This window comes from Nocardioides acrostichi, assembly GCF_015319165.1.
GTDB classification, from domain to species: domain Bacteria; phylum Actinomycetota; class Actinomycetes; order Propionibacteriales; family Nocardioidaceae; genus Nocardioides; species Nocardioides acrostichi.
This window is the reverse complement of record NZ_JADIVZ010000013.1, coordinates 1-54,862: the sequence shown is the minus strand read 5'-3', so window position 1 is coordinate 54,862 and position 54,862 is coordinate 1. Positions and strand designations below refer to the sequence as shown.

Genomic DNA, 54,862 nt, shown 5'->3' with positions numbered 1-54,862 from the left:
ACGAGCGAGCACCCGGGCGCCGAGCCTCCTTTCATGCACATCGGCGAGGTCGCTGCGCGCACGGAGCTCTCGCTGCGCAGCCTGCGGCATTGGGAGGAGGTCGGCCTGCTGCAGCCGTCCGGGCGCACCGAAGGCGGTTTCCGGCTCTACAGCGACGACGACGTCGACCGCATCCTGGTCATCCGACGCATGAAGCCGCTGGGCTTCACCCTCGAGCAGATGCGCGCGGTCATGGACGACATCGGCGTGCTCGCCCACCCTGCCTCCAGCCCGGACGACGACAGCGCCGCCCGAGGTCGGCTCGCCGACGTCCAGCGCGAGGCCGAGGAGCGACGAGCGCGCCTGGAGCGTCAGGTCGGCATGGCCGACGAGTTCCTGGGGCTGCTGGCCGAGCGGCTCGCCGACGGCGCGTAGGTTCGCCCTCGTGCGACTGGCTACCTGGAACGTCAACTCCCTGCGCTCGCGCGTCGACCGCGTCGAGGCCTTCGTCGACCGGCACGAGATCGACGTCCTGGCCCTCCAGGAGACCAAGGGCCGCCCCGACCAACTGCCGCTGATGGGGCTCGAGGCGCGCGGCTACGAGGTCGCCGCGCTGGGCGTCAACCAGTGGAACGGGGTCGCGATCTGCTCCCGCGTCGGGCTCGACGACGTGCAGGAGGGCTTCACCGGCATGCCCGGTTTCGGCGACCCGGTCGCACCGGAGTCGCGGGCGCTCGGCGCGGTCTGCGGCGGCGTGCGGGTGTGGAGTCTCTACGTGCCCAACGGGCGCAAGGTCGACGACCCGCACTACGTCTACAAGCTCGAGTGGCTCGCCCGCCTGCGTCAGAGCGCCGGGTCGTGGCTGGGCGAAGACGCCGCCCTGGTCGGCGACTGGAACATCGCCCCCCTCGACACCGACGTGTTCGACATCAAGGCGTTCGCGAAGGACACCCACGTCACCCCGCCCGAGCGCGCCGCGTTCAACGCCTTCGTCGAGGACGGGTGGTCCGACGTCGTGCGCCCGCACCAGCCGGCGCACGACACGTACACCTACTGGGACTACTACCGCCAGCGGTTCGAGCGCAACCGCGGCATGCGCATCGACTTCGTGCTCGGCTCGCCCTCCCTGGCCCGCCGGGTCTCCGGCGCCTTCGTCGACAAGGACGAGCGCGACCCCGCCCAGGGCACCGGCTCGCCGTCCGACCACGCGCCCGTGGTCGTCGACCTGGCTTAAGGCTCGCTCGACCCGATCAGGTTGTCGGTGGTCGCGGCCATGATGCGCAGGCATGGACGCATCGACCTTTCTGGCCGCCCTGGTGCTCGTGCTCGTGGTGCTCGCTGCCGGTCTGGCGCTGGGCGCCGTGTTGGGTGTGCAGTGGGCCCGGCGGCACCCTGGGCACACCGACCTTTCCCCCGAGACCGTCGAGGTGAAGGAGGGGCTGGAGCGGCTGCACGACCACCTGCGCGACCTCGAGCACGCTCGCGCCACGTGGCAGGGCCAACTGCACCAGCAGGTGGCCGACATGCGGCACAGCACCGAACTGCTCGGCCGCGAGACCCGCTCGCTGTCGACGGCCCTGCGCAAGCCGCAGGTACGCGGCCGGTGGGGTGAGCTGCACCTGCGCCGCGCCGTCGAGCTGGCCGGGCTCGTCGACCGCTGCGACTTCCACGAGCAGGTGCGTCTCGACGACGGCGCGCGTCGGCCGGACCTCGTCGTGCACCTCGTGGGCGGGCGCGAGGTGGTGGTCGACGCCAAGGTGCCGCTCGACGCCTACCTCGACGCCGTGACCGCCGACGACGACACCGCGCAAGCCGAGCACCTGGCTCGGCACGCGCGGCAGGTGCGCAGCCACGTCGACCAGCTCTCCGCGAAGTCGTACTGGCGATCACTGCCGCACACGCCCGAGTTCGTCGTGCTCTTCGTGCCGGCCGAATCGTTCCTCGCAGCGGCTCTCGCCGCCGACCCGGGTCTGCTCGAGCACGCCGCCGAGCGAGGGGTCGTGCTCGCCTCGCCCACGACGCTCATCGCGCTGCTGCGCACCGTCGCCCAGGGCTGGCAGCACGAGGCGGTGGCCGACCAGGCTCGCGAGATCCACCGACTCGGACGCGACCTGCACCACCGCCTCGGCACGCTCGCCCGGCACTTCGACGGCCTCGGCCGCTCCCTCAACGGCGCCGTCTCCTCCTACAACCAGGCGATGGGCTCTTTGGAGTCGCGGGTGCTGGTGGCCGCCCGGCGCTTCGGCGACCTCTCGGTGACCGACGACGACCTCGAGCGCCCGCGCACGGTCGAGCTGCGCGCCGTCGACCGGCGCGCCGCGGACGACAGCGACACCGACGCGCCTACCGTGAGGTCGAGATGAGCCAGACGCACGCGGGTCGCACCCCGGCGCTGCCGCAGGAGGCGGCGCCGTCGTTGGTCGTGCTCGCGCTCGCCCTGCTGCTCACCGCCGTCGCCGCCGACGGCCTGCTCTCCCCGGGCCTCGGCCGAGTGCTCGACGTCGGCTTCCTGCTCACGTGCCTGGCCGTCGGGCTGCTGGTGCGTCACGGCGACTTCTTCGTCGCCGGCGTGCTGCCGCCCCTGGCGCTCACCGGGGTGCTCACCCTGGTCGCCCTGACCTCACCCGGTGTCCTCGCCGGCGGCGACACCGGATGGCTCGGCTCGACCTTCGCCGGCCTGGCCCACCACAGCACCGCGCTCGTGCTGGGCTGGGTCACCGCCCTGGTCACGCTGCTGATGCGCGACCAGCTCGACAGCTGAGCACCGCAATGTCTCGGATCACTCGAACCGCGAGGGATCCCCGGCCCCGAGCCGCAGCACCTCGGGCACGTCGCCGCTGAAGTCGACCACGGTCGTCGGCTCAGCAGGGGTCTCGCCGCACTCGAGCACGAGGTCGACCTGGTGGTCGAGCTCCTCCTTGATCTCCCAACCCTGCGTGCGGGGCTCGCTCTCACCGGGCAGGATCAGCGAGCTCGACAGCAACGGCTCGCCCAGCTCGGCCAGGAGCGCCGAGACCAGCGGGTGCTCGGGGATGCGCACACCCACGGTGCGCTTCTTCGGGTGCAGCAACCGGCGCGGCACCTCCGGCGTGCCGGGCAGGATGAACGTGTAGGGCCCCGGTGTGGCCGCCCGGATCGCCCGGAAGGCCGCGTTGTCGACGTGCACCAGTTGCCCCAGCTGACCGAAGTCGGCGCAGACCAGCGTGAAGTGGTGCCGCTCGTCGAGGCCGCGGATCCGCAGGATCCGGTCACGACCGTCCCGGTTGCCGACCCGGCAGCCGAGGGCGTACCCCGAGTCCGTCGGGTAGGCGATGAGCGCGTCGTCGTCGCGCACCGCCGCGACGACCTGGGCAACCCGCCGGGGCTGGGGGTCGTCGGGGTGCAGATCCACGTACCTGGCCACGAGACCATGATCCCACCGGCTTCTTCACCCCTCCACCACGCGTGACCCCGACAACATCCGAGCACGACCTTCGGCGAACCTCCCACGCCACTCCTGTCACAGCCGATACGATCCGCTGCACACGGACACGGGGGTGCACGCGTGAGAGCACGGAGGTCCCTTCTGGCCTCGACCGCGACGACCGTCTGCCTGACAGCGGCGTTCGCGGGAGCTGTGGGCACCCCGGCCATCGAGGCCGCAGCGGCTACCGCACCCACCGGAACGCTGGTACTCCCCGACGACGACACCACGCTGCCCGCCCTTCGCTCCTCCACGCCCGCCAGCGGCGTCGTCGAGCTCGCCGTGCCCGACGGCGTCAAGCCCGAACGGGTCACCGCGAAGGTCCGCCTCGTGCACCCGGCCCCGAACTCCCAGCGTGGCAAGGTCACCCTGACCCTCAACGGCTCCCCCGTCGCGACCCGCCAGGCCATCGACGGCAGCAGTATCGGCACCAAGCTCACCCGCGCCGACGTCGGCCGGCAGGGCACGGTGCGCCTCGGCGTCACCTACACCGGCCCGGACCTCACGAAGGGCTGCCCCACGGTGCTGCCGGTCGGAGCCCGGCTCACCGACGTCACGTTGACCTACGCCGGCAAGGAGACCGCCCCGACCTCTGCCTCGGACTTCCTGCCCGCCTCTGCGCCGCGCATCGACGTCGTCGTGCTCCGCAAGGCCGGGGACGACGAGATCGCTGCGGCGCTGAACGCGGTGGCGAGCCTGAGCGCGGCCTACCCGGACACCACGGTCTCCATGGAGGACGCGAACCAGGTGCTGCCGCGCGTCGGCGCCGGGCAGCGGGTGGTGCGCATCGTGTCCGGCGACTCCTTCTCGACCGACGTCTCCGAGCGTTTCGGCCTGTACACGCTCACCCTGACCGGTAGCGGTGACGAGCTCGTCAACGCGGCCTCCGCCCTCGGCTCGCCCCAGCTGGCCGTCGCCGAGAACGACGAGCTCCCCCAAGTGCCCGCCGCCTCGGGGCCGGCATCCGACACCGAGCAGAGCCTCTCCGACCTCGGCCTGCGCCAGGTCAGCCTCTCGGGCTGGGGCCTGAACAGCGTCGACCTGCCGGTCACCCAGGACGTCTTCGGCGGCAACCTCTCCGGTCTCTCGCTGCACTTGGTCGGCACGCACACCGCCGTGCCGTCAGGCGGCCAGGCCCAGCTCGACGTGCGGGTCAACGGTCTGCTCGTGGGCTCCGCCGATCTGACCGGAGACGACCCCTCGGTCGACCTCGACGCCGACGTCCCCGCCTCCAAGCTCCGGCCCGTCAACGACGTCCAGATCGAGCTCACCGGCATCCCCAACGACCGCGGCTGCCTGCCCGGCGGGGCCGCGGTACCGCTCCAGGTCGATCTCGACGGCAGCCAGTCCACGCTCACCGGCACCCTGGGCCGCGGCGACACCTCGGGCTTCGCGGTGCTGCCGCAGGCCTTCGCGGGTACGTTGCCCGTGGCCGTACGGGGCGACGGCACGGTGCGCACCGCGTACGCGATCGAGGCGGGCCGGCTCATCACCGCCCTCCAGCACGCCGCGAGTGACCGGCTCGACGTGAAGCTGGTCAGCCCGGAGGATCTGCTCGCCGGCGACCAGGCCGGACTGCTGGTCGGCGCCAGCTACGAGGACTCCCTGGCCCTCCAGGCGCCGCTGCGCCTCGACGGCGGCAAGCTCGCCGACCTGGCCGGCTCGAAGCTCCGGGTGAAGGCCGATACACCCTTCGCCACGCTGGAGGCCGTGCGCCAGAACGGCCGCGACATCGTGATGCTCGGCAGTTGGGCGCCCGACGACGCGAACACACCGCTGCCGCTCGTGCGCAAGGTCGTCGGCCGCGTGCTCGACCTCGGTTGGTCCGACCTCGACGACGACCTGCTCATCGCGAGCCCCGGCAGTAAGCCGACCACGCTCGACAGCGGCGTCTCCGCCTCGGCCGGGTCGAGTGGCAACGGCGACGGGCCCGAGGCCTCGGCCGCCACGACCAACAAGTACGCCGTGTGGCTCATCGGCGGCGCGGGAGTCCTCCTGCTGGCCCTGCTGTTGCAGCTCAGCATCGCGATCCGCAAGGACCGTAGGGTCCGCACCCTGGCCGCCTCCGGCCACGACGCGCCGTCCGCGCCCGGGCCGGACCCGGTCGACCCGCGCGACTAGGCCCGCTGGACCTACTGGACCTACTAAGCCTGCTGCGCGGCCTTGAGGTCACGGCGCAGCTCCTTGGGGAGCGCGAAGATGAGCGACTCCTCGGCGCTGTGCACCGCCTCGGCGTCGGGGTAGCCGCGCTCGGCCAGCAGCGTGAGCACGCCCTGCACCAGCGCCTCGGGGACACTCGCGCCCGAGGTCACCGACACGGTGCGGACGCCGTCGAGCCAGGCGTCGTCGATCTCGCTGGCGTCGTCGACGCGGTAGGCGGCACCGGCACCGGCCTCGAGGGCGACCTCGACCAGACGCACGGAGTTCGAGGAGTTGCCCGACCCGACGACGATGACGAGGTCGGAGCGGCCGGCGATCTCCTTCACCGCGAGCTGGCGGTTCTGGGTGGCATAGCAGATGTCGTCGCTCGGCGGGTCGAGCAGCTGCGGGAATCGCTCGCGGATCGCGGCCACGGTCTCGAGCGTCTCGTCGACCGACAACGTGGTCTGCGAGAGCCACGCGACCTTGGCGGGGTCGCGGACGACGATGTGCTCGACGTCGGCGGGCCCCTCGACGAGCTGGATGTGCTCGGGTGCCTCGCCGGCCGTGCCCTCCACCTCCTCGTGACCCGCGTGGCCGATGAGCAAGATGTCGTAGTCGTCGTTCGCGAACCGCTTCGCCTCGTGGTGCACCTTGGTGACCAGCGGGCAGGTGGCGTCGATGGTCTTGAGGTCGCGCTCGGCGGCCTCTCGGTGCACCTCGGGGCTCACTCCGTGTGCCGAGAACACGACGGTGGCGCCGGTCGGCACCTCCTCGATCTCCTCGACGAACACCGCGCCACGAGCCTCGAGATCGGAGACGACGTGCTTGTTGTGCACGATCTGCTTGCGCACGTAGACGGGGGCGCCGTACAGGTCGAGCGCCTGCTCGACGGTGACGACGGCCCGGTCGACGCCCGCGCAGTAGCCGCGTGGCGCGGCCAGCAGGACGGCGCGCTCGGCCTCGTCCGGGGTCAGGACCGGGGGCATGCCCACGTCAGTGCTCATGGCCGCCATCGTACGGGCGTCGGCGGGCTGATCTAACCTCGCGCCATGGGCCTGGAGACCTCGCCGCAGACGCCGGCACCGGTGCGCCAGATCGCCAGCGCCATCTCGGGTTGGGTCGACCGCCTCGGAGCGGTATGGGTCGAGGGGCAGGTCGCGCAGGTCAACCGGCGTCCGGGCGTGGGCACGGTGTTCATGACACTGCGCGACACCGTGGCCGACATCTCGGTCACGCTCACCTGTCAACGCACGCTCTTCGACTCCCTCAACCCGCCGCTGGTCGAGGGCGCCAGCGTGGTCGTGCACGCCAAGCCGTCCTACTACGCCAACCGCGGCACCATGTCGCTGTTCGCCCGCGAGATCCGCATGGTCGGCCTCGGCGAGCTGCTCGCCCGCCTCGAGCAGCGCCGTCAACTGCTCGCCGCCGAGGGCCTCTTCGACCCCGCCCGCAAGCGCGACCTCCCCTTCCTGCCCGAACGCGTCGGCTTGGTCACCGCCCCGAACAGCGCGGCCGAGCGCGACGTGCTCGAGAACGCTCGCCGCCGCTGGCCGGCCGTCACGTTCGAGGTGGTGCACGCCGCGATGCAGGGCACCCGGTGCGCCGGCGAGGTGATGGAGGCGCTCGAACGGCTCGAGCGCAACGCCGCCGTCGACGTCATCGTCGTCGCCCGCGGCGGTGGGTCGATCGAGGACCTGCTGCCGTTCTCCGACGAGGGCCTGGTGCGGGTGGTGCACCGCCTCGCCACACCGGTGGTCTCCGCCATCGGCCACGAGCAGGACTCCCCCCTGCTCGATCTCGTCGCCGACGTGCGCGCCTCCACCCCCACCGACGCCGCGAAGATCGTCGTGCCCGACGTCGCCGAGGAGCTGGCCGGCGTCACCTGGGCCCGCGACCGGCTGCGCACCCTGGCCGCCCAGCTCGTGGAGCGCGAGCAGCACCGGCTCGACATGCTGCGATCGCGTCCGGCGCTGGCCGACCCGCGTTCCCTCGTCGACGACCGTCTCGACGAGCTCGACCGGCTGCGCGAGCGTGCCCGCCGCAGTCTCGGACACCGGCTCGACCGCGCCGCCGACGAGATCGACCACGTGCGCTCCCGGGCCCGAGCCCTCTCCCCCCTCCAGACGCTGCGCCGCGGCTACGCGGTGCTCCAGCGCGACGACGGGCACGTCGTCACCTCGATCACCGAGGTCGAGCGCGGCGCCGCCGTGAGCATCCGGGTCGCCGACGGCCGCATCGACGCCACCACCACCACCGACTCCAGCCCCGACTCCAGCCCCGACGAGGAGCAACCATGACCGACACCGACCTGGGCTACGAGCAGGCCCGCGAGCAGCTCGTCGAGGTGGTCCGCCAGCTGGAGGCGGGCGGCACCACCTTGGAGGAGTCCTTGGCCCTCTGGGAACGGGGCGAGCACCTCGCGGAGCTCTGCCAGCGCTTCCTCGACGGCGCACGCGAGCGGCTCGACGCCGTCCTCGAGTCCGGCGACGAGTCCAGCGGTCAGTCAGGCGGCCAGTCAGGCGGCGAGGAGTAGCTACTTCGTCGTGAGCGCGCCGACCAGAGTGGCGAGGTCGTCGCTCGACGCGGACCCGTACACCAGCGTCACCTCGGTCCGGCCCGTGCGCTTGCCCGTGAGCTTCGCGGTGCGCACATAGGCCCGGTCACCGCCGGTGTCGGTGTAGGTCTGCCAGGTCGTCGTCGTGCCGTCGTGGTCGGTGAGCTCGACCGGCGCGCCCTGCGTGGGGTTCTCGTCGACGTAGGTGCGCAGCACCTTGGCGAGCGGCGCGTGACCGTCGTAGAGACCGGCGAAGGTGCCGCTGTCGGTGAGCAGGGCCAAGGTGAACTCCGACTTTGCCGGGTCGTAGGCGACATCGTTGATCTGCCAGCCCGACGGGATCGTCGGCGGGAACGTCACGCCCAGGTCGCTCTCCTCGAGACCGGCGACCACCGAGGCGTACTCCGCGGGCGGGGTGCCGTCGAACTCGGCGGTGGTGCGAAACGCTCCAAGTCCCCACGCCACCACCACCACCGCCGCCACCAGCACCAGCATGGAGCTCACCAGGCCCGCCGCGGACCGCTGATAGCGGCCGGGCTTCTCGGGCGGTGCGGTGGGACTGCTGGTCTGACTCACGGACCCATCCTCCCTCACCACCCGATGCCGACACCTATCCTGGCCCCGTGCCCGACCTCGTCGGGGGGCTGGCCCTGCTGGCCCTCCTCATCGCCGCGTGGCGAGGGCCCCGGGCCAGCGTCGAGGCGGTCGTGGCCGTCGCCGCCTCAGCGGCGGTGCTCGGGGTGGGCCTGATCGACCCGGCCACCGCCTTCGAGGCCGTTGACCGGCTCGCGCCGGTGCTGGTGTTCCTGGCGGCGGTGCTCGTCGTTGCCGAGGTGTGCGCCCGAGCCGGCGTCTTCGAGGCGGCCGCGACGCTGCTGCGTGGTGGCAGCGGGCCACGGTTGTTGCTGAGCACGCTGCTCCTGGCGGCGGTGGTGACCGCGGTGCTGAGTCTGGACGCCACCGTCGTGCTGGTGACCCCGGTCGTGGTGGCGGCCGCAGTGGCACGCGGCGCCCGCCCGGGTCCGGTGGCCTGGGCGTGCCTGCGCATGGCCAACAGCGCGTCGCTGCTGCTCCCGGTCTCGAACCTCACCAACCTGCTCGCCGCCCGCAGCCTCGACCTCACCTTCCTCGGCTTCGCGCGGGCGATGGCTCCGGTCTGGCTGGTCGTCGTGGCGGCCGAGTGGGCGATCATGCGTCTGCAGTTGCGCGCCGACCTGGTCGCTCCACCCGACACCGCCGCGCCACGGTCTGTGCGGACGGCACCGCCGGGCGGCGTGGTGGCCGTGCCCGTCGCGACCGTCATCGTGATGCTCGTACTCTTCGCCGCCCTCTCACCGCTGGGTGTCGCGCCCGCCTGGGTGGCCGCGCCGGCCGCCGTCGGACTGGCGGCCTGGGCTGCCACCCGCGGGCTGCTCCGCCCGGTGGAGGCAGCCCACGCCACCCAGCCCTCGTTCGTCTTGTTCGTGTTCGGCCTCGGCGTCGTCGTCGCTGCGCTGGTCGACGGGGGTCTGGGCACCGCGGTGGAGCGACTGCTGCCGTCATCCACGGGCCTGCTCGGTCTGCTCGTCGTGGCGGCCGTCGCGACAGCGCTGGCGAACCTGGTCACCAACCTCTCGGCGACGTTGTTGTTGGTGCCCCTCGTGGCTCCGCTGGGCACGGACGCCGTGCTCGCGGCGCTGGTGGGGCTCGGTGCGGGGGCCGGACTCACCTACTCGGGCAGCCTGGCCAACCTGCTGTGGCGCCGCGGGCTGAGCCGGGGCCTGCGCCCCGGAACCGAGCCGCCGGACGTCGCCCGACTGACACGCTTCCACGCACTCTCCTTGGTCTCCACGCCCGTGGTGGTCGTGGTCGGCGTGATCACGCTGCACGTCACCTGATCCGCACATGCGGCCATCTTCTTGAACGGCGACCGCAGATGCGGCATGGTTCACCCGTGACCTCACCCGCGTACGCCTACTCCGTCGCGGAGGCAGCCGAACTGCTGGGCGTCAGTGACGACACCATGCGGCGCTGGTGTGAGGCCGGGAGGGTGCCGACTCGCCGCGATGCGGGTCGCACCGTCGTCGACGGCGCCGATCTCGCCGAGCTCGCCGTCTCACTGGCCGATGTTCCCGACCCGGGCCGGTCGGCCTCGGTCAGTGCCCGCAACCGCATGTTGGGCCTGGTGACCCGCGTACGCAAGGACACCGTGATGGCCCAGGTCGACATGGTCTGCGGCCCCTACCGACTCGTCTCGCTGATGTCCGCCGAGGCCGCCGACGACCTCCGGCTCGCGCCGGGCGCCCGCGTCGTCGCTTCCGTCAAGTCCACCAACGTCATCGTGGAGCTCCCGTGAACCCCTTGCCCCGTCTCCCCCGTCTCTCTCGTGTCATCGGCCTGCTGGCCGCCGTGACCCTGGTCGCCCCCGTGGCCGCCTGCGGATCCGACAGCGACGACTCACCGTCGTCCGATGCCTCGAGCAGCGGTGCCTCCAGCGACGGCACCACCATCACCGTGTTGGCGGCGGCCTCGCTCACGGAGTCGTTCGGCGAGCTCGCCAAGACCTTCGAGGGCGCCCACCCCGGCGTCACCGTCAAACTGGCCTTCGATTCCTCGGCCACGCTGGCCCAGCAGGCGGTCGAGGGCGCACCCGCCGACGTGCTCGCCACCGCCGACACCCGCACCATGGACGATGCGAAGTCGGCCGTCACCGACGCACCGGAGATCTTCGCGACCAACCAACTGGTCATGGTCACCCCCGCCGACAACCCGGCTGGCATCACGAGCTTCGACGACATCGAGAACGGGGACGTCACCTACGTCGCCTGCGTCGAGACCGCGCCCTGCGGTGACATCTGGGCGACACTGGCGAAGAAGGACGACGTCACCTCACAGCCGGCCAGCCTCGAGGTCGACGTGAAGTCGGTGCTGGCCAAGGTCACCAGCGACGAGGCCGACGCGGGATTCGTCTACTCCACCGATGCCGTCGCCGCCGGCGACGACGTCAAGGAGTTCCCGGTGCCGGGTTCGGACGACGAGATCACCTCCTATCCCATCGCTGTGCTGCAACAGTCCGACCACTCCGACCTGGCCCGGGAGTTCGTCGACCTCGTGACCTCGAAGCAGGGCCGCAGCGTGCTGGAGAAGGCGGGCTTCGGCGCCCCGTGAGCGGCACCCGCCCCAGCGCCCCGGGGGCCGGCCGGGCACCACTGGTACTCGTGCTCCCGGGCGCGATCGCGGCGGTCTTGCTGGTGCTGCCCCTGATCACACTGGTCGCCACCACCCCGTGGCGAGACCTGCCCGACCAGCTCGGCTCCACGGTCGTCCACCAGGCGCTGTGGCTCTCCTTAGAGACCTCGCTGCTCACCGTGGCGCTGTGCGCGGTGCTCGGCACCCCGTTGGCCTGGCTGCTGGCCCGGGTGGAGTTCCCGGGCCGGTCCCTGCTGCGTGCCGCGGTGGCCGTGCCACTGGTGCTGCCACCCGTGGTGGCCGGTGTCGCACTCCTCAGCGCGCTCGGCCGATCGGGAGTGCTCGGCCGGCCGCTCCTGGACGGGTTCGGCCTCACCCTCCCCTACACCACGCCCGCGGTCGTGATCGCCCACACGTTCGTGGCGATGCCGTTCTTCGTGCTCTCGGTCGAGGGGGCGCTGCGCACCGCGGGCGAGCGGTTCGACGTCGTGGCCGCGACGCTCGGCGCGACCCGGTGGACCACGTTCCGCCGCGTCACGCTGCCGCTCGCGCTGCCAGGACTCGTCGCCGGCGGCGTGCTGGCGTGGGCTCGCAGCCTCGGCGAGTTCGGCGCCACCATCACCTTCGCCGGAAACTACCCCGGAACCACCCAGACCATGCCCTCCCTCATCTACACCGAGCTGCAAGCCGACCGGGGGGCGGCACAGAGCCTCAGCATGATCCTGCTGGCCGTCTCGATCCTCGTGCTGGCCGCACTGCGGCAGCGGTGGCTGAGGCCGCTGTGACGTCCAGAGCGCTCGAAGCCCCCGGGCTGGATGCCCGACTGCACGTGCCCGACCGGCTGGACGCCTCGCTCACGGCCGCTGCGGGCGACGTCGTGGCCGTCATCGGCCCCAACGGTGCCGGCAAGTCGACGCTGCTGGGAGCTCTTGCAGGCATCGTGCCCGCGATCGGCTCGGTGGAGGTGGGAGGGCGCTCCTGGACCGATCCCGTCGTACCCGTGCGAGACCGTGGGGTCGGGCTCGTCTTCCAGGACCAGTCGCTGTTCCCGCACCTCTGCGCCCGAGAGAACGTCGCGTTCGGTCTGCGTACCCGCGGCGTCCCGCGCGCCGAGGCCCGCGCCCGCGCCGACCAATGGCTCGACCGGCTCGGCGTCGGCGAGCTCGCGTCTCGTCGTCCTGACCAGTTGTCGGGCGGCCAGGCCCAACGGGTTGCCATCGCGCGGGCACTGGCCCCCGAGCCGGCACTGTTGCTGCTCGACGAGCCCTTCGCGGGCCTCGACGTCGGGGTGGCCACGTCGCTGCGGCTCGAGCTCGCCCGCCACCTGGCGGCCTTCGACGGCGTCGCGGTACTCGTGACGCACGACGCACTCGACGCCCTCACGCTGGCCGACCGGGTGGTCGTCCTCGAAGACGGAGAGGTGGTGCAGGACGGCACCCCGGCCGACGTCGCGGCTCGACCACGCACCGCCCACGTCGCGAGGCTGGTGGGGCTCAACGTGGTCACTCAGGGCGGGCAGCTGCGCGCCTTCTCCCCCGTCGCGGTGACGGTGTCGCCGGGGCGCCCCCACGGTTCGGCTCGCAACTGCTGGCACGCCGAGGTAGCGGGGGTCGCCCCGCACGGCGAGGCCTTGCGGGTGCTCGCCCGTGCCGATGACGGGCCCGAGCTGATCGCGGACGTGACACCGGCGTCCGCGATCGAGCTGGGCCTCGCGCCCGGGCAACCGGTCTGGATGAGCGTGAAGGAGACGTCAGTGGACACCTATACGATGCGCCCATGAGCGACCTTGGCGAGCTGTCCGTCGAACCGCAGGCCCCCGATCGCAACCTGGCCCTCGAGCTGGTCCGGGTCACCGAGGCAGCCGCCATGGCGGCCGGGCGCTGGGTCGGCCGAGGCGACAAGAACGGCGCCGACGGCGTGGCCGTGAACGCGATGCGCGTGTTGATCTCCACCATCGGCATGCAGGGCACCGTGGTCATCGGCGAGGGCGAGAAGGACAACGCCCCCATGCTCTTCAACGGCGAGGAGGTCGGCGACGGCACCGGCCCCGAGTGCGATGTCGCCGTCGACCCGATCGACGGCACCACGCTCGCCGCCAAGGGCATGACCAACGCCGTCTCGGTGCTCGCGGTCTCCCCGCGCGGCTCGATGTACGACCCCTCGGCCGTGTTCTACATGGAGAAGCTCGTCACCGGCCCCGAGGCGGCCGACGTCGTCGACATCCGCGCCTCGGTCGCCGAGAACGTCGAGGCCGTGGCCAAGGCGAAGGGCAAGCGCCCCGAGGACGTCAAGGTCGTGCTGCTCGACCGCCCCCGCCACGAGGGCCTGGTCGAGGAGATCCGTGGCACCGGCGCGATGATCAAGTTCATCTCCGACGGCGACGTCGCCGGCGCCATCATGGCCGCCCGCCCCGAGACCGGCATCGACCTGCTGCTCGGCATCGGCGGAACCCCCGAGGGCATCATCACCGCCTGCGCCATGAAGTGCATGGGCGGTGTGATCCAGGGTCGCCTCTGGCCCACCGACGACGCCGAGCGCCAGAAGGCCATCGATGCCGGCCTCGACCTCGACGCCGTGCTCGGCACCGACGACCTCGTCACCGGCGACGACTGCTTCTTCGTGGCCACCGGCATCACCGACGGCGAGTTGCTCGAGGGCGTGCGCTACAGCGCCAACACCGTCAGCACGCACTCGCTGGTCATGCGTTCACGCAGCGGCACGATCCGCTCGATCCGCTCCCAGCACCAGCTCTCCAAGCTGCGCGCCTACTCCGCGATCGACTTCGACCACTGAGCCTGGATTCGGGTAGGACTCCCGCCTGCCTGACGTCAGGCCGTGGTGGCGTGCCAGGCCAGAGGGGCCGAGGCAGCGACCTGGTTGCGATGCAGCGCTGCGAGCACCTGGCAGGACACGCGGGGGTCGACGGCCATGCCGATGTGCGAGGTGCGCACCTCGACGGGGGTGGCCTGCGGATCGATGCAGGCGCGCCAGTCGACGATGCCGTCGCGCTTGGAGTAGATGGCGGTGAAGCCGACGTCGTCGGGCATCGGGAGCCGACTCTCGTCGAAGGACTCCCGGGCGCAGGCACCGGCCACGCAGCCCTCGCTCATCACTCCGGGCACGCCCGCCCTGTTGAGGGCCACGAGCCCGGCCACGCTCAACGTCAGTGAGAGGTGGTGCGCGCCGGGCGCCATCATCGGGCTGCCCATGGTGACGATGCCCGACACGAGGTCGGGACGCCGCACCGCAACGCCGCGGGCGAGCATGCCGCCGAGGCTGTGGCCGACGATCTGGACTCGGCTGCCCCGCCGCTCGGCGATCCGCTCCAGGCGCGATTCCACCAAGGCGGCGGCGTCGAGCGTGCAGCCCACGTTGACGTGGATGCTGGAGCGGTACGTGCGCCAGCCGTGCCGGCGCAGGGTGCGCGCCATCGCGAGCAGCGTGTAGTCGCCGGCGAGGAAGCCCGGCACCAGCAGCACGGGATCGCCCTGTCCCTGACTCTCGTCGGGGGCGTGCCCCAGCTCGCCGAGCCGGCTCACCGCGTACCGAGCGCTCTCGCGGCCCAGGCGTCGCTCCCGCGCGAGCGCGATCACCGGCGGTCGGCGGTAGCCGTCGGCGAGAAGGAAGGAACCCAGCGGGGAATCGCTCACACCCGGCACATTACGACGATGTTTCACACCCCGTGAGGCGAAACACACAATCGAGACCGAACCGCTACGGACATTTCTCGTGAGGTTGACTGTGGTCATGTCTACGACGGCAGACCGCTCATCCCCCGGCGAGTGCGAGGCCTCCGGGCTGCTCCGGGCGCCGGTCGGCAACGACGTCGAGCTGTGCTACCAGACCTTCGGTGACCCCGACGACGAGCCGCTGCTCCTGGTGATGGGCCTCGGCGGCCCGCTCACGTGGTGGCCGGAGAGCCTCTGTCGGCTGCTGGCCTCGATGGGCTTCCACGTGATCCGCTACGACAACCGCGACGCCGGGCGCAGCACCAGGATGCGCGGCCGGGTCGGCCGCGGCTCGGTCGTGCAGGCGTTCCTCGGCCTGCCCGTCAGGACGCCGTACACGCTGGTCGACATGGCGGCCGACGGCTTCGGGCTGCTCGACCACCTCGAGATCGACTCCGCGCACCTGGCCGGCGTCTCGATGGGCGGCATGATCGTGCAGTCGATGGCTCTCGCCGAGCCGACGCGGGTGCGCTCTCTCACCTCGATCTCCTCGACCACCGGGCGCCGCGGTGTCGGCTGGCAGCACCCGTCGCTGCTACCCACGCTGCTCGGTGGGGCCGCACCCGACCGCGAGACCTACGCCGAGCGCAGTGTCGAGACGTGGGGTCGACTGGGATCCCCGGCCTATCCGGCCACCGCCGACGCGCTGCGCGCGCGGGCCCGCGAGACGTGGGACCACGGGCTCGTCAACAGCGGCACGCTGCGTCAGATGCTCGCGATCCTCACCCAGCCCGACCGCACGGTCGGCCTCGGTGGAGTCGAGGTTCCGACGCTCGTCGTGCACGGCCTGGCCGACAAGCTCGTGCACGTCTCGGGCGGACGCGCCACCGCGGCCGCCGTCCCGGACGCCGAACTCGTGCTGCTCCAGGGCATGGGGCACGACCTGCCCGAGCCGCTGCACCCCGTATTCGCCGGCGCGATCCGCCGCGTCGCCGACCGGGCCTGAGAGCCGGGTCGGCGACGCGTCTCGCGAAAGCCGATCAGTCCGAGAGCCGCTCGCCGGTCTCGGTGTCGAAGACGTGCACGTTCGCCGGATCGGTCGTGACGTGCATGACCTCGCCCTTGGCGGGGTGGTGGCGACCGGCCACCCGCACGATGACGTTCGACGGCGCGCCCTCGACGTCACAGGAGCCGTAGACGAACGAGTCGGCGCCGAGCTCCTCGACGACGGTCACCGTGATCGGCAGGCCACCCTCGTCGGACCCCACGAGACGCCAGTTCTCCGGGCGGACGCCGACGGTGATGTTGCCCTCGAGCTTGGCCATCCCCGAGGGGGCGATCGGCACCTCGTAGCCGCCGATCATGGCCTTGCCGCCCTTGCCGACGGCCTCCATCAGGTTCATCTGCGGGGAGCCGATGAAACCGGCGACGAACAGGTTGGCGGGCTTGTCGTAGAGCTTCAAGGGGGTGTCGCACTGCTGGAGCACGCCGAGCTTCATCACGGCCACCCGGTCGCCCATCGTCATGGCCTCGACCTGGTCGTGGGTGACGTAGACCGTGGTGATGCCGAGATCCTGCTGGAGCTTGGCGATGTCGGTGCGGGTCTGAACGCGCATCTTCGCGTCGAGGTTCGACAGCGGCTCGTCCATGCAGAACACCTGGGGCTGCCGCACGATGGCGCGGCCCATCGCCACGCGCTGGCGCTGACCACCCGAGAGCGCCTTCGGCTTACGGCCGAGGAACTCGGTCAGCCCGAGCATCCTGGCCGCCTCCTCGACGCGCTTGGCCCGCTCGTCGGTGGGCACCTTGGCCATCTTGAGGGCGAAGCCCATGTTGTCGGCCACGGTCATGTGCGGGTACAGCGCGTAGTTCTGGAAGACCATCGCGATGTCGCGGTCCTTGGGCGAGGCGTGGGTGATGTCGCGGTCGCCGATCCTGATACTCCCGGAGTTCACCTCCTCCAGACCGGCCAGCATGCGCAAGGTGGTGGACTTGCCGCAGCCCGAGGGGCCGACGAGCACCATGAACTCGCCGTCCTCGATGTGCAGGTCGATGCCGGGCACGGCCGGCTCGTCGGCGCCGGGATACCAGCGCTGGGCTTGCTCGAACGTCACAGATGCCATGAGTTTTCCTTTGCTCCTTCACCGGCAGGTACGTGCCGGACGATCCGTTGTGAAGTGACGCAGGTCACCCTAGCCGCGGCGCCGGTCACGCACCAGGTGCGGCTCCGGCGCGTGCCTCCACGTAGACGCTGGCCCCCAGCTCCACGAACTCTCGCGACTTCTCCGCGAAGGCCGCCCGCACGTCCTGGCTGATCCGCATGGAGCAGAACTTCGGTCCGCACATCGAGCAGAAGTGCGCGGTCTTGGCGGCCTCGGCGGGCAGCGTCTCGTCGTGGTAGGCCTGCGCGAGCGGAGGGTCGAGGGAGAGCGCGAACTGGTCGTGCCAGCGGAACTCGAAGCGGGCCTTCGACAACTCGTCGTCCCAGGCCCGCGCACCGGGGTGGCCCTTGGCGACGTCGGCGGCATGCGCGGCGAGCTTGTAGGTCACGACGCCGGTGCGCACGTCGTCGCGGTCGGGCAGGCCGAGGTGCTCCTTGGGCGTGACGTAGCAGAGCATCGCGGTGCCGTGCTGGGCGATGGTGGCCGCCCCGATCGCGGAGGTGATGTGGTCGTAGCCCGGCGCGATGTCGGTGGCCAGCGGGCCGAGGGTGTAGAACGGCGCGCCGTGGCACCAGTCGTGCGCGAGGCGCACGTTCTCGGGCACCAGGTCGAGCGGCACGTGACCAGGGCCCTCGACCATCACCTGCACGCCGCGCTCGCGCGCCCGCAAGGTGAGCTCCCCCAGCGTGCGCAGCTCGGCCAGCTGAGCATCGTCGTTGGCGTCGGCCAGGCAGCCGGGGCGCAGCCCGTCGCCCAGGCTGAACGAGACGTCGTAGGCAGCGAGGATGTCGCAGAGCTCGTCGAAGTGGGTGTAGAGGAAGTTCTCCTGGTGGTGGGCCAGGCACCAGCCGGCCATGATCGAGCCGCCGCGCGAGACGATGCCGGTGATCCGCTCGACGGTGAGCGGCACGTAGGCCAGCAGCACGCCCGCGTGCACGGTCATGTAGTCGACGCCCTGCTCGCACTGCTCGATGACGGTCTCGCGGTAGATCTCCCAGGTCATCGCGGCGGCGTCGCCCTTGACCTTCTCCAGCGCCTGGTAGATCGGCACGGTGCCGATCGGCACCGGCGAGGCGCGCAGCACGGCCTCGCGGGTCTCGTGGATGCCGGGACCGGTGGAGAGGTCCATCACCGTGTCGGCGCCCCAGCGCACGGCCCAGTCGAGCTTCTCGACCTCGCCGGCGGTGTCGGAGGTGACGGCGCTGGTTCCGATGTTGGCGTTGACCTTCACCAAGAAGGCACGACCGATCACCATCGGCTCCAGCTCTTCGTGGTTCACGTTGGCCGGGATGATCGCCCGGCCCGCGGCCACCTCGCTGCGCACCAGCTCGGCGTCGCAGCCCTCACGCGCGGCCGCGAAGCGCATCTCCTCGGTGACCACCCCGGCGCGGGCCAGCTGGAGCTGGGTGACGGGTCCGCCCCGACGGGCATCGGTCCACGCCCGCCGCGGGGTGGGCAGCCGGTCGTCGGCGTCACGCGCGGGCCCCGTGGTGCAGTAGCGGTCGAAGGTGTCGCCGTTGGTCAGCGCCACCCGGGTCACGGGCACCGCCACGCCGTCGTGGTCGACGAGCTCGCGGGTGTGGAAGGGGTGCAGGGGCTCGATGGTGGTCACAGTTCTCCTCCTGAGGGGTCGGTCGATCGGGTGTGGACGTGCGGGAGCGGGCCGCGGCCGCGGCCCAGGCGCCAGCCGGAGCCGGCGCGCAGTCGGTCGGTGGTGAAGTCGGACGCCGCCCGCGCGGCGTCGGCGACCAGGTCGCCGTGCGCGAGCCGCGCCGCCAGCGCCGCGCTGTGGGTGCAGCCGGTGCCGTGGTCGTGCGTGGTGTCGACGACCGGGTGCTCGAGCGGGACCGGGACGCAGCCGGGCTCGGCCAGCCAGTCGACGCAGGTCGTGCTCGGGCCGGCTCCGTCGGGGCCGCCGGTGAGCACGACGGTGCAGCCGAGCTCGGCCAGCCCGGCGGCCGCGTCGCGGCGGGGCAGATCGCGCCCGAGCAACGTGCGGGCCTCGTCGAGATTGGGGGTGACCACGGTGGCGAGGGGCAGCAGCACCCGGGTGTAGGCGGCGGCGACCCCGGCGTCGCCGAGCACCGCGCCGCTGGTGGCGACCAGCACGGGGTCGACCACCAGCGGGCGCCCGGGCCGGCCGGGCAGCGACTCGGCCACGAGGCGCACCGCCTCCGGCGAGCCGAGCATGCCGGCCTTGACGGCGGCGACCGGCAGGTCGTCGAGCACCGCCGTCACCTGGGCGCGCACCTCGGCCGGCGGCAGCACGTGCACCGAGTGCACGCCTACCGTGCTCTGCGCCGTGACGGCCGTGACCGCGCAGGCGCCGTGCACGCCGAGGGCGGCGAAGGTCGTGAGGTCGGCGGCGACCCCGGCCGCACCGCCGGAGTCGGTGCCGGCCACCGTGAGCGCCACGGGCGGGGTCCGAAACGGGTCCTGGCGCGCGGTCATGCGGCGCTCCTCACCGCGGCGAGCAGCCGCGAGACCTCGCCGGCCGGGTCGGCGCTGCGCATCACGGCGCCCATCACGGCCACGCCGTGGGCGCCCGCGCGGATCGCCGCGGCGGCGTTGTCGCCGTCCACGCCCCCGAGCGCGAAGGTCGGCAGGGGCGCCGCGCTCCAGGCCGACGCCGGCAGCACCGGCAGGTGCCCCGGCTTGCTCGCGCTGGTGGCGAACGGCGAGAGCATCGCCCAGTCCGCACCCGCGTCGGCTGCCTCGCGCAGCGTCTCGACGCCGTGGCACGAGCGGCCCCAGACCGCGTCGCCGCAGGGCTTGGGCTGCTGTTCGGCGAGGTGGATCCCGACCGCGGCGGGGTGCGTGCGCCGGGCCGTCACGACCCGCAGCCCGGGTAGCGCGGCGGCGCCCTCGACGAGGGCCGACCAGGCGCGGAGTTCGAGGTCGAGCTCGCGCACGACCACCGCCTCGAGTCCGGCGTCCACGCATTCGGCGAGGGTGGAGAGCAGGCCCCGCCCCAGCCGTAGCTGGGCTCGGTCGGTGAGCAGCAGTAGCCGCGGCGGGCTCCAGGATGTGCTCATGAGATCCTCCCCTCGGCGGGACTCGAGGCGCGGGCGCCCGCCAGCCGGGGGATCCGGCCGGCGCAGCGAGCCAGTGCCCCGGCCCGCACTCCGAGAGCGAGCGCGTGACCCATCGCCACCGGGTCGGCGGCCCGCGTGACGGCGCTGGCGGCGAGCACCGCGTCGCAGCCGAGCTCGATCGCCAGCGCGGCGTCGCTGGCGGTGCCGATGCCGGCGTCGAGCACGACGGGTACGTCGACGGCCGCCACCACGGACTCGATCGCGAACGGGTTGAGCACCCCCAGCCCCGACCCGATGGGCGAGCCGAGCGGCATCACGGCCGCGCAGCCCACGTCGGCCAGCCGACGCGCCAGCACGGGGTCGTCGGTGCTGTAGGGCAGCACGGTGAAGCCGTCGGCCACCAGCTCGGCCGCAGCATCGAGCAGACCGACGGCGTCGGGCAGCAGGCTGGTCTCGTCGCCGATCACCTCGAGCTTGACCCAGTCGGTGCCGAGCGCCTCGCGGGCGAGCCGGGCGGTGAGCACGGCCTCGCGCGCCGAGGTGCAGCCGGCGGTGTTGGGCAGCACCGGCACCTCGTGGGTGCGCAACACCTCGAGCAGCCCGCCGCGGGCGGTGCCGGAGGCGCGGCGCATCGACACGGTGACCGCGGCCGGCCCGGTGGCGGCGAGCAGGTCGGGCAGCAGCCCGGTGTGCGGCAGTCCGCCGGTGCCGAGCAGCAGCCGCGAGGTCATCGTGCGGCCGGCGAGGCTCCAGGTCATCGGGTCCGGATCAGCCACCTTGCACCGCCGTCACGATCTCGACGCGCTGACCGTCGGCGAGCGTGTGCGTGGCGAGCCGACCGCGGGGCACGACCTCGCCGTCGACCGCGACGGCCACGCCGTCGGCGACGGGCACGAGGTCGCGCAGGGTGGTGCCCGCGGGCACCGATCGGGGCTCCCCGTTGAGGGTCAGGTCGGGCACGGGGCCTCCAGGTGGTCTCGAGGGTCGGTGAGCGGGTGCACGGCGCCGGTCTCGAGGTGGTCGGCCACCAGCCGTGCGGTGAGCGGTGCGAGCAGCACGCCGTGGCGGTGGTGGCCGGCGGCGAGCAGCACGCCGGGGTCGCGGGTGGGGCCGATCAGAGGCAGCCCGTGGGGCGTGCTCGGCCGGTCGCCGACGGCACTCTCGACCAACGCGGCCCGATCGAGCCCGGGCACCAGGGCGACGGCGGCCTCGAGGAGCCGGCGCACACCCCCCGCGGTGACCACGGGCCGGCCGTCGTGCTCCTCGCTGGTGGCGCCGACGACGACTTCGCCGCCCGGCCGTGGCACGAGGTACACCGGTTCGCCGTGCGCCCAGCCACGCACGGTGGCCCGAGGCGGGTCGTCGGTGCGCAGCCGCAGGATCTCGCCGCGCACCGGGCGCACGAGGTGTGCGTACGGCGAGGGCAGCCGCGCCCCCGTGGCGAGCACCGTCACCTCGGCCTCGAAGGGGTCCGACGCCTCAGGGGCCACCGGCAGGCGGGCCAGCAGCGCGGCGAGCACGGCGCGCGGGTCGACGGAGTGGTCGTCGGGTAGGCGGACGCCGCCCACCACGCGGTCCGACAGCGACGGCTCGGCGCTCATCAGGGCCCTCCGGTCGAGGTGCTCGACCCGGGCCCCGGCCGCCTGCGCGAGCTCGGCCTGACGACGCACCGCCTGCAGGTCGCCGGCGTCGCGGCCGACCAGCAGCGTGCCGGTGCGGTGCAGGCGCACGCCGAGGCGTTCGGCGAACGCCGGCCACAGCCTCAGCGACTCCTCGCCGAGGGACCAGATCTCCGGTGAGGTGTGCTGCGCCTCGGCCGCCGGCGCGAGCATGCCGGCGGCGACCCGCGACGCACCCGAGCCGGGCTGTGGGTCGACGACCCGGACCTCGTGGCCGCGACACATGAGCTCCTCGGCGACCGCGAGACCGATGACACCGGCTCCGCGCACGAGCACCCGCATCAGGCGACCGCGTCGAGCAGCTCCCGGGCAGAGGCGAGGGGATCTCGATGTCGCCAGATCGCACCCGCCACGGCCACCCCGTGCGCCCCCGCGGCCCGCGCCTCGGCGGCCCGGCCGCCGTCGAGCCCGCCGATGCCGAGCAGAGGGAGCGCGCCGGTGGCCGCGTGCAGTGCGGCGCAACCGAGGGGGGCGGGCAGACCGGTCTTGGTCGTCGTGGCGAACAGCGGCCCGAAACCCGCGTAGTCGGCCCCGGCCTCCCGGGCCCGGCCCACCGCCGCGGCATCGCGGCAGGTGGCGCCGACGAGCAGGTCCGGGGCGATCCGACGGGCCGCCGCCACCGGTAGGTCGTCGGCGCCCAGGTGCACGCCGTCGGCCCCGGCGGCCAGCGCCACGTCGACCCGGTCGTCGACCACGACCACGCCGCCGGCGGGCCGCACGGCGTCGAGCACGGCGGCCACCAGCGCGAGCGCGGCCGCGTCGGTACCGGTCTTGTCGCGCACCTGGAAGCCCCGCACCCCGGCGGCGACGAGCCCGGGCAGGAGCCGGAGGTCGTCGTCCGGGCCCAGCAGGCAGAACAGTCTGGGCAGGTCGGAGGTGTGCTCGGTGATGTGCTGGGTGGTGTGCTCGGTGCTGCGAAGCGGCATGGCGCTCCCCGCTCCCTTCGCCGGCTTTACCCGGATCAGGTTCGACGGTCGGAGCGGCCCCAGCTCCCTCTCAGCCCGCTGCCGCGAGCTCCCGTGGTGGACGTCGGCCACGCTACTCCCCCGGCCCGGAGACTCAAGTGCCGGCGGCATACTGAGACCTCGTGAGCACTCCTGATCCCTTCGCCGAGCACACCGACCTGCTGCCGAGTCACGGCTCGAACGGCGCCGAGGAGACGCCGTATCGGCTGCTGACGACCGAGGGTGTCAGCACCTTCGAGGTCGGCCACGAGGACGGCACCAGCCAGACGTTCCTCAAGGTCGAGCCCGAGGCGCTGCGCCTGCTCACCGAGACCGCGATGCACGACATCGCCCACTACCTGCGCCCCGGCCACCTGGCGCAGCTGCGCCGCATCATCGACGACCCCGAAGCCTCGGGCAACGACCGGTTCGTGGCACTCGACCTGCTCAAGAACGTCAACATCTCTGCCGGCGGCGTGTTGCCGATGTGCCAGGACACCGGCACCGCGATCGTGATGGGCAAGAAGTCCGAGGGCGTGCTCACCGGCGGCGACGACGCCGCGCCGGTCAGCGCGGGCGTCCGCGACGCCTACACCAAGCTCAACCTGCGCTACTCCCAGATGGCGCCGGTGAGCATGTACGAGGAGAAGAACACCGGCACCAACCTGCCGGCCCAGATCGAGCTCTACACCAAGCCGACGCCCGACTCGGGCCCCGAGTACTCGTTCCTCTTCATGGCCAAGGGCGGTGGGTCGGCGAACAAGTCCTTCCTCTTCCAGGAGACCAAGGCGATCCTCAACCCGAAGCGGATGCTGGGCTTCCTCGACGAGAAGATCCGCTCGCTGGGCACCGCCGCCTGCCCGCCCTACCACCTGGCGATCGTCATCGGCGGCACGAGCGCGGAGTTCGCGCTCAAGACCGCCAAGTACGCCTCGGCGCACTACCTCGACGACCTGCCCACCTCCGGATCGGAGAGCGGGCACGGCTTCCGCGACACCGAGCTGGAGCAGCAGGTCTTCGAGCTCACCCAGTCCTTCGGCATCGGCGCCCAGTTCGGCGGCAAGTACTTCTGCCACGACGTGCGCGTCGTCCGGCTGCCGCGCCACGGCGCCTCGTGCCCCGTGGCGATCGCCGTCTCGTGCTCGGCCGACCGGCAGGCGCTCGGCAAGATCACGAAGGACGGCGTGTTCCTCGAGCAGCTCGAGACCGATCCCGCCCACTACATGCCCGAGGCCGGCATCGCCGACGACATCGCCGGCGGCGAGGTCGTGCAGATCGACCTCAACCGGCCGATGGGCGAGATCCTCGTCGAGCTGCGCCGGCACCCGGTCAAGACGCGGCTCTCGCTGACCGGCCCGCTGGTGGTCGCGCGCGACATCGCACACGCCAAGATCCAGGAGCGCTTGGACGCCGGCGAGGAGATGCCCCAATACCTCAAGGACCACGCCGTCTACTACGCCGGGCCCGCCAAGACGCCCGAAGGCCTGCCGTCCGGCTCGTTCGGCCCGACGACGGCGGGCCGCATGGACTCCTACGTGTCGTCGTTCCAGGCGGCCGGCGGCTCGATGGTCATGCTCGCCAAGGGCAACCGCAGCAAGGTCGTCACCGAGTCGTGCCAGGCCAACGGCGGTTTCTACCTGGGCTCCATCGGCGGCCCGGCCGCTCGACTCGCCCAGGACTGCATCACCTCGGTCGAGGTGCTGGAGTACCCCGAGCTCGGTATGGAGGCGGTGTGGAAGATCGAGGTCGAGGACTTCCCGGCGTTCATCGTCGTCGACGACCAGGGCAACGACTTCTTCACCGACCCCGGCGGCGCGGTCACCGTGCCGCTGTCGGGCGTCCGGGTGCGCTCGGCTCAGTAGCGCAGGAGGACACGCGTCCGCGCGGCAGCGCCGTCAGTTGCGGTTCGAGCCCGCCCGGCTGTTGGGGCCCGTGGGGCCTTCGTCGGTCTTGCCGGACTCGCCGTCGGGCTGACCCGCGACCGACTGGCTGTCGCTGATGGGGGTGTCGGCCTCGTCCGGGTCCAGGGCACCCACCTCGGAGACCTGGCCCTCGGACTGGCCCTGGGACTGGCCCTGGGACTGGCCCTGAGACTGGCGCCTCTGCTGGTCCGTGGCCTGGTCGTCACTCTCGTCCGCGTGTGCACTCATGTCCACGACGGTAGCCAGCCCTCGCCTCGTGCCTTCATCCGCAAGGAGGGCCCTTCGCCGCGCGGCGGGCCCGCGACGTCACTCTCGTCGGGCGCGATCGACCGGCGCATCGGCGGGCACGGGGTCGGGCGGGGCGGGCTCCCCGAGCGCCTCGTGGTCCCGCTTGCGCACCGCGTCGGTGATCTGATCGAGGTTGTTGCGCAGCAGGTCGGCAACCAGCTCGTCCATGCGCGGGTCACTGAGCATGTCGACCACCACCCGCAGCACGGTCTCGGTGACCTCGGAGACGACCGTGTCGTAGCCCGGCACCTTCCTCACCAGTCGAGCGTTGGGGTCGGCGGCGACCTTCTCGGCCACCAGGGCCTTCAGCTCGTCGTGGTTCTCCAGCAGGGCATCGGAGATGTTCTGGGTGTAGCGCCCGGTGCGCATCACCGCGGCCACCTCGTCGAGCACCACGATCGTGAGCGGGCGCTTGACCAGCTCGAGCACCCGATAGGCGAGACGGCTGGCCCTTTGCAGCACCCACGGCCGCTTCATCCCGAGTCGCACCAAGACGGCGCCGAGCAGGGCGGCGAGCACCGAGCCGCCGAGGAGGACCCCGGCCACGAGACCGAGCACCTGGAGGGTACTGAGCTGCTCGAGCCACTGGGACATGGGCGGGAGCCTACGGGTGCGCGAGGATGAAGCGATGAGACCCCTCGAGGCGGATTCCGACGCCCCCGTCGAGATCGCACGCGCCGAGTCCGAACGCGGCGAGCTGGTGCTGCGCCGACGCCGGGACGCCGACGGTCCGGTCGTGCTCGAGCTGCGGGCCAACGGGGTCTTCGTGATGGACACCCGCGAGGTCGGCACCGAGCAGGCACTCGCCACCGAGGCGCTGCGGCTCGTCGCCGCGCCCAGCCGGGTGCTGGTGGCCGGGCTGGGGCTCGGCTTCACGCTGCGCGAGGTGCTGGCCGACGCCCGGGTCGAGGAGGTGGCGGTCGTGGAGGTCGAGCCCGCGCTGGTGGGCTGGATGCGCGACGGCACCGTGCCGCACGGTCCGGTCGCGTTGGCCGACAAACGGGTGCGAGTCATCGAGGCCGACATCGCGGTCGCCCTCGCCGAGGCCGGCGACGCCCGATTCGATCTCGTGCTGCTCGACGTCGACAACGGTCCCGGCCACCTCGTGCACGACGAGAACGCCACCTTGTACCACGAGCCGTTCCTGCACACCGTACGTCGAGTGCTGCGGCCGGGCGGTGCGATCGTCGTGTGGTCCTCCGCCGCCTCTCCCGACCTCCAGGACTCGCTGAGCGGCGTCTTCGGCAACGCATCCGGCGTCCCCCTCGCGGTGCAGCTCCAGGGCCGCGAGGTGACGTACTGGCTCTATGCCGGCTCGCGCTGAGAACTCACCACAGTCGATGGGAACCTCGCGAGGGGTCAGCCGAGACCTTGCGAGCGGTCAGCCTGAGAGGCTCGCGCTAGGTTCGAGGGCGTGAGTGATGCGACCGGCGAACAGGGTGATTTCCGCACCGAGCACGACTCCATGGGCGAGGTGCAGGTTCCGCGTGACGCGCTGTGGCGGGCACAGACCCAGCGCGCAGTCGAGAACTTCCCCATCAGCGGCACGCCCATCGAGCCGGCCCTCATCCACGCCATCGGTCACGTGAAGGCCGCTGCAGCCCGCGCCAACGGCGCGCTCGAGGTGCTGGACGCCGACCGTTCGGCCGCCGTCGAGCAGGCGGCGTCGGCGGTGGCCGAGGGCCAGCACGACGACGCGTTCCCGATCGACGTGTTCCAGACGGGCTCGGGCACGTCGTCGAACATGAACGCCAACGAGGTCATCGCCTCTCTCGCGGCGCGGGCCGGGGTCGAGGTGCACCCGAACGACCACGTCAACGCCAGCCAGTCGAGCAACGACACCTTCCCGACCGCGATCCACGTCGCGGCCACGCTGGCCGTCACGGGCGACCTGATGCCGGCCCTCGACGTGCTGGCCACGTCGCTGGAGTCCAAGGCCGAGGAGTTCGCCGGCCTGGTGAAGTCGGGCCGCACCCACCTCATGGACGCCACCCCGGTGATGCTCGGGCAGGAGTTCTCCGGCTACGCCGCCACCGTGCGCTACGCCGTCGAGCGGTTGACCTCGGCGCTGCCGCGCGTGCGTGAACTGCCGCTGGGCGGCACCGCGGTGGGCACCGGCATCAACACTCCGGCCGGCTTCCCCCAGAAGGTGATCGAGGCGCTCGGCGCGCGCACGGGCGAGCCGTTCACCGAGGCCCGCAACCACTTCGAGGCCCAAGGCACCCGCGACTCCCTCGTCGAGCTCTCCGGCGTGCTCAAGACCATCGCGGTCGGCCTCACCAAGATCTGCAACGACCTGCGCTGGATGTCTTCGGGCCCCACCACGGGTCTGGCCGAGATCCACCTGCCCGACCTCCAGCCCGGCTCGAGCATCATGCCGGGCAAGGTCAACCCGGTGCTGCCCGAGGCCACCCTCATGGTGTGCGCGCAGGTGATCGGCAACGACGCGTGCGTCACCGTGGCCGGGGCCTCGGGGGCCTTCGAGCTCAACGTGGCCATGCCGGTCATCGCCCGCAACGTGCTGGAGTCCGTGCGGCTCCTCGCGGCGTCGACGCGCGTGCTGGCGCAGCGCACCGTCGACGGCATCACCGCCGACGCCGAGCGTATGCGCATCTACGCCGAGTCCTCACCGTCCGTGGTCACCCCGCTGAACAAGCACCTCGGCTACGAGGAGGCCGCACGGGTCGCCAAGGCGGCTCTGAAAGAGGGCCGCACGATCCGCGAGCAGGTCATCGAGATGGGCTACGTGGAGCGCGGCGACCTGACCGAGGAGCAGCTGGACGCCGCCCTCGACGTGGAGTCGATGACCCACCCCTGAGCGGCTACGGCTTCGCCGAGACTCCCCTCTGGGCCGGCGTCTTCATGCTCCTGCGCAACGGGCTGGGCATGGGTCTCTTCGCCTCACCCAATCGCGCCGGGATCATGAACAGCCTCCCCGGTGACCAGCGCGGCGGCAAGTACGTGCACCGCGACGACTGCGAGGGCCCGGCGTCCCTAGACGGCGTTGCGGCGCCAGGTGGCCTTCCGGCCGGAGTACCCGCCGCCCGACGCTGAAGGCCCCGGGGGCTCGGAATGCGAGAGGCCCCGGCCACCCGCGAGGGGGCCGGGGCCTGCTGTCTGGTCTGCGCGGAGACTCAGTACCAGTTGTAGGACTGCGAGTGCGACCACGCACCACAGGGGCTGCCGTAGCGGTCGGCGATGTAGCCGAGGCCCCAGCGGATCTGGGTCGCGGGGTTGGTGGCCCAGTCGCTGCCGGCCGAGGACATCTTCGAGCCGGGCAGGGCCTGCGGGATGCCGTACGCGCTGGAAGACGGGTTGTCGGCGTCGACCCGCCAGCCGGACTCCTTGTTCCACAGCAGATCCAGGCAGCCGAACTGGTCGGAGGAGAAGCCGAACTCGCCGAGCAGCGAACGGGCGATCGAGCGGGGGTCCATCTGGGAGACGTCCTCGCTGCGGGTGATCGCCGGCCCCTCCTGCTGGGAGAGCGCGGCCGCCTTGGCGGGGTCGGTGTCGGCGCGCCGGTCGGCACTGCGCGAGACGACCTCCCCGCGGTTGGCCCGAAGCGCACGCACCTGCGCCGAGTCGACCTTCGGGGTGCCGTTGTCGCTGACCTGGGCCGCCAGCGGCGTGATGGACGGCGCACTGGACACCAGGTCTGCGCCCGCCGAGGCCGAGGAACCCGCGAGTCCACCCGAGACCGCGACGCCGGTGGCGCCGACGGCGAACGCCGAGACCACCACGCCCGTGCGAGCGGCGGTGCGCGACGCCTCGGGCACGAGCGGACGCTTGGCGCCCGCGTGCTTGGGGACGTACTTCTTGTGCTTGGACACAGAGATAACCAGAGGGGTCGGGGTCAGTTTTCGGCCGCGACCCGGCCAGGGTTCCCCCCGAAGGTCACGAAATGATCTCGAGCCACCCTGCCCGACCGATCTGCTCGGCGCAAACTCGTGGCAAGCGTTTCTCGTCAAATCTGTGGACAACTCAGAAACATTCGTCACACCGGACCCACGCGTCACGTCCGGCACCGGGAGACCGCGGTGCCGGACGTCACGGGAGCTCGCGCCCGGAACCCGGGATCACTCAGCCACTGACGCTCTCCAGCATCTCCGTGACCAGCGCTGCGATCGGCGAGCGCTCGGAGCGGGTGAGGGTCACGTGAGCGAACAACGGGTGCCCCTTGAGCTTCTCGATGACCGCCACCACGCCGTCGTGGCGACCCACCCGCAGGTTGTCGCGCTGGGCGACGTCGTGGGTGAGCACCACCTTGGAGTTCGCCCCGATGCGCGAGAGCACGGTGAGCAGCACGTTGCGCTCGAGGCTCTGCGCCTCGTCGACGATGACGAACGCGTCGTGCAGCGAACGGCCCCGGATGTGAGTCAGGGGCAGCACCTCGAGCATGCCGCGGTCGAGCACCTCGTCGATGACGTCTTGGCTGGTCATCGCGCCGAGCGTGTCGAAGACGGCCTGCGCCCAGGGCGACATCTTCTCCGACTCCGAGCCGGGCAGGTAGCCGAGCTCCTGACCGCCGACCGCGAAGAGCGGGCGGAAGACGACCACCCTCTTGTGCTGACGGCGCTCCATGACCGCCTCGAGACCGGCGCACAGCGCGAGCGCCGACTTGCCCGTGCCGGCCCGTCCGCCCAGCGACACGATGCCGATCTCGGGGTCGAGCAGGTGCTCGAGCGCGATGCGCTGCTCGGCGGAGCGCCCGTGCAGGCCGAACGCCTCCTTGTCACCGCGCACCAGGTGCACCCGCTTGTCGGCGCCGACCCGGCCCAGCGCCGTCCCGCGCTCGGAGAGCAGCACCAGGCCCTGGTGGCAGGGCAGCTCGCGCCCCTCGTCGAGGTCGATCACCCCGTCGTCGTACAGCGCATCGAGGTTCTCGCCCGTGACGTCGAGCTCGGCCATCCCCGAGTAGCCGGGGTCGGAGTCGGAGATCCGCTCGCCGCGGTACTCCTGGGCGTCGAGGCCCACCGCACTGGCCTTGATCCGCAGCGGCAGGTCTTTGGAGACCAGACAGACGTCGGAGCCCTCGTCGGCGAGGTTCTTGGCGACCGCGAGGATGCGCGTGTCGTTGTCGCCGAGACGGAAGCCGGACGGGAGCGACGTGGCGTCGGTGTGGTTCAGCTCGACGCGCAGGCTGCCGCCGCTCTCCCCCACCGGGACCGGGTCGTCGAGGCGACCGTGGAGCACGCGCAGCTCATCGAGCCTGCGCAGCGCGCTGCGCGCGAAGTAGCCGAGCTCCGGGTGGTGGCGCTTGCCCTCCAACTCGGTGATCACCACGACGGGGATCACCACCTCGTGCTCGGCGAAGCGCCCGAGGGCGGCGGGGTCGGCGAGCAGCACGCTGGTGTCGAGCACGTAGGTCCGCACTGGTGTTCCCTTCACCGGACCACGACGCAGCACCCCGCGCCCGGTCCCTACCTCAGCTGGTCGGACCGGGAGCCCCGACGACGGGAGTGCCCGCCTCCGAGCGCACGACCGGCCGGGACCGGTGGTGCGGTGCAGTCGTGAACGTCCACGAACGGGCCTCCAGGTACGGCAGGCTTCCCCACCCGCCGATGTGCGTGAACCTAACCCCGTGGCCCAGCCCCCCACGACCGCCACGCCGCACCGGCTGCGTGAACATCACATTGCGCGCGGGCGGCGGTGGCGCCGCGACCGGCGCCGGCTCTCAGGCGCCGTAGCGACGCTCGCGCAGGGCGTAGGCGCGGATCGCGCGCAGGAAGTCGACGCGCCGGAAATCGGGCCAGTACGCCTCGCAGAAGTAGTACTCCGACCGTGCACTCTGCCAGAGCAGGAAGCCGCCGAGACGCTGCTCTCCGGAGGTACGGATCACCAGGTCGGGATCGGGCTGACCCTTGGTGTAGAGGTGGTCGCCGATCATGTCGACGTCGATCTGCGCGGCGAGATCCTCCAGCGAGGTGCCCCGCTCGGCGTGTTCGAGCAGCAGCGAGCGCACCGCGTCGGCGATCTCGCGTCGTCCGCCGTAGGGCACCGCGACGTTGACCAGCATGCCGTCGACGTCGCGGGTGGCCTCCTCGGCCGCCTTGAGCCGCTCGGCCGTGGCCGCGGGCAGCAGGTCGAGCGCTCCGACGGGGTGGAGCCGCCAACGACGCTGGTCGGCGAGGGAGTCGACGGCGTCGGCGATGATCTCCAGCAGCGGCTCGAGCTCGCGCGCCGGCCGGTTCAGGTTGTCGGTGGAGAGCAGCCACAGCGTGACCACCTCGATGCCGATCTCGTCGCACCAGCCCAGCAGCGGCTCGATGTTCGCCGCCCCGGCGCGGTGCCCGTGCGCGGTGTCGCGGCCGACCGCCTTGGCCCACCGGCGGTTGCCGTCGAGCATGACGCCGACGTGCTGGGGCAGGTTCTCGGGCAGCCGGCGCACCAGGCGCGCCTCGTAGGCCGGGTAGAGCACCCGGCGCAGGCCCCGCTTCCAGTCAGCCACCCGACCAGAGTAGTGGTGTGCGAGCTCACGCGCCGGAAGCGATGACGATCACGTGAAGGATCGTCCGGTCCTCAGCCGCTACCAAGGTCCGGCCGGTACGGTCGCGTCATGAACAGCCAGATCCCGCAGGCCGTCCGGGCCGGTGTCGAGGGCATCGCCGACCAGCTCGAGGAGCTGGCCGAGGAGATCAAGCCACGGTTGCGCGGCTGGCTGCACCTCGGGTCGGCGCCACTCACGCTCGCCGCCGGCATCGTGCTGATCGTGCTCTCGCCGAACGCCGCGACCCGCACCGCCTCGGCGCTCTTCACCGGCAGCGCGCTGCTGCTGTTCACCGTCTCGGCGATCTACCACACCGGCAGCTGGTCGCCACGCACGTGGAGCGTGCTGCGGCGCTTCGACCACTCCAACATCTTCGTGCTCATCGCCGGCAGCTACACGCCCTTCGCCGTGATCCTGCTCGACGGCGCCGCACGGACCCTGCTGCTCTCGGTCGTCTGGACCGGCGCGGCGCTCGGCGTGCTGTTCCGCATCTTCTGGACCGACGCGCCCCGATGGCTCTACACGCCCATCTACATCGCGCTGGGCTGGGCCGCCGTGTTCTTCATCCCCGACCTCTTCGAGGGGGCGATCTCGCTCGGCACCGGCATCGGCATCGCCGTGTTCGTGCTCATCGTGACCGGCGGCGCGCTCTACACCTTCGGTGGCGTGGTCTACGGACTCAAGCGCCCCAACCCGGCACCGCGCTGGTTCGGCTTCCACGAGGTGTTCCACAGCTTCACCGTGCTCGCCTTCGTCTCCCACTACGTCGGGGTCTCCCTGGCGACCTACTCCCTGCGCTGATCCGGAGGCCGGGGTACGACGGCGGCCACCACCCGCTCGAGCACCTGGTACAGCAGCGTGAGTGCGGCCACCGCGACGGTCACGTGCAGCAGCAGGGCCAGGCCCACCGACAGCACCACGCCCGCGGAGTAGAAGCGCCCCCACAGCACCGAGAGCAGCACCGGGACGACGACCGCACCCGCCGCTCCCCAGGCCAGTTCGACCGGCCAGGAGCCCTCGGGGATCCACCACACCCCGGGCGCCCACCAGGCGTCGACGTCGAGCAGATCCCACGTGGCGCACCAGCCGAGCACGACGATCGACCCGAGCGTGGCGGCCGGCACCACCTGGTACCAGCGGCGCCACCGTCCGGGCACGTCACCCCACGTCATGGTCGCCAGCGTCACGGCGCTCCACACGAGCCAGCGCCGGATCAGCGGCACCCCGGAGGTCGCCATCGCGTCGCGGAACACGCGGTCGGCCTGCACGCGGTCGACCACGTGCCCCTCGACCGACACGTAGGTCGGATCGTCGGGCGGGCCCACCAGTCCGTCGTGCAGCAGCGCTGCGGGGAGGTGGCGACCCACCCGCGGCACCAGCCACGCGAACACGCTCGGCACGCTGGTCAGGTCGGTCCGGAACGTGGGGAGGTCGCGGGGCACGAGCAGATCCCCCAGCTCGCCGTCGACGTACCCGATGCGACGCAGCAACGCGAAGGAGTCGGCGTCCTGCGCCGCGGCCGGACGCTGGAGACCGATGACGGCCGGCGCACCGTGGTCGGGCGGGACGTCGTCGCTGCCGCCGTCGAAGAAGGTCATGCGCACGCTGGGCCCGTGGTGCCGCGCACCACGAGTCGGGTCGGTACCTCCACGTGCTCCACGAGGCCGACCTCGCCGTCGTCGGGATCGAGTCTTTGGAGCAGGTGACGAGCCGCCGCGCGCCCCTGCTGCTCGACCGGCTGCTCGACCGTGGTCAGGTCGAAGAAGCCGGCCATGTCGTGCCCGTCGACGCCGATGACCGACATCTCGCGCGGGACGTCGACACCCGCCTCGAGGCACGACCGCAGCACGCCGTAGGCCATCTCGTCGCTGGCGCAGAACACGGCGGTCGGGCGTTCGCGCAGCTGGAGCAGGCGCCGACCGGCCTCGCGGCCACCGTCGAGAGTGAAGCCGCCGTCGAACTCCAGCGATTCCTCCGGATCGACGCCGGCGGCGCGCAGCGACTCCCGGTAGCCGTGCAGCCGGTCGCGCGGCGTGGCGAGGTCGAGCCCGTCGTCGGAGAGCTGGCCGACGTAGGCGATGCGCCGGTGTCCCAAGGCCACGAGGTGCTCGACGGCCACGCGCGCGACGTTCTCGTCGTCGATGCGCACGCTGGGCCACTCGTCGACGCGCGCGCCGAGGGTCACGGCGGGCACATCGTGCCGACCCAGCCACAGCACCTCCTCGGGGGTGGGCGTGAACCCCACCACCATCACCGCGTCGGCGCGCTTGGTGAGCAGCTGCGTGAGCAGCACGCGGCGCCGCGCCTCGGCATCGCCGCCGATGTTGTAGAGGAGCACGTCGTAACCGCGCTCGCGCAGCAGGCTCTCGGCCCCGTGCACGACGGTCGAGAAGTACCAGCGGGTCACCCACAACACCACGATCGCGATGGTGCGGGTGCGGCCTCCGCTGGCCAGTCCCACGGCGTGCGGCGACGGCGTGTAGCCGAGCCGCACCGCGGCGTCGAGCACCCGCTCCCGGGTGTCCGGCGAGACCCGGGGCAGACCCCGCAGCGCGCGCGACACGGTGGCGGTCGACACCCCGGTCTCGCGCGCGAGGTCGTGGATGCTCGTCATGCCACCCGCCCCACGGCTCGCGCGGGTTCTATCGTGTTCTCGTGAGCCACACCACACCGCCGCCCGCCCGCCTGCCCGACGGATCGCGACTCGAGCTCGGCACGGCCACCGCGTCCTACCAGATCGAGGGCGGGGTGGCCGACGACGGCCGCGGCGTCTCGATCTGGGACACCTTCGCGGCGCGGCCGGGCACCGTGCGCGACGGACGCGACGGCACCGTCGCGTGCGACTCCTACCACCGCTACGCCGAGGACGCCGACCTCGTGGCCGGCCTCGGCCTGGACTGGTACCGCTTCTCGATCGCGTGGCCCCGGGTGCTGCCCGAGGGCTCGGGGCGGGTCGAGACGCGTGGGCTCGACTACTACGACCGGGTCGTCGACGCGCTGCTCGAGCGCGGCGTCAAGCCCGCCGCCACGCTCTACCACTGGGATCTGCCGCAGCCGCTCGAGGACGCCGGGGGCTGGCTCGCGCGGGAGACTCCCGCCGCCTTCGCCGACTACGCCGAGGTGGTGTACGCCCGGCTCGGTGACCGCGTCGGGCTCTGGGCCACCCACAACGAGCCCTGGTGCGCCGCCTACCTGGGCTACGCCGCGGGCGTGCATGCTCCGGGGCGCCGTGAGGGCGGCGCCGCCCACCGGGCAGCCCACCACCTGATGTTGGGTCACGCCTGGGCTTCGGAGCGGCTGCACTCCTTGGGTGGGTCGGCGGGTGGGTGCGACGTCGGCATCGTGCTCAACCTGGCACCCATCCGCCCCGGACGATCCGAGGCCGTCGAGCTGGCCGACCAGATCGACGCGGTGCGCAACCGGGTCTGGCTCGACCCCCTGGCGCAGGGCGCCTACGACGACGGCCTGTTGCGGGTGGCGCCCGAGCTCGCCGACCCCGGGCTCGTGCGACCGGGCGATCTGGAGGCGATCCACGACTCCGCCGACTGGGTCGGCATCAACTACTACACGCCCGTGCGACCCGATGTGGTGGTCGCGGGCCGCCCGCCCCACCCCGAGCGCGACGCCTACCCGGGCACCGACCCCTTCGACCTGGTGGTTCCCGAACCGCGCACGGCCATCGGCTGGGAGATCGACGCGACCGGGCTGACCGACGTGCTGCGCGAGACCGCTGCGCGGATCGACCGCCCGCTGCTGGTGATGGAGAACGGCGCCGCCTGCAGCGACGAGGTGATCGCCGAGGGACGCGTCGCCGACGACGACCGCATCATCTACCTGCGCGACCATCTCGCCGCCGTCGATGTCGCTCGCGCCGAGGGCGTCGACGTGCGCGGCTACGTGGTGTGGACGCTGCTCGACAACTTCGAGTGGGCCGAGGGGTACACCAAGACCTTCGGCCTGGTGCACATCGACCACACCGACCAGCGGCGCACGCCGAAGGCGTCCTACGCCTGGTTGGCGGGCGTCGTCCGCGAGCGTTCGTCGAGCCTCACGGAGTGACATCTCACCCCTTCACGCTGCCGGCCAGCAGGCCGCGCACGAAGTAACGCTGGAGCGCGAGGAACACCACGAGCGGTAGGGCCAGCGACACGAAGGCACCGGAGGCCAGCAGCTGCCAGTCCTGGCCACGCTCGCCCACGAGCAGCTGGAGCTGCACGGTCATGGGCTGGAGCTGCGGTGAGCTGAAGACCTTGGCGACGAGCAGGTCGTTCCAGACCCAGAGGAACTGGAAGATGCCGAAGGCGGCGATCGCCGGCGCCATCAGGGGCAGCATGATGCGGGTGAAGATCTGCACGTGGCCGGCCCCGTCGACACGGGCCGACTCGATGAGCTCGCCGGGGATCTCCCGCATGAAGTTGTGCAGCAAGAAGATGGCGAGCGGCAACGCGAAGATGGTGTGCGACATCCACAGCCCGTAGAGGCCACCCGCGGGCGCGTCGCGGCCTCCGAGTGCCGGCAGGAAGCCAGGGGGCTGGGTGTAGAGAGTGAGCAGCGGCACGAGCGTGACCTGGATCGGCACGATCTGCAGCGCGAAGACCGCCACGAAGAGCGTGTCGCGGCCCTTGAACTTCATCCACGCGAACGCGTAGGCGGCGAGAGTCGCCAGGCTGATCGGGATCAGCACCGCCGGCAGCGTGATGACCACCGAGTTGACGAAACTGGTGCCCAGCCCGGCACCACCACTGCCCCCGGAGAGCACGTCGCTGTAGTTCTTCAGCGTGAACGAGGGGTGGGTGAAGATGTTCCACCACCCGTCGCTCTTGACCTGGTCCTCCGGGCGGAACGAGGAGAGCAGCAGCCCGAAGGTGGGCAGCGTCCAGAGGACGGCGATGACCAGCGCGACGAGCGAGGCCGCCCACCCGGTCAGGCTGTTCTTGGCGGCGGACGACGCGCTCTTGCGCGGCGCCGCGGTCTCGGCCACCTCGACCTCGGCGGCGGCCTCGGTGGTGATCGCAGGCGTGCTCATCGGGCCTCCAGCTTGCGCATCTGACGGATGTTGTAGATGACGATCGGCACCACCAGCAGGAAGATCACGACCGCGATCGCGGTCGCCAGACCCTGGTTGTTGGCCACGAAGTTCTGTCGGTAGAACTCATAGGCCAAGACGCTGGTGTTGAAGTTGCCGCCGGTGGCGGTCTGCACGATGTCGAAGACCTTGAGGGTGGCGATGGTGATGGTCGTCAGCACCACGATGAGCGTGGGCCGGATGCTCGGCACGGTGATGTGCCGGAAGATCTTGAACCCACTGGCGCCGTCGAGTCGGGCGGCCTCGAGCATGTCCTCGGGGATGGCCTTGATGCTCGCCGAGAGCAACGTCATGGCGAACCCGGCCTGGATCCAGACCAGGATGACGATGAGGAACAGCGTGTTCCACGGATCCTTGAGCAGGAAGTTGTACGTGTCGAGGTGCAGCCAGACGAGCAACTGGTTGAGGAACCCGATCTGGGTCTGGTCACCCGCCTTGTAGTCGTACATGAACTTCCAGATGATCGACGCGCCGACCATCGAGATCGCCATGGGGAGGAAGAGCAGGGCCTTGTAGAACTTCTCGAACGGGGCCCGGTCGACGAGCACGGCGTAGACCAGACCGATGCCGGTCGAGACGATCGGGGTCAGCACCACCCACAGCAGCGTGTTGCGCAGCACCTCGAGCTCTTGGCTGTTGGTGAACAGCGTCTTGTAGTTGTCGAGCCCCACGAACTCCTGCACGAAGATGTTCGAGCCGCCGTGCAGGGACTGCCAGGCCGTGAGCACCGCCGGGTAGAGCAGGCCCAGACCGATGAGGGCCAGCGAGGGGAGCAGGAAGGCGGCGGCTTGGATGCGCTCGCCGGTCTTGGACTTGAAGAACTGGGTGGCCAGCAAGATGCCGGCCACGACGGCGTAGAAGATGGCGATGGCGATCACCATCTGGAGCAGCTTCTCGGGTGTGCTCATCGAGGTGGGCCTCCTGACGTGAGCCGGGCGAGACGGTCTGGCGAGTCGGTCTGGCGGGACGAGGGCGGGCGGCCGACCCGGTGGGGTCGACCGCCCGCCGTCGATCAGGAGGAGGGCCAGCTGTCCTCGATGTTCTTCAGAGCATCCGAGGTGCTCTCACCTGTGATCCAGGCGGTCATCTCCTTCCAGAAGGAGCCCGCACCCACGGCGCTGGGCATCTGGTCGGAGCCGTCGAAGCGGAACACGGCCTCCGGGTCTTGGAGCGTCTCGGCGGAGAGCTGGTCGATCGGGCTGGCGAGGTTGTCGATGTCGAGCCCCGTGTTGGCGCTCACCCAGCCGCCGCCCGGCGTGGCCTTGGCCTTCTCGTTGGCCCAGACGTCGGAGGAGAGGTAGGTCTGGAAGGCCTGCACCTCGGGCCGGTCGTCGAACGCGGCCACGAACTCGCCGCCGCCGAGCACGGGCTTGCCGTAGTCATCGCTGGTCGTCGGCAGGTAGAACGCGAAGACGTCGCCGTCCTCGGACACCTTGGTGCCCTCGGGCCACTGCGCGGCGTAGAAGCTGGCCTGGCGGTGCAGGGCGCACTGACCCTTGAGGATCGGCAGGCCGCCGTCTTGGAACGCGGTGGTGGCGATGGAGTCGACGTCGCCGAAGCCGCCGTTGACGTAGTCGGGGTTCTTCAAGATGCCGCCGACGAGGTCGAGTGCCGTCGCGATCTTGTCGTCGTTGAACGGGATCTCGTGGTTGACCCACTGGTCGTAGACATCGGGGCCGTCCTCGCGCAGGACGGCGTCCTCGAGCCAGTCCGTCGTCGGCCAGCCGGTGGCCTCGCCCGACTCGATGCCGGCACACCAGGGCTTGATGCCGGTCTTCTCGATCTCGTCGGAGAGCTTGAGCATGTCGTCCCAGGTCTCGGGGACGGTCCAGCCGTTCTTCTTGAACATCGACGGCGAGTACCAGACGAACGACTTCACGCTTGCGCCCAACGGGGCGGCGTAGAAGGTGCCGTCGACGGTGCCGTAGCCCTTCCAGTCCTCGCCGAACCACTTGTCGACGTTGTCGGCGACCGGCTGGGGGGCCGCGACGACCTGGCCGGAGCCGACGAGTGTCTTGAGCAGACCCGGCTGTGGGATGTAGGCGATGTCGGGCGCGTTGCCCGCCTTGACCCGGACCACGATCTGGGTCTCGAACTGGTCGGAGCCCTCGTAGTCGACCTTGGCCCCCGTGCACTTGGTGAACAGCTCATAAGACTGCTCCTGCGCGGCCTGCTCGGGCGGGAGGATCGAGGTGTAGACCGAGACGGACTTGCCGGTCAGGTCGCCGAACTGGGTGAGCTGCTCGCAGCCATCGACCCCCTCGCCCGGCGAGGTGCCGCCGGCCGTCTGGGTATCGGCGCTGCCGCCGTCGTCGCTGCCGCAGCCGGCAAGCCCGAGCCCGGCGACCGCCACGACGGCCAGGGCCGCGGTGCGGAATGTGCGTGTGCGCATGTGATCCCTCTCTCGAAATCGGTGGGGCACAGGGACTGTGGGCCACCCCGTCTCCCTCACTGCGTAAGGAGGATGAAAGCGGTTGCGCAAATGTCTCGTCAAGGATGCACGATCACGATCGTGTAACGGTCGTCACAGTGTCATCCGTGGCGACCGCCACCTCCCCCTGTGGCGTGCATCACACTCTAGGAAGGTGGTCGACCGGGGTCAACCGGCTGGATTCGGCCTCATCTCACGTCGATACCCGGACGTCGATGCCCGGACGTCGATCATTCGGGGCGGGTCGCGCACATTCGGTGTCCAAAGTCCCTCAACCCGCGGCCGTCCCGACCGATGCATCAGTCATGGCACGCATTCTGATCGCTGAGGACGACGAAGACCTGCGCCTGCTCCTGCGCCTGGTGGTGCAGCGGGCCGGCCACGAAGTGGAAGGGGTTCCCGACGGGATACAGGCGCTGCGCGCCATCACCAAGGGCGGCTACGACCTGGTCGTGCTCGACAACTCCATGCCCGGGATGACCGGGCTCGAGGTGCTCCACGCCTGCGCCGACCTCGAGGAGGCGAGCCGGCCGATCATGCTCATGCTCTCCGCCCTCGCCACGCGGCAGGACATCCGGCGCGGCTACGTGGCCGGCGCCGACGACTTCCTGGCCAAGCCGTTCTCCCGCGAGGAGCTGGTGGAGCGCATCCACCTCCTGCTCGACGAGCGCGCCATGCAGTTCGCCATGGGCGGCCACCCCGGCACCGCTGCCGGGGGCGTCGCCTGACTCTCCCTGCCCGCGGCGCCACTCGCCGCTTCCCGGGTCAGGCCGCGCCGTGCGGCCGGGCTGTCCGTGCCAGCTGCCCACCCGGGACCACCGGGCCGCTACGTCACTCCCTGGGCGTAGCGGCCCGGCTCGTTCGTTTTCACCGCTCCTGCCCAGCCGCGCCGTGTGGCACACTCTGCCGACACGAGAACACGTTCTAGTACCGCGGAGGGTCGATGGACGCAAGGGTGCGCCGGTCTCTGTGGAGTACTCGCGTGCTCTGGCGCAGCGGCATGATCGGGCCGCTGAGCCCCCTGGCGCTGGCGCGCATGGCCGCGGTCCTGCGCCGCGGCGTCTCCCCCACGTCCGGCTTCGCCCTCGCCGCCGCGAAGCACCCCCACGCCGTCGCACTCGTCGACGAGCGCGGCCCTTTGACGTGGCGCGAGCTCGACGAGAGCGCCGATGCCTGCGCGGCCGGACTGCTCGCCCTGAGCGGAGGCACCCCCGCCACGATCGCCGTGCTCGCGCGCAACCACCGCGGCTTCGTCCAGACTCTCGCGGGTGGCGCCCGCACCGGCGGCGACGTGCTGCTGCTCAACACCTCCTTCTCGGCGCCCCAACTGCGTGACGTGCTCCGCCGGGAGGGCGCCTCGGTGATCGTCCACGACGCCGAGTTCGCCGCCGTGGTCGACGAGGCCACCGCCGACCTCCCCGACCTCGGCCGGGTCATCGCCTGGGCCGACGAGCCCACCCCCGGGGTCGAGACGCTCGACGCGTTGCTGCGCGCACACCACGGTCGTCGGCCGCCCTCCCCCGAGCGCCGCAGCGCCGTCATCCTGCTCACCTCCGGCACGACCGGCACACCGAAGGGCGCGAAACGCTCGACCGGAAGCGGCGGCACCCTCGCCGCCATGCTCGACCGCATCCCGTGGAGGGCCGGTGAGACCGTCGTCGTCGCGGCACCGATGTTCCACGCCTTCGGCTTCGGCCAGCTGCTCATCGCCGCCGCCATGGGGTGCCCCGTCGTGACGCGACGACGCTTCGACCCCGAGGCGACCCTCGCGATGGTCGACGGGCACGGCGCCACCGGCCTCGCCGTCGTGCCGGTGATGATCGAACGGATCACCGACCTGCCCGCCGAGACCCTCGACCGCTACCCGTGCGCGAGCCTCCGCTTCGTCACCGCGAGCGGATCACGCATGCGCCCCGACGCGGTGGTCGCGTTCATGGATCGCTTCGGGGAGACGATCTACAACTCCTACAACGCCACCGAGGCCGGGCTGATCAGCACCGCGACGCCCGCCGACCTGCGCCACGCCCCCGACACGGCAGGCCAGCCGCTCGCCGGCACCGAGCTGGCGATCCTCGACGACGACTGGCACCCCGTGCCGACCGGCCAGGTCGGGCGCATCTGCGTGCGCTCGGGCACGGCCTTCGAGGGATACACCTCGGGTGAGACCAAGGAGCACACCGCGCACGCCGGCGAGGAGTGGATGGTCAGCGGCGACGTCGGAAGACTCGACGACGGCGGCCGGCTCTTCGTCGTGGGCCGCGACGACGACATGATCGTCAGCGGGGGGGAGAACGTATACCCCATCGAGGTCGAGAAGATCCTGGGTGCCCACGACGCGGTCCGCGAGGTCGTGGTCGTCGGAGTCGACGACGAACAGTTCGGCCAGCGCCTCGCCGCGTACGTCGTGCCGACGCCAGACGCGCCCGACCCCGCTGCGCTCACCGTCGTCCTCAAGGAGCACGTGAAGGCCCAGCTCGCCGGGTACAAGGTGCCGCGCGACGTCGTCCTGCTCGACGAACTCCCCCGCAACGCCAGCGGCAAGGTCGTCGTGCGCTCGCTGCCCGCGGCCGGGTCCGCCCACTCCGAAGGGTGAAACGGGTGTGAGCCACGAGGAGAGCGGGTACAACCGCCGAGTGAGAGAAGGGAGAGTGGCCATGAGGCGAAGCCTTCACCTGGAGCACAAGCCGGCCAGCGTGGCAGCGGCGCGGCGCCAGTTGCGCGATTTCCTCCACGAGGCAGGCATCGCCGAGCCCCTCTCCTTCGAGGCCTCCCTGGTCCTCAGCGAGCTGGTCACGAACGCCGTCGAGCACGGTGCCCCCGACGCCTCCGGCGGCGTGCACGTCGTGCTGGCTCTGGTCGACCACCACCTCACGCTCGACGTCAGCGACGGCGGCGCGGGTCACCCCGAGGCCCGCGATGCCAACGCGTTCGACGACTCCGGCCGCGGGCTGCTGCTCATCGCCGAGATGTGCACCGAGTGGCATGTCGACCACGCCGCCGGCACCCGCGTCGTCGCCGAGATGGAGCTCGCGGCGGCCTGAGCCGAGGTCCGACGCCGCACCCGAGGTCACAGTCTGGATCGCAGCACCTCGTGGCCGGCGGCATCCGTCACGACGACCGCCGTCGCGTCGTCCCGCAGCACCGCGGACCCCAAGAAGCAGACCATCTCCGGCACCACCGCCCCGATCGACCCGGACAACGACCACGACGGTGGCGTCTTCACCGTCGACGGAATCCCGGAACCGGTCAGCTGACCGCGCGCCCCTCCACGCGGGCCGCGGGCGACACCACGTCGCTCGGGAACAGCCCGCGTGGCGCATACTGACTCCGGCCTCGCGGGCCCGAGCGGGCCGGCCGGGGGACGAGCACGCGGGCCGCGCCACCTGAGTCTTCCGGAGGATCCGTGCCCGACAGCGACCCGCTGCGCGATCGCTACCAGCTCGAGGACCGCCTGGGGGCAGGTGGCATGGCCGAGGTCTTCCGGGCCACGGATCTGCTGCTGCAGCGCCAGGTGGCCGTCAAGGTGCTCAGCACGCGGGCCGGCGACGAGACCGACCGGGCCCGCTTCACCGGCGAGGCGCGCACCCTGGCCGGGCTCAGTCACCGCGGGCTCGTGACCGTGCTCGACGCCGGCATCGACCAGGAGCGACCGTTCCTCGTGATGGAGCTGGTCGAAGGCCGCACACTGGCCGATGCCATCGCCGAGGGCCCGCAGCCCTCGGAGTCGGTCGCCCGGATAGGCGCCGCGGTCGCCGAGGCCGTCGCCTACGCGCACGGGCGAGGCATCGTGCACCGCGACGTCAAGCCCGCCAATGTGCTGCTCGGCGACGACGGGCGGGTGCTGCTCGCCGACTTCGGCATCGCGCGGCTGCTCAGCGACGCCGCCCGGCACACCCGCACCGGCACGACCATCGGCAGCGCGGCCTACCTCTCCCCCGAGCAGGTGCGCGGCGAGGACGTCGACACCTCCGCCGACGTCTACTCGCTGGGCCTCGTGCTCCTCGAGGCCCTCACCGCGCAGCGCGCCTTCCCGGGCCCGGCCACCGAGTCGGCGATGGCCCGACTGCACCGGGATCCCGACATCCCCACCGCCTTGGATGCGGGCTGGCGTGAGCTCCTGGGCGCCATGACCGCCGCCGAGGCCGCGCAGCGCCCGACGGCGTCGGCCGTCGCCCAGGCCCTGGCCGGCGGCACCCCGGGGGCGGGGACGACCGCCGTGCTGACCGCACCGGTCGCAGCCACGAGCGTGCTGGCCTCCGCCCCGGCGACGGCGCCCACCGGCGAAGCCGCCGTGCAGGACGACGCCTGGACCGACCGGGCCGGCAACGCGATCGCGCGGTCCCCTGCTGTCGCGCTCGCTCGCTGGCGGGCCCTCGAGGCGAACCAGCGAGGTGCCGCGATCGCGGTCGCCGCGATCGTGCTGCTCATCGTCATCGCGGCCGTCGCCGCGGGCGCCGGCGGCGACGGCTCCGCCCCCTCCCCCGAGTCTCCGGCGCCCTCGCGCTCTGCTCCCACCGAGCCCACGTCGTCCGCCCCGACGTCGCCGACCACCTCCCCCAGCACCACGACCCCCACCACCGCGCCCGGCGGGCCGGCCGACGGCCCGAAGAAGACGAACCCGGGTCAGGGCCCGGGTCAGGGCCCCGGTCAGGGTCAGGGCCCCGGTCAGGGTCTTGGTCAGGGTCCGGGTCAGGCGAAGGGCAAGAAGAAGTAGCCGGTCAGGTCGCCGCCCGTAGGCTGGGTGCATGGCTACCGTCGAGCTGACCGCCGAGAACTTCGAGTCCCACGTCAAGGACGACGACATCCTGCTCGTCGACTTCTGGGCGTCGTGGTGCGGCCCGTGCAAGCAGTTCGCCCCGACCTACGAGAAGGCCTCCGAGGCCCACGCCGACATCACCTTCGGGTCGGTCAACACCGAGGAGCAGCAGCAGCTCGCAGGGGCTGCGGGCATCTCCTCGATCCCGACGCTGATGGCGTTCCGCGAGGGCATCCTCGTGTTCGCCCAGCCGGGTGCACTGCCGCCGGCCGGACTCGAGCAGGTCATCACCGCCGTACGCGGTCTCGACATGGACGACGTGCGCCAGCAGATCGACAACCAGCAGCAGGAGGGCTGAAGGGCCCTGGGGCGCCGATCAGGCGTCCTGCTGCTCGGCTTTCGTCGCGGGGTCTGCCTCCGGCTCGTCACCGTAGACGCCGCGGCGCTTGGCGTCGTCGGCCTTGCGCAGTTGCTTGGTGAGGCTCCACCCGAGCAGACCGACGACCACGAAGAGCCCGATGAAGAGCGCGAACGCGCCCCAGCCGGCCTTGACGTCGTTGTCGTCGGGGATGGGGTCGGCAAGTCGCACGAGCAGGGTCACGGCGTCGCTGGCGACCAGGGCGAGCGTGGCGGGGATCATCGGGCGCCTCCGGGGGCATCGACGAGCAGACCGGCGAACAGGTCGTCCTCCGGCGCGATCGAGCCTACGTGGGAGGTCACGAGCTCGAAGTCCTCGGTCGGCCACACCTGCGCCTGAAGCTCCCGGGGGATCGAGAACCAGTGCCCGTCGGGGTCGATCTGCGTGGCGTGGGCCAGCAGCGCCTGGTCGCGGACGCCGAACCAGTCGTCGCACACGACCTTGGTGGTGACCCGGGCGTCCCATTCCGGCTCGGGCTTCCACTGCTTGAGCCGTTCACCCCACGGCGACTCCAGGCCGTGCTCGAGAGCGATGTCGTGCAGCCGCTGCATGCGCTCGCGGTTGAACGAGTGGTGGTAGTAGAGCTTGGACACCTGCCAGGGCTCACCCAGCTCGGGGAAGCGCTCCGGGTCGGCTGCGGCCTCGAAGGCGGCCACCGACACCTGGTGGCACATCACGTGGTCGGGGTGCGGGTAGCCGCCACGCTCGTCGTAGGTGGTGAGCACGTGGGGGCGCACCTCGCGGATCAGCCGCACCAAAGGCACGATCGCCTCGTCGAGCGGGACCAGGCCGAAGCAGCCCTCGGGGAGCGGCGGCTTGGGATCCCCCTCGGGCCAGCCGGAGTCGACGAAGCCCAGCCAGTGCTGGGTGATGCCGAGGATGTCGCGGGCGCGCTCCATCTCCTGACGGCGCACCTCGGTGATGTTCTCGAGGATGTCGGGGCGCTCCATCTTGGGGTTCAGGATCGAGCCCCGCTCACCGCCGGTGCAGGTCGCCACGTGCACCTCGGCACCCTGCGCGACGTACCGCGCCGTCGACGCCGCGCCCTTGCTCGACTCGTCGTCGGGGTGAGCGTGCACGTGCATGAGCCGCAGGCCGGCATACGACGGCTCGTACCGCTGCTCGTGGGGGTCGTTCGCCATGGTGGCCATCGTAGGTGGGAGCATGCAGCGCGTGGACGCAAGGGACGCGCCGGGCCCGACCGAGGGCCAGGCTCCGGTGCCGGGACTGGCATCGCGGTACGGCACCCCGCCCGCGTGGCGCGGCCGGGTCGCGCTCGCCGTCGTGGCCGTCGTGATCGCGGCTCTGGCCGCCCTGCTCGGATGGGCCGCCTGGAGCACCGCCACGCCCGAGGTGCGCTCCTCCCTCGTCGGGTTCGAGGTGGTCGACGACAACACCGTCGACGCCACGGTGCAGGTGCAGCTCGCCGACCGGGCCGCCGGCGTGCAGTGCGTGCTACGGGCGATCGCCGTCGACAAGTCCACCGTCGGGGAGGTCACCTACGCGCCGGACTCCTCCGGCACCCGGGAGATCGAGATCCGCACCTCCCGCGGGGCCACCTCGGTGGAGAACGTCGGCTGCACGGCCGACGGCCAGAACCGCCCACGCTGAGCCGGATCCTCGCGGACTCCTCCCCAGGGGTGGTGCGACGACCTGCGTCCCGACCGCTTGGCCGCTATGCTGGCCCGATCCGACAGTGGGCCGGGCCGCCCACCAGGCGAGGCCCGACACCCTGGCCGACTCATGGCTGGCCCACTGTCCTGACCGACGAACGAAGCGTCGGATCCACCTGACCCAGACACATCGGGTCATGGGATCGACGCGTAGACGCAGGAGACATCCCCATGACGCAGTCCACCGAGCAGGGCACCATCTGGTTGACCCAGGACGCCTTCGACAAGCTCCAGGCCGAGCTCGCCGAGCTCAAGGGCCCGGTGCGTCAGGAGGTCATCGAGCGCATCTCGGCCGCTCGTGACGAGGGCGACCTGAAGGAGAACGGCGGCTACCACGCCGCCCGAGAGGAGCAGGGCCGGCTCGAGGGCCGGATCCGTCAGCTCGAGGACATGCTCCAGCGCGCCGAGGTCGGCGAGACCCCCGAGGACGACGGCACGGTCTCCCCCGGCATGAAGGTCACCTACAAGTTCGTGGGCGATGACGACGACGAGGCCGAGACCTTCCTGCTCGCGGCCCGCGAGATGGAGGACTCCGTCGAGGGCCTCAAGGTCTACTCCCCGCAGTCGCCGCTCGGCTCAGCCATCATCGGCGCCAAGAAGGGCGAGACGGTCGGCTACGAGGCACCCAACGGCAAGGTGCTCCAGGTCGTCGTCCTCGACGCCGTCCCCTTCACCGGCTGAGTCACCGGCTGAGTCACCGGCCGAGGCTCACCTGGTAGCCCCGCGCGCGGAGCTGCTCCAGCACCAGCTCGGAGTGCTCCGCACCGCGGGTCTCCAACGAGAGCTGCACGTCGACCTCGTCGACGTGCAGCCCCGGCGCGGTGCGCTCGTGGGCGACCTCCAGCACGTTCGCACCCGAGGCGCCCACGCAACCGAGCAACTCGGCGAGGCCACCGGGAGCATCGGCAATGGTGACGTGCGCACTGAGGTAGCGCCCCGCCGCTGTCATGCCGTGCCGGATCACCTTGCCCAGCAGCAGGGGGTCGATGTTTCCGCCCGAGACGACGGCGACCGTGGGGTCGGTGAACGACGCGGGATCCTCCAGCAGGGCCGCCACGGCGGCCGCCCCGGCCGGCTCGGACACGAGCTTCGCCCGTTCGACCAGTGAGAGCACGCCGCGCGCGAGGGCGTCCTCACTGACCGTGAGCACGTCGTCGACGTGGTCGCGCACGGCCGCGAACGTGAGGTCGCCGGGGCGGCCGACCGCGATGCCGTCGGCCATGGTGCGCATCTGGTGCAGCGGCGTGGGCCGGCCCGCCGCGAGCGAACCCGGGTAGGCCGCGGCGTCCTTCGCCTGGACGCCGATCACACGCACGTCGGGGCGCTGGAGCTTGACGGCGAGCGCGACGCCGGCCAGCAGCCCACCGCCGCCGGTGGGCACCACCACCGTGCGCACCTGGGAGCACTGCTCGAGGATCTCCAGGCCGACCGTGCCCTGACCGGCGACGACGTCGGCGTGGTCGAAGGGGTGGATGAACGTGGCGCCGCTCTGCTTAGCGTGCTCCTGAGCGGCGGCGAGGGCATCGTCGAGTTGGTGGCCCACGAACACGACCTCCGCCCCGTACCCCCGGGTGGCTCGCTCCTTCGGGATCGGCGCCCCCTCGGGCATGAACACGGTCGCCCGGATGCCGAGCAACTGCGCCGCCAGCGCGACGCCCTGGGCATGGTTGCCGGCAGACGCCGCGACCACGCCGGCGGCGCGTTCCTCGGGGCTGAGCCGGCTGATGCGCACGTAGGCGCCTCGGGCCTTGAACGAGCCCGTGCGCTGGAGGTTCTCGGCCTTGAGGAACACCTCGCCGCCGGTGTGCTCACTGAGCCAGCGCGACTCCTCCATCGGCGTGAGCACCGAGACCCCGGCGAGCACGTCTCGCGCCGTCCGGATCTGGTCGAGTTCGATGCCGCTCATTGCTCCTCTTCCTCGGCGGGATCCGTGCCGGGATCGTCGGCATCGTCGGCCAGCTCCGAGGCGGCGTCCGCATCGTCGGCTCGCACCGCGTCGAGCATCTCGAGGGGATCGTCGCCGGGGTCGGTGCCGGCGGCGAGATGCAGCCCGACCGCGTTGACGGCGGCGGCGAGCGGCACCGCCACGAGCGCGCCGGCGATGCCCGCGACCAGTACGCCCGCACCGATCGCGACGATCACGCCCAAGGGGTGCACCGACACCCAGCGGCCCATGAGGAACGGCTGGAGCACGTGGCCCTCGATCTGCTGCACCAAGACGACACCGCCCAGCATCAGCAGGGCCGTGAGCGGGCCCTGGTCGACCAGGGCCACCAAGATCGCCACCGTGCCGGCGACCGTGGCGCCCACCATCGGCACGAAGGCACCGAGGAAGACGAGCACGCCGATGGCCAGCACGAACGGGACGCCCAGGATCAGCGCCACGATGGAGATGCCGACGGCGTCGACCAGAGCCACGATGACCGTGGCGCGCACGAACTGGGTCAGCGAGATCCAGGCGACCCGGCCCGAGCTGTCGACGCGGGCGCGGGCCGCCCGCGGGGTCAGCCGCACGATCCAGGCCCAGATGCGCTGCCCGTCGGCCAGGAAGAAGTAGGTCGCGAACAGCACGATGAAGATGCCGGCGAAGACATGGCCGACCGTGGTGCCGAGGTGGGTGAGCTGGTGCAGCGTGTCGCCGCCCTGCGAACTCTCCGTGATCGCCTTCTGGGCTCGGGTCAGGTACTCGTCGAGCTGGCTGTCACTGATCTGGAGCGGTCCGTCGCGCAGCCAGGTGCGGATCTGGTCGAGTCCCGCCACCGACGAGGAGGCCAGGTCGTTGGCACCGCCGGCCACCTGCCGGCCCACGAAACCGAGGAGGGAGACGACCGCGGCGAGCCCCATCACCACGGTGAGCAGCGCGACGACGCCACGCGGGAGATAGCGGGAGAGCCGGCCGACGAGCGGTGCGACCAGGGCGCTGATGAGCGTGGCCACGACCAGCGGCACCACCAGAACGGAGAGGAATCCGACCACCCGACCGAGCACGTAGGCCAGGGCCACGATGAGCAGGATCCGCCACGCCCAGGCGGCGGCGAGGTCGAGGCCGATGGGCACCTGGGAGCGCGTGAAGCGGCCGGGCACCGCGTCGTCGGGCCGCGCGGTCGGGAACGCCAGGCGACGCTCCCGCTCGATGCGTAGGTCACTCCACTGCTGTCGCAGTCGCTGGGCGAATCCTTCGGAGCCCTCCTCGTCCATGGGGTGGACCCTAGGCGAGAGCCTGCTCGATGTCGGCCACCTGATCGGGGAGAGACTCGATGCCGACGCTGAGCCGGACGAGGTCGTCGGGCACCTCCAGGTCGGTGCCCGCGACGCTGGCGTGCGTCATCTGCCCGGGGTGCTCCACCAGGGACTCCACGCCGCCGAGGGACTCTCCCAGCGTGAACACGCGGGTGCGCTCGCAGAAGCGCAGCGCGGCCTCCGCGCCATCCGCGTGCCGGAACGAGATCATGCCGCCGAACCGCCTCATCTGGCGGGCTGCGACGTCGTGGCCCGGGTGCTCGGGCAGGCCGGGGTAGATGACCTCGGAGACCGCCGGATGGGAGACGAGCAGGTCGACGATGCGCTCGGCGTTGTCGCAGTGCCGCTCCATGCGCAGCGCCAGCGTCTTGAGCCCCCGCAGGGTGAGCCAGGCGTCGAAGGGGCCGGCGACGGCGCCCATCGAGTTCTGGTGGAAGCCGATGCGCTCGGCCAGGTCGAGGTCGCGGACCACGAGTGCGCCGCCGACCACGTCGGAGTGCCCGCCCGCGTACTTCGTGGTGGAGTGCACGACGACGTCGGCGCCCAGCGTCAACGGCTGCTGGAGGTAGGGCGAGGCGAAGGTGTTGTCGACGATCAGCAGTGCACCGGCCTCGTGCGCGATACCCGCCAGTGCCTCGATGTCGCCGATGGTGAGCAGCGGGTTGGTCGGCGTCTCGACCCACACCAGCTTCGTCTGGCCGGGGCGGACGGCGGCACGCACGGCGTCGACATCGGAGACCGGCGCCGAGGAGTACTCCAGGCCCCACACCCGCTCGACCTTGTCGAAGAGGCGGAAGGTGCCGCCGTAGGCGTCGTCGGGGATCACGGCGTGGTCGCCCGGGCGGCACAGCGCGCGCACCAGGGTGTCCTCGGCCGCGAGCCCGGAGGCGAACGCGAACCCGCGCTCGCCGTTCTCGAGCGCGGCGAGCGTGGACTCCAACGCGGCGCGGGTGGGGTTGGCCGAGCGGGAGTACTCGTAGCCGCCGCGCAGCCCGCCCACGCCGTCCTGCTTGTAGGTCGACGTCGCGTAGATCGGGGGGATCACCGCGCCGGTGCTCGGGTCGGGCTCCCAGCCGGCGTGGATCGCGCGGGTCTCGAAGCCCGCCTTGCTCAGGTGGTCACGGTGCTCGGCTGCGCGTGGATCGCTCACCCGGCGAGCCTACGGCGCGATCGCGCGGACCAGCGGCTCCGGGAGGGCGTCGGGTGCCACCGGGTGCCATTGACCCTCGTGCACCCAGTGCACGTGGGGGCTGAGCGGGCCGGGCGCCGCCGAGAAGCCGTGGGCAGCGAGGTCGGCGAGATGCCCGACCGCCCCGATCGAGTCCGGACCGTCGACGACCCGGTAGCCGAGCTGGTGCCGGTAGGGGGTGGCCACCAGGACTCCGTACCCGGAGTCGGCGTGGCCGAAGCGACCGAGGACGGTCTCGAGGGCGAGGCTGAGGCTGGCCACGAAGGGGCTCTCTCCGACCATCACGTGCACCGCGTGCTCGGGCCGATCGACGACGACCTCTTGGTGGTGCACCTCGGCCGACCCGGCCAGGGCCTCCAGATTGCGCTGCGCGCGGGCTCGCAGCAGGGCGAGGTCGCCACGGAGGGCCAGGTCTCGCTCCGACGGCGTGAGGATTTCGTGCTCGGTCTGTACCGCGGGTACGACCACCAGGCCGGGCGCGATCTGCTCCGCACCCGGGTGAGCGTCGGGCGCCAGGCCGTCGCGCGGCAGCAACCGCAGGACCAGCGCCGCGGCCAGCTGTTCGTCGTCCAGGTCGGAGAGGCTGGGCGCGGGTGAGAGCAGCACGCCCACGTGGTGCGTGATCGTGTCGGGCCACTGCTGCTCGTCGAGCATCGCGCACACCGACGCGAGGTTCCACAGCGAGAACCGGCGTCCCGTGCCATCGACGAGATGGTCGCGGCGGGCTTCTACGGTGACGCCGTGCTGGGCGAACACCGAGCGCACGGCGTGGCGCAGCCGGTCCGCCGCCTCGCGCGGTAAGGGAAGATGTGGGTCGCTGGACGTGTTGTGCCCATGAGTGTCACCGAGATCCACTGACCGAACTCCCCCGAGACGTTGCTGGTCCGGGCCAGGTTAAGCCGCCTCACCCCTCCGGCCCAAAGTGACCGCAGCAACACCCGTAGCCGACCCGAGGAGCCAGCCGATGTTCTTCACCCGCAAGCAGACCGCTCTCATCCCCGCCGAGCAGGCCCTCGACGGTCGCACCGCGCGGCCGTGGCACCTACATGACGAGCACGTCGTGCTGGGCACCCCGGTGGTCACCGACACCGCACCGGAAGGTCTCGAGGTCGCCGTGTTCGGGCTCGGCTGCTTCTGGGGCGCCGAGGAGATCTTCTGGCAGATGCCCGGCGTCTGGTCGACCTCCGTCGGCTACGCCGGCGGCACCACGCCGAACCCCTCGTACGAGGAGGTCTGCTCCGGCATGACCAACCACACCGAGGCCGTGCGGGTCGTCTTCGATCCCGCCCAGGTGGCCTACGCCGACCTGGTCAAGAAGTTCTTCGAGGTGCACGACCCGACCCAGGGCATGCGCCAGGGCAACGACGTCGGTACCCAGTACCGCTCCGCGATCTACTTCACCTCGCCGGAGCAAGAGGCGACGGCTCGTGAGCTGACCTCGGTCTACGGTGCGGAGCTGGCGCGGCGCGGACTCGGCGACATCACCACCGAGATCCGCCCCGCCGACGAGGCGACGTACTACTACGCCGAGGACGCCCATCAGCAGTACCTGGCCAAGAACCCCTACGGCTACCGGTGCCACGCGAACACGGGCGTGGCGTTCCCGGCCGATCAGGCTGGGTAGTCGACCCGGACCGGAGATCGGTCGACGTCCTCCGCGGACATCACGATCCTCCAACGGTCCGTGCGCCACCCTCGGCCGCCCTCGGTGTCACTGGTAGCAGTGGAGGGCATGCGAGAGATGGGTATCGGTCTACTGCTCGTGACGGCGCTGGCCGGTTGCGGCGGCCCGGCAGCGCCGGACGACACGGAGGGCACAAGCCGCGAGACCACGTCGGCTGGAGGCGAGCCCGCCGGCTCCTCGCAGCCCGGCGACGGCTCGCCGTCCGCACTGTCGGGATATGGCGCGAGCGTGGCGTCGTGGGAAGACGCCCATGGCGACTCGATCGATGGCTATACGGCCGGATCGGTGTACGGGGAGCCAGTCCGCGACACCCACGAGTACTTCGGCGTCATGCCGAGCCGGGGCACCATCACCATGTACTCACGCGCGTTCGCGCCGCGAACATCGCTACGCGAGGCAGAACAGGTCGTCCTCGATGACTTCCCTTCAGATGCGAGCATCACGGTCCGCGACACCGACGAGGCTGCGTGCGAGATCGTGATGATCGAGAGCCGGACCATCGAGAAGGCAACCGGATCCAACGCGACGGCCGCCTTCTTCAGCGACCTCGGACCTGACCAGCCACTCGATGCGCCGATGAACACCTCCGATGTCTCCTACGCCTCGATCCTGCCTGACTTCAGAGGTGGGCCTCGCAACGATCTCGGCGATTGCTGATCCCTGGGATTGCTTGGCAGCACGGGGTCTCACCGCAGGTGGCGCCACCAGTAGGGCACGGCCGCACAACCCGTGAGGGCGATCGAGAGCGCCCACGCCCCGCGGCGCCGCCCCAGGGAAGGGTCACGCCACACACCCACCGCCATGACGAGGACGATGACCGGGTTCGCGCACGCCGCGACCGTCCACCAAGCGTTCAGACCCGGATGCTCCGCCGCTCCGTTCGTCGCGATGATCCAGAGGCCGAGAGGCGCCACGGCGAGCAGGTACACGCACCAGGCCGGGATCAGGTACCGGTTCAGCGCTGGCATGCCCGGTACCTACCCCCTTCGCGGCCGGATAGCCTCACCCGGGTGGGAATCCCCGTCGTCGCGTTGTGCGGCTCGATGCGCTTCCGCGACGAGTTCGACCGCCTGACGACCGAGCTCACACTGGCCGGGAACGTGGTGCTGGCACCCGTCATGATCGACGCCTCCACCGTGCTGGACGAGGAGACGCGCGCACGGCTGGGACGCGTGCACCTCGCCAAGGTGGCGATGGCCGACGAGGCCCTGGTCGTCAACGTCGGCGGCTACCTCGGCGAGAGCACACGACGCGAGATCGAGCACGCGCACGCCCACGGCGTGGCGGTGCGCTACCTGGAGCCGCCGCTGATCGAGCCGGGCGAGGCGGTGGTTGAGCCGGGCGAGGCGGTGGTTGAGCCGGGCGAGGCGGTGGTTGAGCCGGGCGAGGCGCTAGCCGAGTCCCGCGTCGAAACCCAGTGAGATGCCAAGCAGCCTTGCCAGGAACGGTTGCTGGGTTTCGACGCGCTCGTCGCTGGCGCTCCTCACGGCTCAACCACCGGGGCCATCACGGTGGTTGAGCCGGGCGAGACGCTAGCCGAGTCCCGTGTCGAAACCCGGTGAGGTGGAAAGCAGCGTCGCCTTCACAGTCGCCGGGTTTCGACGCGCTCGTCGCTAGCGCTCCTCACGGCTCAACCACCGCAGGACGCGCTCGTCGCTAGCGTTCCTCACGGCTCAACCACCTCAGGGCTATCACGGTGGTTGAGCCGGGCGAGGCGCTAGCCGAGTCCCGTGTCGAAACCCGGTGAGACGAAAGCTGGCGTTGCCTTCACAGTTGCTGGGTTTCGACGCGCTCGTCGATTTCGACACGCCTTCGCCTCCGGCATCCGGCGGCTCAATCCACCGGCTGGCGCTCCTCGCGGCTCAACCACCGGGGCCATCACGGTGGTTGAGCCGGGCGAGGCGCTAGCCGAGTCCCGTGTCGAAACCCGGTGAGACGAAAGCTGGCGTTGCCTTCACAGTCGCCGGGTTTCGACGCGCTCGTCGATTTCGACACGCCTTCGCCTTCGGCATCCGGCGGCTCAATCCACCGGCTGGCGCTCCTCACGGCTCAACCACCAGCGGACACGCTCGTCGATTTCGACACGCCTTCGCCTTTGGCATCCGGCGGCTCAATCCACCGGCTGGCGCTCCTCACGGCTCAACCACCAGCGGACACGATCGGCCGCGGACGGTCTCACCGTTCAAACCGCCGGCGGGCGCGCTCGACCATCGCACTGGGTGGTCAGGTGAGGTGTTCGGTGCCGTCCGGGTCGACCAGGAAGTGGCGCCCGTGGGGGCTGGTCCAGACGTAGGTGCCGGGGCGGATGCGCCGGTAGCGCCAGCGCTTCTCGGACCGGCCTGGCTGATGACTCGGACTCGGATGCGTCTTGGCGCGGTGGTGGGTGCGGCACAGCGGGGCGAGGGTCTCGGTGGAGGTCTGCCTGGGTGGGCCGCCCTGGGAGCGTGGGACGTATTCGTCGATGTGGTCGAGGTCGGCGCGCATCGCTGATCTGGTGCAGAAGGGGAAGGTGCAGGTCTGGCGCTGTTCGGTGACTCGGTAGGCGATGCGGTCGGGGATCTCGTAGGCATCCACGCTCACCGTCTCGGTGAGGTCTACGACGGGCTTGACGATGACCTGGGTGTCGGGGTTGCCGGCCCAGGTGGCGACCTGGGCGGCGGTCACGGTGGCGCGGTGTGCACCGGTGGCGGTGGAGACGCGGGCGAGGTGGATGCCCAGGGCGCCGGTGGCGGGGTCGATGCTCGGTGTGCCGGTGCCAGTGATGGCTTCGCTGGAGAGGTGCACGTGGAGGACGAGTTGGCGGGCGGGCACGCTTGCGGGGACCGTGGTGGGGAGCGTGGTGGGTTGGGGTGGTTTCGACACGCCTTCGCCTTCGGCATCCGGCGGCTCAACCA

61 protein-coding genes and 1 riboswitch (1 of these 62 cut by a window edge) are annotated in these 54,862 nt (G+C 71.5%); of the genes, 30 read left to right on the top strand and 31 right to left on the bottom strand.

The features are described from left to right. The 4 genes in view from ISG29_RS18135 to ISG29_RS18120 are tightly spaced (at most 52 nt apart) and all read left to right on the top strand, a layout consistent with a single transcriptional unit that may run on beyond the window. Window positions 1–414, top strand: the 3' portion of a protein-coding gene (locus tag ISG29_RS18135; RefSeq protein ID WP_207793316.1) for a MerR family transcriptional regulator. 21 nt of this gene lie to the left of the window's left edge; only the last 414 of its 435 coding nucleotides appear in the window; its start codon lies beyond the left edge, outside the window; its stop codon occupies window positions 412–414. A gap of 10 nt (window positions 415–424) precedes the next feature. Further along, window positions 425–1,213 carry an exodeoxyribonuclease III gene (locus ISG29_RS18130; RefSeq protein ID WP_194504865.1) on the top strand — a complete coding sequence of 263 codons (789 nt, stop codon included), beginning with the start codon at window positions 425–427 and terminating at the stop codon, window positions 1,211–1,213. A gap of 52 nt (window positions 1,214–1,265) precedes the next feature. Then, a complete protein-coding gene (locus tag ISG29_RS18125; protein ID WP_194504864.1) occupies window positions 1,266–2,342 on the top strand; it encodes a DNA recombination protein RmuC in 1,077 nt (358 codons plus the stop codon). Continuing rightward, a complete protein-coding gene (locus tag ISG29_RS18120; RefSeq protein WP_194504863.1) occupies window positions 2,339–2,740 on the top strand; it encodes a DUF6542 domain-containing protein in 402 nt (133 codons plus the stop codon). Before ISG29_RS18125 ends, ISG29_RS18120 begins: the two co-directional genes overlap by 4 nt. Window positions 2,741–2,758: 18 nt before the next feature. Here the strand turns inward: ISG29_RS18120 and ISG29_RS18115 are convergent, their stop codons facing one another. Next, a complete protein-coding gene (locus ISG29_RS18115) occupies window positions 2,759–3,382 on the bottom strand; it encodes an L-threonylcarbamoyladenylate synthase (protein ID WP_194504862.1) in 624 nt (207 codons plus the stop codon). 141 nt (window positions 3,383–3,523) lie between these two features. Between ISG29_RS18115 and ISG29_RS18110 the strand changes: the two genes are divergently transcribed. Continuing rightward, a complete protein-coding gene (locus tag ISG29_RS18110; RefSeq protein ID WP_194504861.1) occupies window positions 3,524–5,563 on the top strand; it encodes a cellulose biosynthesis cyclic di-GMP-binding regulatory protein BcsB in 2,040 nt (679 codons plus the stop codon). 23 nt (window positions 5,564–5,586) lie between these two features. Here the strand turns inward: ISG29_RS18110 and ISG29_RS18105 are convergent, their stop codons facing one another. Then, the gene (locus ISG29_RS18105) at window positions 5,587–6,588 is read right to left on the bottom strand and encodes a 4-hydroxy-3-methylbut-2-enyl diphosphate reductase (protein WP_194504860.1); all 1,002 of its coding nucleotides are present in this window, start codon (window positions 6,586–6,588) and stop codon (window positions 5,587–5,589) included. 45 nt (window positions 6,589–6,633) lie between these two features. Here ISG29_RS18105 and xseA point away from each other — a divergent pair, with 45 nt between their 5' ends. Beyond that, window positions 6,634–7,881 carry an exodeoxyribonuclease VII large subunit gene (gene xseA / locus ISG29_RS18100; RefSeq protein ID WP_194504859.1) on the top strand — a complete coding sequence of 416 codons (1,248 nt, stop codon included), beginning with the start codon at window positions 6,634–6,636 and terminating at the stop codon, window positions 7,879–7,881. Continuing rightward, on the top strand, window positions 7,878–8,117 hold the full coding sequence (locus ISG29_RS18095) for an exodeoxyribonuclease VII small subunit (RefSeq protein WP_194504858.1): 240 nt from the start codon (window positions 7,878–7,880) through the stop codon (window positions 8,115–8,117). The genes xseA and ISG29_RS18095 overlap by 4 nt, the downstream gene beginning before the upstream one ends. On the opposite strand, the gene ISG29_RS18090 is transcribed toward ISG29_RS18095, so the two are convergent. Beyond that, window positions 8,118–8,714: a DUF4245 family protein gene (locus ISG29_RS18090; RefSeq protein WP_194504857.1), complete on the bottom strand. Its 597-nt coding sequence runs from the start codon at window positions 8,712–8,714 to the stop codon at window positions 8,118–8,120. Window positions 8,715–8,761: 47 nt separating this feature from the next. Between ISG29_RS18090 and ISG29_RS18085 the strand changes: the two genes are divergently transcribed. The 6 genes from ISG29_RS18085 to glpX are packed head-to-tail and all read left to right on the top strand — an operon-like array spanning window position 8,762 to window position 14,099. Next, window positions 8,762–10,015, top strand: coding sequence for an SLC13 family permease (locus tag ISG29_RS18085; RefSeq protein ID WP_194504856.1), 1,254 nt, complete (start codon window positions 8,762–8,764; stop codon window positions 10,013–10,015). Between the two features lie 56 nt (window positions 10,016–10,071). After that, window positions 10,072–10,473, top strand: coding sequence for a TOBE domain-containing protein (locus ISG29_RS18080; protein ID WP_328829756.1), 402 nt, complete (start codon window positions 10,072–10,074; stop codon window positions 10,471–10,473). Next, complete coding sequence (modA, locus tag ISG29_RS20540) at window positions 10,470–11,285, top strand: molybdate ABC transporter substrate-binding protein (RefSeq protein ID WP_207793315.1); 816 nt, start codon at window positions 10,470–10,472, stop codon at window positions 11,283–11,285. Before ISG29_RS18080 ends, modA begins: the two co-directional genes overlap by 4 nt. After that, entirely contained in the window at window positions 11,282–12,091 is an 810-nt protein-coding gene (modB, locus tag ISG29_RS18075; RefSeq protein ID WP_328829752.1) for a molybdate ABC transporter permease subunit, read from the top strand. Before modA ends, modB begins: the two co-directional genes overlap by 4 nt. After that, entirely contained in the window at window positions 12,088–13,086 is a 999-nt protein-coding gene (locus ISG29_RS18070; RefSeq protein ID WP_194504854.1) for an ABC transporter ATP-binding protein, read from the top strand. The genes modB and ISG29_RS18070 overlap by 4 nt, the downstream gene beginning before the upstream one ends. Further along, on the top strand, window positions 13,083–14,099 hold the full coding sequence (gene glpX / locus ISG29_RS18065; RefSeq protein ID WP_194504853.1) for a class II fructose-bisphosphatase: 1,017 nt from the start codon (window positions 13,083–13,085) through the stop codon (window positions 14,097–14,099). Before ISG29_RS18070 ends, glpX begins: the two co-directional genes overlap by 4 nt. A 35-nt stretch (window positions 14,100–14,134) precedes the next feature. On the opposite strand, the gene ISG29_RS21115 is transcribed toward glpX, so the two are convergent. Then, window positions 14,135–14,956, bottom strand: a complete 822-nt coding sequence (locus ISG29_RS21115) for an esterase/lipase family protein (protein ID WP_194504852.1) — start codon at window positions 14,954–14,956, stop codon at window positions 14,135–14,137. A gap of 97 nt (window positions 14,957–15,053) precedes the next feature. Between ISG29_RS21115 and ISG29_RS18055 the strand changes: the two genes are divergently transcribed. After that, a complete protein-coding gene (locus ISG29_RS18055; protein ID WP_194504851.1) occupies window positions 15,054–15,980 on the top strand; it encodes an alpha/beta fold hydrolase in 927 nt (308 codons plus the stop codon). Window positions 15,981–16,014: 34 nt separating this feature from the next. Here ISG29_RS18055 and ISG29_RS18050 read toward each other — a convergent pair whose 3' ends face one another. From ISG29_RS18050 to ISG29_RS18015, 8 genes are all read right to left on the bottom strand, one after another. Then, on the bottom strand, window positions 16,015–17,097 hold the full coding sequence (locus ISG29_RS18050) for an ABC transporter ATP-binding protein (protein ID WP_194504850.1): 1,083 nt from the start codon (window positions 17,095–17,097) through the stop codon (window positions 16,015–16,017). A gap of 85 nt (window positions 17,098–17,182) precedes the next feature. Continuing rightward, window positions 17,183–18,748 (bottom strand): phosphomethylpyrimidine synthase ThiC, encoded by a 1,566-nt coding sequence (gene thiC / locus ISG29_RS18045; protein ID WP_328829747.1) that lies wholly within the window; start codon window positions 18,746–18,748, stop codon window positions 17,183–17,185. After that, window positions 18,745–19,587: a bifunctional hydroxymethylpyrimidine kinase/phosphomethylpyrimidine kinase gene (gene thiD / locus ISG29_RS18040; protein ID WP_194504849.1), complete on the bottom strand. Its 843-nt coding sequence runs from the start codon at window positions 19,585–19,587 to the stop codon at window positions 18,745–18,747. Before thiD ends, thiC begins: the two co-directional genes overlap by 4 nt. Continuing rightward, entirely contained in the window at window positions 19,584–20,171 is a 588-nt protein-coding gene (locus ISG29_RS18035) for a thiamine phosphate synthase (protein ID WP_194504848.1), read from the bottom strand. The genes thiD and ISG29_RS18035 overlap by 4 nt, the downstream gene beginning before the upstream one ends. After that, window positions 20,168–20,929: a thiazole synthase gene (locus tag ISG29_RS18030; RefSeq protein ID WP_194504910.1), complete on the bottom strand. Its 762-nt coding sequence runs from the start codon at window positions 20,927–20,929 to the stop codon at window positions 20,168–20,170. Before ISG29_RS18030 ends, ISG29_RS18035 begins: the two co-directional genes overlap by 4 nt. Window positions 20,930–20,939: 10 nt before the next feature. Then, complete coding sequence (thiS, locus tag ISG29_RS18025) at window positions 20,940–21,131, bottom strand: sulfur carrier protein ThiS (RefSeq protein WP_194504847.1); 192 nt, start codon at window positions 21,129–21,131, stop codon at window positions 20,940–20,942. Continuing rightward, window positions 21,119–22,126, bottom strand: coding sequence for a glycine oxidase ThiO (gene thiO, locus ISG29_RS18020; RefSeq protein ID WP_194504846.1), 1,008 nt, complete (start codon window positions 22,124–22,126; stop codon window positions 21,119–21,121). Before thiO ends, thiS begins: the two co-directional genes overlap by 13 nt. A gap of 5 nt (window positions 22,127–22,131) precedes the next feature. Beyond that, a complete protein-coding gene (locus ISG29_RS18015) occupies window positions 22,132–22,776 on the bottom strand; it encodes a thiamine phosphate synthase (RefSeq protein WP_194504845.1) in 645 nt (214 codons plus the stop codon). Continuing rightward, window positions 22,772–22,881: riboswitch (TPP riboswitch) on the bottom strand. (Overlaps the previous gene by 5 nt.) Before the next feature lie 56 nt (window positions 22,882–22,937). Here ISG29_RS18015 and ISG29_RS18010 point away from each other — a divergent pair. Then, window positions 22,938–24,656: a fumarate hydratase gene (locus ISG29_RS18010; RefSeq protein WP_328829740.1), complete on the top strand. Its 1,719-nt coding sequence runs from the start codon at window positions 22,938–22,940 to the stop codon at window positions 24,654–24,656. 33 nt (window positions 24,657–24,689) lie between these two features. Here the strand turns inward: ISG29_RS18010 and ISG29_RS18005 are convergent, their stop codons facing one another. Continuing rightward, a complete protein-coding gene (locus ISG29_RS18005; protein WP_194504844.1) occupies window positions 24,690–24,944 on the bottom strand; it encodes a hypothetical protein in 255 nt (84 codons plus the stop codon). Window positions 24,945–25,022: 78 nt separating this feature from the next. Beyond that, window positions 25,023–25,598: a hypothetical protein gene (locus tag ISG29_RS18000; RefSeq protein ID WP_194504843.1), complete on the bottom strand. Its 576-nt coding sequence runs from the start codon at window positions 25,596–25,598 to the stop codon at window positions 25,023–25,025. Window positions 25,599–25,632: 34 nt separating this feature from the next. On the opposite strand from ISG29_RS18000, the gene ISG29_RS17995 reads away from it, so the two are divergent. The 3 genes from ISG29_RS17995 to ISG29_RS17985 all read left to right on the top strand — a co-directional run bounded on the left by ISG29_RS17995 (window position 25,633) and on the right by ISG29_RS17985 (window position 28,058). Beyond that, entirely contained in the window at window positions 25,633–26,328 is a 696-nt protein-coding gene (locus ISG29_RS17995; protein WP_194504842.1) for a spermine/spermidine synthase domain-containing protein, read from the top strand. A gap of 141 nt (window positions 26,329–26,469) precedes the next feature. Next, complete coding sequence (locus ISG29_RS17990; protein WP_207793327.1) at window positions 26,470–27,822, top strand: class II fumarate hydratase; 1,353 nt, start codon at window positions 26,470–26,472, stop codon at window positions 27,820–27,822. Between the two features lie 44 nt (window positions 27,823–27,866). Further along, window positions 27,867–28,058, top strand: coding sequence for a hypothetical protein (locus ISG29_RS17985; RefSeq protein ID WP_194504923.1), 192 nt, complete (start codon window positions 27,867–27,869; stop codon window positions 28,056–28,058). 80 nt (window positions 28,059–28,138) lie between these two features. On the opposite strand, the gene ISG29_RS17980 is transcribed toward ISG29_RS17985, so the two are convergent. The 3 genes from ISG29_RS17980 to ISG29_RS17970 all read right to left on the bottom strand — a co-directional run bounded on the left by ISG29_RS17980 (window position 28,139) and on the right by ISG29_RS17970 (window position 31,452). Continuing rightward, complete coding sequence (locus ISG29_RS17980; RefSeq protein ID WP_194504840.1) at window positions 28,139–28,834, bottom strand: aggregation-promoting factor C-terminal-like domain-containing protein; 696 nt, start codon at window positions 28,832–28,834, stop codon at window positions 28,139–28,141. A gap of 250 nt (window positions 28,835–29,084) precedes the next feature. Beyond that, window positions 29,085–30,377: a PhoH family protein gene (locus ISG29_RS17975; RefSeq protein ID WP_328829734.1), complete on the bottom strand. Its 1,293-nt coding sequence runs from the start codon at window positions 30,375–30,377 to the stop codon at window positions 29,085–29,087. A 301-nt stretch (window positions 30,378–30,678) separates the two neighbouring features. Continuing rightward, a complete protein-coding gene (locus tag ISG29_RS17970; RefSeq protein ID WP_194504839.1) occupies window positions 30,679–31,452 on the bottom strand; it encodes an isoprenyl transferase in 774 nt (257 codons plus the stop codon). Window positions 31,453–31,560: 108 nt separating this feature from the next. On the opposite strand from ISG29_RS17970, the gene trhA reads away from it, so the two are divergent. Then, a complete protein-coding gene (gene trhA / locus ISG29_RS17965; protein ID WP_194504838.1) occupies window positions 31,561–32,292 on the top strand; it encodes a PAQR family membrane homeostasis protein TrhA in 732 nt (243 codons plus the stop codon). Here the strand turns inward: trhA and ISG29_RS17960 are convergent. Next, window positions 32,277–33,089 carry a DUF1353 domain-containing protein gene (locus ISG29_RS17960; protein WP_194504837.1) on the bottom strand — a complete coding sequence of 271 codons (813 nt, stop codon included), beginning with the start codon at window positions 33,087–33,089 and terminating at the stop codon, window positions 32,277–32,279. The two genes, trhA and ISG29_RS17960, sit on opposite strands and share 16 nt — an antisense overlap. Next, entirely contained in the window at window positions 33,086–34,105 is a 1,020-nt protein-coding gene (locus ISG29_RS17955) for a LacI family DNA-binding transcriptional regulator (protein ID WP_194504836.1), read from the bottom strand. The genes ISG29_RS17960 and ISG29_RS17955 overlap by 4 nt, the downstream gene beginning before the upstream one ends. A gap of 41 nt (window positions 34,106–34,146) precedes the next feature. Here ISG29_RS17955 and ISG29_RS17950 point away from each other — a divergent pair, with 41 nt between their 5' ends. Beyond that, window positions 34,147–35,550 (top strand): GH1 family beta-glucosidase, encoded by a 1,404-nt coding sequence (locus ISG29_RS17950; protein WP_328829730.1) that lies wholly within the window; start codon window positions 34,147–34,149, stop codon window positions 35,548–35,550. Between the two features lie 4 nt (window positions 35,551–35,554). Here the strand turns inward: ISG29_RS17950 and ISG29_RS17945 are convergent, their stop codons facing one another. From ISG29_RS17945 to ISG29_RS17935, 3 genes are all read right to left on the bottom strand, one after another. Then, window positions 35,555–36,517 carry a carbohydrate ABC transporter permease gene (locus ISG29_RS17945; protein ID WP_194504835.1) on the bottom strand — a complete coding sequence of 321 codons (963 nt, stop codon included), beginning with the start codon at window positions 36,515–36,517 and terminating at the stop codon, window positions 35,555–35,557. Further along, window positions 36,514–37,485 (bottom strand): carbohydrate ABC transporter permease, encoded by a 972-nt coding sequence (locus ISG29_RS17940; protein WP_194504834.1) that lies wholly within the window; start codon window positions 37,483–37,485, stop codon window positions 36,514–36,516. Before ISG29_RS17940 ends, ISG29_RS17945 begins: the two co-directional genes overlap by 4 nt. A 104-nt stretch (window positions 37,486–37,589) precedes the next feature. After that, window positions 37,590–38,969, bottom strand: coding sequence for an ABC transporter substrate-binding protein (locus ISG29_RS17935; RefSeq protein ID WP_194504833.1), 1,380 nt, complete (start codon window positions 38,967–38,969; stop codon window positions 37,590–37,592). A gap of 344 nt (window positions 38,970–39,313) precedes the next feature. On the opposite strand from ISG29_RS17935, the gene ISG29_RS17930 reads away from it, so the two are divergent. The 3 genes from ISG29_RS17930 to ISG29_RS17920 all read left to right on the top strand — a co-directional run bounded on the left by ISG29_RS17930 (window position 39,314) and on the right by ISG29_RS17920 (window position 42,049). Further along, on the top strand, window positions 39,314–39,736 hold the full coding sequence (locus tag ISG29_RS17930; RefSeq protein ID WP_194504832.1) for a response regulator transcription factor: 423 nt from the start codon (window positions 39,314–39,316) through the stop codon (window positions 39,734–39,736). Window positions 39,737–39,990: 254 nt separating this feature from the next. Beyond that, the gene (locus ISG29_RS17925; protein WP_207793314.1) at window positions 39,991–41,601 is read left to right on the top strand and encodes an AMP-binding protein; all 1,611 of its coding nucleotides are present in this window, start codon (window positions 39,991–39,993) and stop codon (window positions 41,599–41,601) included. 61 nt (window positions 41,602–41,662) lie between these two features. Then, the gene (locus tag ISG29_RS17920) at window positions 41,663–42,049 is read left to right on the top strand and encodes an ATP-binding protein (protein ID WP_194504830.1); all 387 of its coding nucleotides are present in this window, start codon (window positions 41,663–41,665) and stop codon (window positions 42,047–42,049) included. 26 nt (window positions 42,050–42,075) lie between these two features. Here ISG29_RS17920 and ISG29_RS21385 read toward each other — a convergent pair whose 3' ends face one another. Then, window positions 42,076–42,207 (bottom strand): hypothetical protein, encoded by a 132-nt coding sequence (locus ISG29_RS21385; RefSeq protein WP_268927775.1) that lies wholly within the window; start codon window positions 42,205–42,207, stop codon window positions 42,076–42,078. 204 nt (window positions 42,208–42,411) lie between these two features. Here ISG29_RS21385 and ISG29_RS17915 point away from each other — a divergent pair, with 204 nt between their 5' ends. After that, window positions 42,412–43,722: a serine/threonine-protein kinase gene (locus ISG29_RS17915; RefSeq protein WP_194504829.1), complete on the top strand. Its 1,311-nt coding sequence runs from the start codon at window positions 42,412–42,414 to the stop codon at window positions 43,720–43,722. A 31-nt stretch (window positions 43,723–43,753) separates the two neighbouring features. Continuing rightward, the gene (gene trxA / locus ISG29_RS17910) at window positions 43,754–44,122 is read left to right on the top strand and encodes a thioredoxin (protein ID WP_194504828.1); all 369 of its coding nucleotides are present in this window, start codon (window positions 43,754–43,756) and stop codon (window positions 44,120–44,122) included. A gap of 18 nt (window positions 44,123–44,140) precedes the next feature. On the opposite strand, the gene ISG29_RS17905 is transcribed toward trxA, so the two are convergent. Together ISG29_RS17905 and mca are read right to left on the bottom strand one after the other, a co-directional pair. After that, complete coding sequence (locus ISG29_RS17905; RefSeq protein ID WP_194504827.1) at window positions 44,141–44,404, bottom strand: hypothetical protein; 264 nt, start codon at window positions 44,402–44,404, stop codon at window positions 44,141–44,143. Continuing rightward, on the bottom strand, window positions 44,401–45,324 hold the full coding sequence (gene mca, locus ISG29_RS17900) for a mycothiol conjugate amidase Mca (protein ID WP_194504826.1): 924 nt from the start codon (window positions 45,322–45,324) through the stop codon (window positions 44,401–44,403). The genes ISG29_RS17905 and mca overlap by 4 nt, the downstream gene beginning before the upstream one ends. Window positions 45,325–45,355: 31 nt before the next feature. Here mca and ISG29_RS17895 point away from each other — a divergent pair, with 31 nt between their 5' ends. Further along, window positions 45,356–45,793, top strand: a complete 438-nt coding sequence (locus ISG29_RS17895; RefSeq protein WP_194504825.1) for a DUF4307 domain-containing protein — start codon at window positions 45,356–45,358, stop codon at window positions 45,791–45,793. Window positions 45,794–46,026: 233 nt separating this feature from the next. After that, complete coding sequence (gene greA, locus ISG29_RS17890) at window positions 46,027–46,536, top strand: transcription elongation factor GreA (RefSeq protein WP_194504824.1); 510 nt, start codon at window positions 46,027–46,029, stop codon at window positions 46,534–46,536. A 13-nt stretch (window positions 46,537–46,549) separates the two neighbouring features. Here greA and ilvA read toward each other — a convergent pair whose 3' ends face one another. From ilvA to ISG29_RS17870, 4 genes are read right to left on the bottom strand one after another with little or no spacing between them, the layout of a single operon-like run. Beyond that, a complete protein-coding gene (gene ilvA, locus ISG29_RS17885) occupies window positions 46,550–47,761 on the bottom strand; it encodes a threonine ammonia-lyase (RefSeq protein ID WP_194504823.1) in 1,212 nt (403 codons plus the stop codon). After that, window positions 47,758–49,053: an AI-2E family transporter gene (locus ISG29_RS17880; RefSeq protein ID WP_194504822.1), complete on the bottom strand. Its 1,296-nt coding sequence runs from the start codon at window positions 49,051–49,053 to the stop codon at window positions 47,758–47,760. The genes ilvA and ISG29_RS17880 overlap by 4 nt, the downstream gene beginning before the upstream one ends. Window positions 49,054–49,063: 10 nt before the next feature. Continuing rightward, window positions 49,064–50,245 (bottom strand): cystathionine gamma-synthase, encoded by a 1,182-nt coding sequence (locus tag ISG29_RS17875; RefSeq protein WP_328829722.1) that lies wholly within the window; start codon window positions 50,243–50,245, stop codon window positions 49,064–49,066. A gap of 9 nt (window positions 50,246–50,254) precedes the next feature. Beyond that, window positions 50,255–51,049 carry a hypothetical protein gene (locus ISG29_RS17870; RefSeq protein ID WP_207793313.1) on the bottom strand — a complete coding sequence of 265 codons (795 nt, stop codon included), beginning with the start codon at window positions 51,047–51,049 and terminating at the stop codon, window positions 50,255–50,257. Between the two features lie 199 nt (window positions 51,050–51,248). On the opposite strand from ISG29_RS17870, the gene msrA reads away from it, so the two are divergent. Together msrA and ISG29_RS17860 are read left to right on the top strand one after the other, a co-directional pair. Further along, window positions 51,249–51,908, top strand: a complete 660-nt coding sequence (gene msrA, locus ISG29_RS17865) for a peptide-methionine (S)-S-oxide reductase MsrA (RefSeq protein ID WP_194504820.1) — start codon at window positions 51,249–51,251, stop codon at window positions 51,906–51,908. A gap of 99 nt (window positions 51,909–52,007) precedes the next feature. Further along, the gene (locus tag ISG29_RS17860) at window positions 52,008–52,625 is read left to right on the top strand and encodes a hypothetical protein (RefSeq protein ID WP_194504819.1); all 618 of its coding nucleotides are present in this window, start codon (window positions 52,008–52,010) and stop codon (window positions 52,623–52,625) included. A gap of 29 nt (window positions 52,626–52,654) precedes the next feature. Here ISG29_RS17860 and ISG29_RS17855 read toward each other — a convergent pair whose 3' ends face one another. After that, the gene (locus ISG29_RS17855; RefSeq protein ID WP_194504818.1) at window positions 52,655–52,936 is read right to left on the bottom strand and encodes a hypothetical protein; all 282 of its coding nucleotides are present in this window, start codon (window positions 52,934–52,936) and stop codon (window positions 52,655–52,657) included. Between the two features lie 42 nt (window positions 52,937–52,978). Here ISG29_RS17855 and ISG29_RS17850 point away from each other — a divergent pair, with 42 nt between their 5' ends. Further along, the gene (locus tag ISG29_RS17850; protein ID WP_194504817.1) at window positions 52,979–53,389 is read left to right on the top strand and encodes a hypothetical protein; all 411 of its coding nucleotides are present in this window, start codon (window positions 52,979–52,981) and stop codon (window positions 53,387–53,389) included. An 802-nt stretch (window positions 53,390–54,191) separates the two neighbouring features. Here the strand turns inward: ISG29_RS17850 and ISG29_RS17845 are convergent. After that, a partial coding sequence (locus tag ISG29_RS17845) for an HNH endonuclease (RefSeq protein WP_207793312.1) occupies window positions 54,192–54,862 on the bottom strand: 671 nt, incomplete at its 5' end.

What these genes read in the sequence shown, in the direction of transcription:
- xseA (WP_194504859.1), top strand. Translation starts at nt 6,634, where the DNA reads ATGGGCCTGGAGACCTCGCCGCAGACGCCGGCACCGGTGCGCCAGATC.
- trhA (WP_194504838.1), top strand. Translation starts at nt 31,561, where the DNA reads ATGAACAGCCAGATCCCGCAGGCCGTCCGGGCCGGTGTCGAGGGCATC.
- ISG29_RS17880 (WP_194504822.1), bottom strand. Translation starts at nt 49,053, where the DNA reads ATGGACGAGGAGGGCTCCGAAGGATTCGCCCAGCGACTGCGACAGCAG.
- msrA (WP_194504820.1), top strand. Translation starts at nt 51,249, where the DNA reads ATGTTCTTCACCCGCAAGCAGACCGCTCTCATCCCCGCCGAGCAGGCC.
- mca (WP_194504826.1), bottom strand. Translation starts at nt 45,324, where the DNA reads ATGGCGAACGACCCCCACGAGCAGCGGTACGAGCCGTCGTATGCCGGC.
- ISG29_RS17920 (WP_194504830.1), top strand. Translation starts at nt 41,663, where the DNA reads ATGAGGCGAAGCCTTCACCTGGAGCACAAGCCGGCCAGCGTGGCAGCG.
- ISG29_RS18050 (WP_194504850.1), bottom strand. Translation starts at nt 17,097, where the DNA reads ATGGCATCTGTGACGTTCGAGCAAGCCCAGCGCTGGTATCCCGGCGCC.
- trxA (WP_194504828.1), top strand. Translation starts at nt 43,754, where the DNA reads ATGGCTACCGTCGAGCTGACCGCCGAGAACTTCGAGTCCCACGTCAAG.
- greA (WP_194504824.1), top strand. Translation starts at nt 46,027, where the DNA reads ATGACGCAGTCCACCGAGCAGGGCACCATCTGGTTGACCCAGGACGCC.
- ISG29_RS17855 (WP_194504818.1), bottom strand. Translation starts at nt 52,936, where the DNA reads ATGCCAGCGCTGAACCGGTACCTGATCCCGGCCTGGTGCGTGTACCTG.
- ISG29_RS18015 (WP_194504845.1), bottom strand. Translation starts at nt 22,776, where the DNA reads ATGCCGCTTCGCAGCACCGAGCACACCACCCAGCACATCACCGAGCAC.
- ISG29_RS18120 (WP_194504863.1), top strand. Translation starts at nt 2,339, where the DNA reads ATGAGCCAGACGCACGCGGGTCGCACCCCGGCGCTGCCGCAGGAGGCG.
- ISG29_RS17945 (WP_194504835.1), bottom strand. Translation starts at nt 36,517, where the DNA reads ATGAGCACGCCTGCGATCACCACCGAGGCCGCCGCCGAGGTCGAGGTG.
- ISG29_RS17955 (WP_194504836.1), bottom strand. Translation starts at nt 34,105, where the DNA reads ATGACGAGCATCCACGACCTCGCGCGCGAGACCGGGGTGTCGACCGCC.
- ISG29_RS17985 (WP_194504923.1), top strand. Translation starts at nt 27,867, where the DNA reads ATGCTCCTGCGCAACGGGCTGGGCATGGGTCTCTTCGCCTCACCCAAT.
- ISG29_RS17930 (WP_194504832.1), top strand. Translation starts at nt 39,314, where the DNA reads ATGGCACGCATTCTGATCGCTGAGGACGACGAAGACCTGCGCCTGCTC.
- ISG29_RS18030 (WP_194504910.1), bottom strand. Translation starts at nt 20,929, where the DNA reads ATGACCTGGAGCCTCGCCGGCCGCACGATGACCTCGCGGCTGCTGCTC.
- ISG29_RS17935 (WP_194504833.1), bottom strand. Translation starts at nt 38,969, where the DNA reads ATGCGCACACGCACATTCCGCACCGCGGCCCTGGCCGTCGTGGCGGTC.
- thiD (WP_194504849.1), bottom strand. Translation starts at nt 19,587, where the DNA reads ATGACCGCGCGCCAGGACCCGTTTCGGACCCCGCCCGTGGCGCTCACG.
- ISG29_RS17995 (WP_194504842.1), top strand. Translation starts at nt 25,633, where the DNA reads ATGAGACCCCTCGAGGCGGATTCCGACGCCCCCGTCGAGATCGCACGC.
- ISG29_RS17905 (WP_194504827.1), bottom strand. Translation starts at nt 44,404, where the DNA reads ATGATCCCCGCCACGCTCGCCCTGGTCGCCAGCGACGCCGTGACCCTG.
- ilvA (WP_194504823.1), bottom strand. Translation starts at nt 47,761, where the DNA reads ATGAGCGGCATCGAACTCGACCAGATCCGGACGGCGCGAGACGTGCTC.
- ISG29_RS17940 (WP_194504834.1), bottom strand. Translation starts at nt 37,485, where the DNA reads ATGAGCACACCCGAGAAGCTGCTCCAGATGGTGATCGCCATCGCCATC.
- ISG29_RS18125 (WP_194504864.1), top strand. Translation starts at nt 1,266, where the DNA reads ATGGACGCATCGACCTTTCTGGCCGCCCTGGTGCTCGTGCTCGTGGTG.
- ISG29_RS18095 (WP_194504858.1), top strand. Translation starts at nt 7,878, where the DNA reads ATGACCGACACCGACCTGGGCTACGAGCAGGCCCGCGAGCAGCTCGTC.
- ISG29_RS18035 (WP_194504848.1), bottom strand. Translation starts at nt 20,171, where the DNA reads ATGAGCACATCCTGGAGCCCGCCGCGGCTACTGCTGCTCACCGACCGA.
- ISG29_RS17990 (WP_207793327.1), top strand. Translation starts at nt 26,470, where the DNA reads ATGGGCGAGGTGCAGGTTCCGCGTGACGCGCTGTGGCGGGCACAGACC.
- ISG29_RS18000 (WP_194504843.1), bottom strand. Translation starts at nt 25,598, where the DNA reads ATGTCCCAGTGGCTCGAGCAGCTCAGTACCCTCCAGGTGCTCGGTCTC.
- ISG29_RS18105 (WP_194504860.1), bottom strand. Translation starts at nt 6,588, where the DNA reads ATGAGCACTGACGTGGGCATGCCCCCGGTCCTGACCCCGGACGAGGCC.
- ISG29_RS18005 (WP_194504844.1), bottom strand. Translation starts at nt 24,944, where the DNA reads ATGAGTGCACACGCGGACGAGAGTGACGACCAGGCCACGGACCAGCAG.
- ISG29_RS17960 (WP_194504837.1), bottom strand. Translation starts at nt 33,089, where the DNA reads ATGACCTTCTTCGACGGCGGCAGCGACGACGTCCCGCCCGACCACGGT.
- glpX (WP_194504853.1), top strand. Translation starts at nt 13,083, where the DNA reads ATGAGCGACCTTGGCGAGCTGTCCGTCGAACCGCAGGCCCCCGATCGC.
- ISG29_RS18055 (WP_194504851.1), top strand. Translation starts at nt 15,054, where the DNA reads ATGTCTACGACGGCAGACCGCTCATCCCCCGGCGAGTGCGAGGCCTCC.